The sequence below is a fragment of the Sphingobium lactosutens genome, from assembly GCF_013393185.1.
GTDB classification, from domain to species: domain Bacteria; phylum Pseudomonadota; class Alphaproteobacteria; order Sphingomonadales; family Sphingomonadaceae; genus Sphingobium; species Sphingobium lactosutens_A.
Window position 1 is genome coordinate 1 of the sequence record NZ_QJQX01000065.1, and the last position, 47,951, is coordinate 47,951.

At 62.2% G+C, this 47,951-nt stretch carries 39 protein-coding genes and 5 pseudogenes; 16 read left to right on the forward strand and 28 right to left on the reverse strand.

What is annotated here, in order from left to right; translation table 11 throughout:
* Window positions 1-262: 262 nt before the first annotated feature.
* The 3 genes from DM806_RS18400 to DM806_RS18410 all read right to left on the reverse strand — a co-directional run bounded on the left by DM806_RS18400 (window position 263) and on the right by DM806_RS18410 (window position 3,788).
* Complete coding sequence (locus DM806_RS18400) at window positions 263-1,288, reverse strand: IS110 family transposase (RefSeq protein ID WP_179044561.1); 1,026 nt, start codon at window positions 1,286-1,288, stop codon at window positions 263-265.
* A gap of 386 nt (window positions 1,289-1,674) precedes the next feature.
* Window positions 1,675-1,911: a DUF5818 domain-containing protein gene (locus DM806_RS18405; protein WP_179044625.1), complete on the reverse strand. Its 237-nt coding sequence runs from the start codon at window positions 1,909-1,911 to the stop codon at window positions 1,675-1,677.
* Window positions 1,912-2,204: 293 nt separating this feature from the next.
* Complete coding sequence (locus tag DM806_RS18410) at window positions 2,205-3,788, reverse strand: Na+/H+ antiporter (protein ID WP_179044626.1); 1,584 nt, start codon at window positions 3,786-3,788, stop codon at window positions 2,205-2,207.
* A gap of 152 nt (window positions 3,789-3,940) precedes the next feature.
* Here DM806_RS18410 and DM806_RS18415 point away from each other — a divergent pair, with 152 nt between their 5' ends.
* Together DM806_RS18415 and DM806_RS18420 are read left to right on the forward strand one after the other, a co-directional pair.
* Window positions 3,941-5,602, forward strand: a complete 1,662-nt coding sequence (locus tag DM806_RS18415) for a M28 family peptidase (RefSeq protein WP_218647562.1) — start codon at window positions 3,941-3,943, stop codon at window positions 5,600-5,602.
* Window positions 5,603-5,664: 62 nt separating this feature from the next.
* On the forward strand, window positions 5,665-6,432 hold the full coding sequence (locus DM806_RS18420; protein ID WP_179044627.1) for a ThuA domain-containing protein: 768 nt from the start codon (window positions 5,665-5,667) through the stop codon (window positions 6,430-6,432).
* Window positions 6,433-6,439: 7 nt separating this feature from the next.
* Here the strand turns inward: DM806_RS18420 and DM806_RS18425 are convergent, their stop codons facing one another.
* From DM806_RS18425 to DM806_RS18455, 7 genes are all read right to left on the reverse strand, one after another.
* Window positions 6,440-7,312 (reverse strand): amidohydrolase family protein, encoded by an 873-nt coding sequence (locus DM806_RS18425; protein ID WP_179044628.1) that lies wholly within the window; start codon window positions 7,310-7,312, stop codon window positions 6,440-6,442.
* Window positions 7,302-9,434 (reverse strand): PQQ-dependent dehydrogenase, methanol/ethanol family, encoded by a 2,133-nt coding sequence (locus DM806_RS18430; RefSeq protein ID WP_179044629.1) that lies wholly within the window; start codon window positions 9,432-9,434, stop codon window positions 7,302-7,304. The genes DM806_RS18425 and DM806_RS18430 overlap by 11 nt, the downstream gene beginning before the upstream one ends.
* A gap of 50 nt (window positions 9,435-9,484) precedes the next feature.
* Window positions 9,485-11,047, reverse strand: coding sequence for a class I adenylate-forming enzyme family protein (locus DM806_RS18435; protein ID WP_179044630.1), 1,563 nt, complete (start codon window positions 11,045-11,047; stop codon window positions 9,485-9,487).
* A 4-nt stretch (window positions 11,048-11,051) separates the two neighbouring features.
* The gene (locus DM806_RS18440) at window positions 11,052-11,801 is read right to left on the reverse strand and encodes a glutathione S-transferase family protein (protein ID WP_179044631.1); all 750 of its coding nucleotides are present in this window, start codon (window positions 11,799-11,801) and stop codon (window positions 11,052-11,054) included.
* A complete protein-coding gene (locus DM806_RS18445) occupies window positions 11,798-12,565 on the reverse strand; it encodes a glutathione S-transferase family protein (protein WP_179044632.1) in 768 nt (255 codons plus the stop codon). The genes DM806_RS18440 and DM806_RS18445 overlap by 4 nt, the downstream gene beginning before the upstream one ends.
* 64 nt (window positions 12,566-12,629) lie before the next feature.
* A complete protein-coding gene (locus DM806_RS18450; RefSeq protein WP_256869387.1) occupies window positions 12,630-15,137 on the reverse strand; it encodes a TonB-dependent receptor in 2,508 nt (835 codons plus the stop codon).
* 243 nt (window positions 15,138-15,380) lie between these two features.
* Window positions 15,381-15,836, reverse strand: coding sequence for a MarR family winged helix-turn-helix transcriptional regulator (locus DM806_RS18455; RefSeq protein WP_256869388.1), 456 nt, complete (start codon window positions 15,834-15,836; stop codon window positions 15,381-15,383).
* A 111-nt stretch (window positions 15,837-15,947) separates the two neighbouring features.
* Between DM806_RS18455 and DM806_RS18460 the strand changes: the two genes are divergently transcribed.
* A complete protein-coding gene (locus tag DM806_RS18460; protein WP_179044634.1) occupies window positions 15,948-17,417 on the forward strand; it encodes a carotenoid oxygenase family protein in 1,470 nt (489 codons plus the stop codon).
* A gap of 69 nt (window positions 17,418-17,486) precedes the next feature.
* Here DM806_RS18460 and DM806_RS18465 read toward each other — a convergent pair whose 3' ends face one another.
* From DM806_RS18465 to DM806_RS18485, 5 genes are all read right to left on the reverse strand, one after another.
* On the reverse strand, window positions 17,487-20,693 hold the full coding sequence (locus tag DM806_RS18465) for an efflux RND transporter permease subunit (RefSeq protein WP_179044635.1): 3,207 nt from the start codon (window positions 20,691-20,693) through the stop codon (window positions 17,487-17,489).
* Between the two features lie 3 nt (window positions 20,694-20,696).
* Window positions 20,697-21,854: an efflux RND transporter periplasmic adaptor subunit gene (locus tag DM806_RS18470; RefSeq protein ID WP_179044636.1), complete on the reverse strand. Its 1,158-nt coding sequence runs from the start codon at window positions 21,852-21,854 to the stop codon at window positions 20,697-20,699.
* Window positions 21,855-21,857: 3 nt separating this feature from the next.
* Window positions 21,858-23,123 (reverse strand): TolC family protein, encoded by a 1,266-nt coding sequence (locus DM806_RS18475; RefSeq protein WP_179044637.1) that lies wholly within the window; start codon window positions 23,121-23,123, stop codon window positions 21,858-21,860.
* Window positions 23,124-23,188: 65 nt separating this feature from the next.
* The gene (locus tag DM806_RS18480; RefSeq protein WP_218647563.1) at window positions 23,189-23,518 is read right to left on the reverse strand and encodes a hypothetical protein; all 330 of its coding nucleotides are present in this window, start codon (window positions 23,516-23,518) and stop codon (window positions 23,189-23,191) included.
* A gap of 85 nt (window positions 23,519-23,603) precedes the next feature.
* Complete coding sequence (locus DM806_RS18485) at window positions 23,604-24,071, reverse strand: LysR family transcriptional regulator substrate-binding protein (protein ID WP_179044639.1); 468 nt, start codon at window positions 24,069-24,071, stop codon at window positions 23,604-23,606.
* A 21-nt stretch (window positions 24,072-24,092) separates the two neighbouring features.
* Here DM806_RS18485 and DM806_RS27390 point away from each other — a divergent pair.
* The 3 genes and pseudogenes from DM806_RS27390 to DM806_RS18495 all read left to right on the forward strand — a co-directional run.
* Window positions 24,093-24,381, forward strand: a pseudogene (locus tag DM806_RS27390) (membrane-bound PQQ-dependent dehydrogenase, glucose/quinate/shikimate family); the annotation flags it as partial.
* Between the two features lie 92 nt (window positions 24,382-24,473).
* A complete protein-coding gene (locus tag DM806_RS26990) occupies window positions 24,474-25,277 on the forward strand; it encodes a carbohydrate porin (RefSeq protein ID WP_256869390.1) in 804 nt (267 codons plus the stop codon).
* A gap of 23 nt (window positions 25,278-25,300) precedes the next feature.
* Window positions 25,301-26,641: an NAD(P)/FAD-dependent oxidoreductase gene (locus DM806_RS18495; protein ID WP_218647564.1), complete on the forward strand. Its 1,341-nt coding sequence runs from the start codon at window positions 25,301-25,303 to the stop codon at window positions 26,639-26,641.
* A gap of 68 nt (window positions 26,642-26,709) precedes the next feature.
* Here DM806_RS18495 and DM806_RS18500 read toward each other — a convergent pair whose 3' ends face one another.
* Window positions 26,710-27,357, reverse strand: coding sequence for a TetR/AcrR family transcriptional regulator (locus DM806_RS18500; RefSeq protein WP_218647565.1), 648 nt, complete (start codon window positions 27,355-27,357; stop codon window positions 26,710-26,712).
* Between the two features lie 83 nt (window positions 27,358-27,440).
* Here DM806_RS18500 and DM806_RS18505 point away from each other — a divergent pair, with 83 nt between their 5' ends.
* The 4 genes from DM806_RS18505 to DM806_RS18520 are packed head-to-tail and all read left to right on the forward strand — an operon-like array spanning window position 27,441 to window position 31,738.
* Entirely contained in the window at window positions 27,441-28,565 is a 1,125-nt protein-coding gene (locus DM806_RS18505) for an acyl-CoA dehydrogenase family protein (RefSeq protein WP_179044640.1), read from the forward strand.
* A gap of 12 nt (window positions 28,566-28,577) precedes the next feature.
* On the forward strand, window positions 28,578-29,762 hold the full coding sequence (locus tag DM806_RS18510; RefSeq protein WP_179044641.1) for an acetyl-CoA C-acyltransferase: 1,185 nt from the start codon (window positions 28,578-28,580) through the stop codon (window positions 29,760-29,762).
* A 15-nt stretch (window positions 29,763-29,777) separates the two neighbouring features.
* Window positions 29,778-30,539, forward strand: a complete 762-nt coding sequence (locus DM806_RS18515) for an SDR family NAD(P)-dependent oxidoreductase (protein ID WP_179044642.1) — start codon at window positions 29,778-29,780, stop codon at window positions 30,537-30,539.
* Between the two features lie 38 nt (window positions 30,540-30,577).
* Entirely contained in the window at window positions 30,578-31,738 is a 1,161-nt protein-coding gene (locus DM806_RS18520; protein ID WP_179044643.1) for an acetyl-CoA C-acetyltransferase, read from the forward strand.
* A 70-nt stretch (window positions 31,739-31,808) separates the two neighbouring features.
* Here DM806_RS18520 and DM806_RS18525 read toward each other — a convergent pair whose 3' ends face one another.
* A complete protein-coding gene (locus DM806_RS18525; RefSeq protein WP_179044644.1) occupies window positions 31,809-33,377 on the reverse strand; it encodes a right-handed parallel beta-helix repeat-containing protein in 1,569 nt (522 codons plus the stop codon).
* A gap of 135 nt (window positions 33,378-33,512) precedes the next feature.
* Between DM806_RS18525 and DM806_RS18530 the strand changes: the two genes are divergently transcribed.
* A complete protein-coding gene (locus tag DM806_RS18530) occupies window positions 33,513-35,144 on the forward strand; it encodes a Na+/H+ antiporter (RefSeq protein WP_179044645.1) in 1,632 nt (543 codons plus the stop codon).
* 13 nt (window positions 35,145-35,157) lie between these two features.
* Here DM806_RS18530 and DM806_RS18535 read toward each other — a convergent pair whose 3' ends face one another.
* From DM806_RS18535 to DM806_RS18550, 4 genes are all read right to left on the reverse strand, one after another.
* On the reverse strand, window positions 35,158-36,384 hold the full coding sequence (locus DM806_RS18535; RefSeq protein WP_179044646.1) for a dicarboxylate/amino acid:cation symporter: 1,227 nt from the start codon (window positions 36,382-36,384) through the stop codon (window positions 35,158-35,160).
* Window positions 36,385-36,391: 7 nt separating this feature from the next.
* A complete protein-coding gene (gene dgcA, locus DM806_RS18540; RefSeq protein WP_179044647.1) occupies window positions 36,392-37,384 on the reverse strand; it encodes an N-acetyl-D-Glu racemase DgcA in 993 nt (330 codons plus the stop codon).
* Window positions 37,385-37,389: 5 nt separating this feature from the next.
* Window positions 37,390-38,427: an N-acetyltransferase DgcN gene (gene dgcN, locus DM806_RS18545; protein WP_179044648.1), complete on the reverse strand. Its 1,038-nt coding sequence runs from the start codon at window positions 38,425-38,427 to the stop codon at window positions 37,390-37,392.
* A 93-nt stretch (window positions 38,428-38,520) separates the two neighbouring features.
* Window positions 38,521-39,405: a LysR family transcriptional regulator gene (locus DM806_RS18550; protein WP_179044649.1), complete on the reverse strand. Its 885-nt coding sequence runs from the start codon at window positions 39,403-39,405 to the stop codon at window positions 38,521-38,523.
* A gap of 165 nt (window positions 39,406-39,570) precedes the next feature.
* Here DM806_RS18550 and DM806_RS18555 point away from each other — a divergent pair, with 165 nt between their 5' ends.
* From DM806_RS18555 to DM806_RS18565, 3 genes are all read left to right on the forward strand, one after another.
* On the forward strand, window positions 39,571-41,199 hold the full coding sequence (locus tag DM806_RS18555; RefSeq protein ID WP_179044650.1) for an N-acyl-D-amino-acid deacylase family protein: 1,629 nt from the start codon (window positions 39,571-39,573) through the stop codon (window positions 41,197-41,199).
* A 452-nt stretch (window positions 41,200-41,651) separates the two neighbouring features.
* The gene (locus tag DM806_RS18560) at window positions 41,652-41,810 is read left to right on the forward strand and encodes a hypothetical protein (protein WP_218647566.1); all 159 of its coding nucleotides are present in this window, start codon (window positions 41,652-41,654) and stop codon (window positions 41,808-41,810) included.
* Window positions 41,811-42,004: 194 nt separating this feature from the next.
* Window positions 42,005-42,946: a tyrosine-type recombinase/integrase gene (locus DM806_RS18565; protein ID WP_179044651.1), complete on the forward strand. Its 942-nt coding sequence runs from the start codon at window positions 42,005-42,007 to the stop codon at window positions 42,944-42,946.
* Window positions 42,947-43,267: 321 nt separating this feature from the next.
* Here the strand turns inward: DM806_RS18565 and DM806_RS18570 are convergent, their stop codons facing one another.
* A complete protein-coding gene (locus DM806_RS18570; protein ID WP_218647567.1) occupies window positions 43,268-43,474 on the reverse strand; it encodes a helix-turn-helix transcriptional regulator in 207 nt (68 codons plus the stop codon).
* 133 nt (window positions 43,475-43,607) lie between these two features.
* A pseudogene (locus DM806_RS18575) lies at window positions 43,608-43,814 on the reverse strand (integrase core domain-containing protein); the annotation flags it as partial.
* 59 nt (window positions 43,815-43,873) lie between these two features.
* On the opposite strand from DM806_RS18575, the pseudogene DM806_RS18580 reads away from it, so the two are divergent.
* Window positions 43,874-44,248 (forward strand): annotated as a pseudogene (locus DM806_RS18580) (IS481 family transposase); the annotation flags it as partial.
* Between the two features lie 59 nt (window positions 44,249-44,307).
* Here the strand turns inward: DM806_RS18580 and DM806_RS27850 are convergent.
* The 4 genes and pseudogenes from DM806_RS27850 to DM806_RS18600 all read right to left on the reverse strand — a co-directional run.
* Complete coding sequence (locus DM806_RS27850) at window positions 44,308-44,496, reverse strand: IS3 family transposase (RefSeq protein ID WP_179044652.1); 189 nt, start codon at window positions 44,494-44,496, stop codon at window positions 44,308-44,310.
* A 19-nt stretch (window positions 44,497-44,515) separates the two neighbouring features.
* On the reverse strand, window positions 44,516-45,157 hold the full coding sequence (locus DM806_RS18590; RefSeq protein ID WP_179044659.1) for an IS3 family transposase: 642 nt from the start codon (window positions 45,155-45,157) through the stop codon (window positions 44,516-44,518).
* Window positions 45,106-45,453 carry a transposase gene (locus DM806_RS18595; RefSeq protein ID WP_179044653.1) on the reverse strand — a complete coding sequence of 116 codons (348 nt, stop codon included), beginning with the start codon at window positions 45,451-45,453 and terminating at the stop codon, window positions 45,106-45,108. Before DM806_RS18595 ends, DM806_RS18590 begins: the two co-directional genes overlap by 52 nt.
* Before the next feature lie 106 nt (window positions 45,454-45,559).
* Window positions 45,560-46,105: pseudogene (locus DM806_RS18600) on the reverse strand (IS110 family transposase); the annotation flags it as partial.
* Window positions 46,106-46,257: 152 nt separating this feature from the next.
* Here DM806_RS18600 and DM806_RS27855 point away from each other — a divergent pair.
* A pseudogene (locus tag DM806_RS27855) lies at window positions 46,258-46,524 on the forward strand (integrase core domain-containing protein); the annotation flags it as partial.
* A 322-nt stretch (window positions 46,525-46,846) separates the two neighbouring features.
* Here DM806_RS27855 and DM806_RS18610 read toward each other — a convergent pair.
* Window positions 46,847-47,872 (reverse strand): IS110 family transposase, encoded by a 1,026-nt coding sequence (locus tag DM806_RS18610; RefSeq protein ID WP_179044561.1) that lies wholly within the window; start codon window positions 47,870-47,872, stop codon window positions 46,847-46,849.
* Window positions 47,873-47,951: the final 79 nt, after the last annotated feature.

Here is a 47,951-nt window from a genome sequence, read left to right on the forward strand (position 1 = left end):
TTAATCCATCTGTGGACGCCCCGATTAACGCAAGTGGTATTTGGAGGTAGGCACGTAGTCGGATGCTGCCATCTGTCCGGCCTCTGATGCAGCGATGATGGCTGCGGGCCCGTATGGGAGTTCGCGGACCGGAACCACATCACTAACGCGTGCTGATGAAGCACGGTGGATTAACCTGGTTCTTCCGATCCCGTCTCGCCGACTGTTGTGCCATACCCTCCTTCGACCGACTACGTTCCGACGACCTCTGGCCCGCCTTGGCTTACGCCGTGGCTGCGACCGGAGCTTTGTAAACTTCATCCTTCGTCAGCAGCGCCCAGACGATCCGTGCCGTCTTGTTCGCCAGCGCAACCGTCACCAGCATGCGTGGCTTGCGCGCCAGCATCTGCTCGAGCCACGAGCCTTTCGCCGCCCCGCGCTTGCTCGCCTGTAGCACTACCGCGCTACTGCCAATAATCAGCAACCTTCGCAGCGTGCGCTCGCCCATTTTCGAGATAGATCCCAGCTTCTGTTTCCCACCAGTTGAGTGCTGACGAGGGGTGAGGCCGACCCAAGCGGCGAAGTCACGCCCCTTGGCGAATGTTTCTGACGGCGGCGCAAGCGCGGTGATCGCCGTTGCCGTGATCGGTCCGATTCCTGGGATCGTCATCAGGCGGCGCGCGACTGCATCCTCGCGAGAGCGCCGGACTATCTCTTTGTCGAGTAGCGCGATCTGCCGGTCAAGCGTTGCCAGAGTATCAAGCAACACCATACACACCGACCGCACCCCTTCGGGCACCGCTGACCGATCGGAGACCAGCGCCCTGAGCGCTTCCAGATGCGCCAAGCCCTTGGGTGCGATCCAACCATATTCTGTCATGTGCCCGCGCAGGGCATTGCCGATCTGGGTGCGCTGGCGGACCAGCAGATCACGCGCCCGGAACACCATCGCGGCTGCCTGCTGTTCCTCAGTTTTCACCGGCACGAACCGCATGCTCGGACGCTGTGCTGCCTCACAGATCGCCTCAGCATCAGCCACATCGTTCTTTTGGCGCTTCACAAAGGGCTTCACATACGCCGGAGCGATCAACCGCACATCATGACCGAGCTTGAGCAACTCGCGCGCCCAATGATGGGCTCCGCCGCACGCCTCCAACACAATTAGGCAACGTGGATGAGCGGAAAAGAAGGGCAACAACTTCGAACGCGTGATCTTCTTGCGCAAAATCGCATGGCCTGACGCATCTACCCCATGCGCCTGAAAAACATGCTTGGCGATATCCAACCCGATTATGCTAACTTCCGACATGGACGCCTCCCTAAAGTGGTGTTCAACACCTCCACTGTGGCACATCGATGCCGTCGGGGGGCGTCCACCCCATCACTAATACTCCAGTCGGTCCACTCGGTGGGGGCAGATCACACCTGCATGGCCTCGATTCGGACGGCTTCGTCGGCGTCGCCCGACTAACTTCCTGCGAAAATTCGAATTGAGCGAGGGCGGCAGCAAGTTTCGTCGCTGCCCCACTTTCGCCTATCGGAAGTCGAAATCTGGCTGGACCCGAGCTTTCTGGTGAAAACCTATCGTGCGGCACATTAAGGTGAGATGTCAGCCCACAACGGTTGTCGATGGAAAAACTTCATTCTCCCACAAGAGAAAGGCCGACCGCTTCTCATTAACCTTGCAACCGCGTCTTACAGGCCGATCCCGTTGATCGCCTGGTGGATAGGATTAATGGCCTCGATCCAGTTGACGGCGATCGCTTCCGCTCCCGTCCTGATGCCTTCGACCATGACGTTGGTCTGGAGCAGATGCCCCACATCCTTGAGCTTGCCGATATCCCACAGCGCGCCGTCGCGGGCCTGGACATAGAGGCCTACCGCTCCTGCGAGCAGAACCCCTTCGAGACGGAAATATGAACCGATATTCATGTAACCGGAAGTAGGGAGTGATCGATCGTCGCGCCATGACGGGTGCAGCATGGCGTGCAAATATTCCGACGGGACGATGGACAAGCGTGTTCTGGAGCAGATGACGGGTTCATTTAGCGCATGAACGGCTGGCGATCGAATGGCGGGGCATGGAGCGCTGACTGAGCTATACCGTTGATTGGAATAGGATTTTCGTCGCCTGACTGTATATGTCCGGCAACGCTTGACTTTATTCCTGCGCTGCCCGGATCCCCTGGAAGCGCGGTGGCTCTATCCCGGCGGATGTGTGACGATCAGGCCTTGGCGGAGAGGGCGCTCAGTTCCTCCAGGTCGAGGTCGCGTTCCAGTTCCTGAAAGACATGCTCGTCAATATCGCCCGCCCGGTGCAGGCGCAGCAGTTCCGCGCGGCCGACGGCGATCGCTTCCAGCACGACATCGAAATGGGCCTGTATCCGGTCGGTATAGCGATCTTCCTGGCCGGCATAGTCGACCGAGATTTCCGCGCGCTTCTGATAGCGGGCCAGCAGTTGCGGATGGATCAGCGTACCGTCCGCATCATAGGCGATCCTTTCCACGCGCTTCATCTGCGCCTGCGCCATGGCGGCTTCGGCCTGGCTCATGCTGAGGCGGGGGCGTTCATGCTCGGCCTCGTCAAGGCCGGCCCAGCGGATGAGCGGACCGAGCGTCATGCCCTGGACGAGAACGGTACCGAGGATGACGCCGAAGGCGACGACCAGCATGAAGTCGCGGCCTGGAAAATCTTCCGGCACGCTGAGCGCGACGGCCAGCGTCACCACGCCGCGCATCCCCGCCCAGCTGAGCACGGTCGAACGCGCGGCACCCAGCGGCGCCCGATGGGGCAGGCCCATGGCGCAAAGCAGGCGAAGAAAGGCGTCCGACCCGAATACCCACGCGAAGCGCGCGGCGGTCAGCACGGCCAGGATCACAAGGACCGGCACCGCCATATTGTCCAGCACGACGCTGAATCCGCCGACGCGTTCCACCACGCCGCGCAGGGAGGAGCCGATCAGCATGAAGACGGTGGCTTCCATCAGGAAGATCATCACCGCCCAGAAGGAGGTGCCGCGCATCCGGACGGCGGCAGGGAAGACGACATGCTGGTACCAGCCGCAGATAAGGCCGGCCGAAACGGTCGCGATCACGCCGGAAACATGGAAGATTTCGCCCAGAAGATAGGCGGCCCACGGCACCAGCATGGAGGATGCGATCATCAGATATTCGTCGCCCAGATGACGGACAAGCAAGACCCATGCCGCGCCGATCGCTGCGCCGACCAGCATGCCGCCGACCAGCAGGCCCATGAAGCTGCCCAGCGCGTCGACGGCGCTGAAGGCGCCGGTCAGTCCCGCGGCGATGGCGAAGCGGAAGAGAACCAGGCCGGCGGCGTCGTTGAGCAGGCTTTCGCCCTCCAGTAGGATGGACAGGCGGCGGGGCAACTTCACCCGCTGGAGCACCGCGCGCGCAGACACGGCATCGGGCGGGGAAACGATGGCGCCCAGCGCGGCGCAGGCCGCCCATGGAAGCGAAGGCATCAGCATATGAACGGTGGCTGCCACGACCAGCGTGGTGAACAGCACTGCACCCACCGCGAGTGACATGATGCCAAGCAGATGCCGCTTCAGATGGCCGAGCGCGATGAACCAGGCGCCGTCCATCAACAGTGGCGGCAGGAAGATGACGAGGACCAGTTCCGGGTCGAGCGAAATGACGGGCAGGCCGGGTACGAAGGCGAGCAGGCATCCTCCGGCCAGCAGCGCGACGGCAGGTGGCAGGCCCAGCTTATGGGCGGCATAATGGAGGGCGATGATGGCCAGCAGCATCGCGACGAGAAGTTCGAAATATTGCATCGGATGCATGGAGCCGCCCTGGATACCGCCTGTGCAACGACCTTTAGCTTTCCGTCCTTCTCTGTCCAGCACCATAAGGTGCGAGGGCTGGCCGGACATGTATCGACATGGCGGGCAAGATCGGTCAGACAATGCGCCATAGGATCCACCGGAGTTGCAATATGTCCCCCAGTTTCAAGATGCTGCGTTCGCTGGCCTGCGCCACATTGCTGTCTGCCTCCGCTCTTGCGATGGCAGCGCCGGCCGCTGCGCCGCAGTTCGACGTCCAGCGCGTCGTGGCCGACATCAGGACATTGTCGAGCGACGAGTTTGAAGGACGCGGCCCCGCGACCCGCGCGGAGGTCAAGACGATCGACTATATCTCCGCGCAGATGAAGGCCGCGGGCCTCAAGCCGGCGGGCGACAAGGGTAGCTGGTTCCAGGATGTGCCGCTGCGCATGTCGAACATCACCGGCACGCCGACCCTGTCGATGACGATCGGCGGCGCAGCGCAGCCCCTGACGCAGGGTAGCGAGATCGCGGTGCGTGCGGCCGAGACGGGCCAGTCGTCGGTCAGGTTCGCCGACCTGCCGCTGGTCTTCGTGGGTTATGGCGTCAAGGCGCCAGAACGCGGCTGGGACGACTTCAAGGGCGTCGATTTGCACGGTAAGATCATGGTCGTGCTGGTCAACGACCCGGATTTCGAGGGCGGCGAGGGCGATTTCGGCGGCAAGCTGATGACCTATTATGGCCGCTGGACCTATAAATATGAGGAAGCCGCGCGGCAGGGCGCGGCCGGCGTGCTGGTCGTGCATGAAAGCGAGCCGGCCTCCTATGGCTGGGCGACAGTCAAGAACAGCAACACCAACACCATGTTCGACATCGTCCGCGTCGATCCCAAGGCGGCGCATACGCAGATGGAAGGCTGGATCCAGAAGGATCTGGCCACCAGGCTGCTGGCCGCGTCGGGCGTGGATTTCGAGGCGGCCAAGGCCGCCGCGCGCAAGAAGGATTTCAGGCCCATACCGCTCAAGGCCATGATGAGCGCTAATTATGCCGTGAAATCGGAGATCATCACCTCGCACAATGTCGCGGGACTGGTGCAGGGCAGCAAATATCCCAACGAAACCGTGATCTATTCGGCGCATTGGGACCATCTGGGCATCGGAGCGCCGGATGCGAAGGGCGACACCATCTATAATGGTGCGCGCGACAATGCGTCGGGCACCGCCGCGCTGCTGGAACTGGCGCGCGCCTATGCCAAGGGGCCGAAGCCCGAGCGCAGCGTGCTGTTCCTGGCTGTGACGGCGGAAGAGAAGGGGCTGCTCGGTTCCGAATATTATGCGGACAATCCGCTACGGCCGCTGGCGACGACGGCGGGCGTCGTCAACATGGATGGCCCGTTCGGGGTCGAGAAGACCACCAATTTCAGCATTTCGGGCGCCGCGAAGCTGGACCTGCTGACCATGCTGACCGAGGAAGGCCAGAAGCTGGGTCGGCATTATACCCCTGACGCGCGACCGGAAGCGGGCAGCTTCTACCGGTCGGATCACTTCCCCATGGCCAAGCGGGGCGTGCCGGCGATCTCCTTCAATCCGGGGCGCGAGCTGGTCAATGGCGGCGCGGCGCGCGGCAAGGAACTGGGCGATATCTACACGCGCGACCGTTATCACCAGCCTGCCGACCAATATGACGACAGCTGGGATACGAGCAGTTGGGCCGGCGACCTGACCCTGCTCTATAATGTCGGACGCCGGGTTGCCGATGGCCATGTCTGGCCGAACTGGTCGACTGACAGTGAATTCCGCGCAGCGCGGGACGCCAGCGCAGCGCAGCGCAAATAAGCTCGGGCGCCCGCGATCGTCGCAATGGCGATCGCGGGTGCACTCGGAACAGGGAGATGGGGATGAAGCGCTTGGTTCGTCTGCTCGCCATATTGCTGGCGCTGGTCGTCGCACCGGTTGCGCTGGCGCAGAGCCAGTACAAGCTGCTGGTCCTGTCCATCCCCAACACATATCATTATGAATATATTCCGGTTGCGCGGGACAGTCTGGAACGGCTGGCGAAATTGCATGCGTTCGATTTTACCTGGGCGAACCGGACGGATGCCTTCGACGGCGACATCAGCCAATATGCGGCGGTGATGTTTCTGAATACACCGGGCGAGGAACTAAACCCTTCGCAGCGCAAGCGGTTCGAGGACTATATGCGCGCTGGCGGCAACGCGATCATCGTGCATCGCGCCGCGATCACGCCGTCGAACGACTGGGTCTGGTATGAGAAGATGGTCGGCCGCAGCTTCGTCATCCACCCTATGTTGCAGACCGGCGTGGTCACGGTGGTCGACAAAGGGTTTCCCGCGACGTTCGGCGTCCCGGACCGATGGATTTGGAGCGACGAATATTACGTCCTTTCCAATCCTTATAATGTCCGTATCAATCCCGTGCTCAATGTCGATGAGAGCAGCTATGATCCGACGAAGATCTGGCCGGGACAGGTATCAAGGCCAATGGGCAAGGCGCATCCGGTCGCCTGGTATCATGGCTATGAGAAAGGACGGGTATTCGTGACGACCTTGGGCCATAATGTGGAGATGTATCGCGACCCGCATTATCTCGACCATCTGATGGGCGGGATCTATTGGGCCGCGACAGGGCTGGGGCAGCAGCGCTAATCCTCGCCTAACTGAGGCACAGCAGTTTCACCGCATTGTCCTTCATGATGAGGGGCAGCACCTCCTCGCGGAAGCCGGCTTCGCGGGCGGCGTCGATCCATTTTTCCGGACGGATCAGCGGCCAGTCTGAGCCGAAGAGCATCTTGTGCTTCAGCTGCGTGTTTGCGTACTGGATCACCTGTTTCGGGAAATATTTGGGCGACCAGCCGGACAGGTCCATGAAGACATTGTCCTTGTGCAGCGCCATAGACAGGCTCTCGTCGGTCCAGGGCCAGCTAGGATGGGCGAGGATGATCTTCATGTCGGGGAAGTCGACCGCGACATCGTCCACCAGGATCGGCTGGCCATATTTCAGGCGCACGCCGCCGCCGCCGCGCATACCCGTCCCCATGCCCGAATGGCCGGTGTGGAATATGGCAGGCAGTTTATATTCGGCAATCACTTCATAGATCGGATAGGCGACCCGGTCGGCCGGGTGGCAATCCTGCATGATGCCGTGGAATTTGAATCCCTTGACCCCGTAATTCTCGACCAGATCGCGGGCTTCGCGCGCACCATATTTGCCCTTGCGCGGGTCGATCGAGGCGAAGGGGATGACGATGTCGCTGTCATTGGCGGCCAACTCGGCCACTTCATAATTGCTGATCCGCTTGGCGCCGATCCCGCTCTCGCAGTCGACGGTGAACAGGCAGAAGGCGATATTCTGCTGCCGATAATAAGCGATCGTCTCGGGAATGGTCGGGCGTTTGCGGTCCGCCTTGAAATAGGCGGAGGCAGCGTCGAAATATTTGGCCATCACCGGATCTTCGGGATCGTGGCACGACACTTCGGCATGGACATGGACGTCGATGGCGAGAACCTTGGTCGGGTCAACGGGCATTGGGAGCGCCTTCCAGTGTCTTGTCCTCATTGGCACGGTGAATGACATAGGCACGAATATTCCCGACCTGAGCCGGGGAGAAGATCGACGCGAAGCTAACCATGCCATTATCCTTGAGCGCGCCGTCATGCACGATCATCTGCCATGTCGCCTTGTCGTTCAAGGCGGCGCTACGGCGCAGGTCGGGGACGATGCTGCCGCCGATCGCGGAATCGCCATGGCAAGTGCTGCAATAGCGGCCGAACCGGGCGGCACCCGCCGCTATGTCCGCTGCGCTGGCGGTGGAGGGCGGCGGGTCGAGCGGCATGGCGTTATGCGGCGGCGGCGCGGGCAGCGCGCCCTTGCCGTCCAGCTTGAACACCAGCAGGCGACTGATGTTGCGGCTGGGGCCGCTCTTGTCGGACAGGATGCCAGGCGCGAGCGCCCAGACGCCGCCCCAGCCTGCCATCACCGCCACATATTGCTGCCCGTCCAGTTCATAGCTGATGGGCGCGGCGACAATGCCGGTCTGTGCGGGGAAGGACCAGAGCTTGCGGCCGTCCTTTGTCGCATAGGCGTTGAAGTCGCCGGTCGCTGTGCCCTGAAACACCAAATCGCCGCCAGTCGCCAGCAGGCCGCCATTCCACGGCCCCTTGTAGGAGACGCGCCATTTCTCCTTTTGCGCCACCGGATCCCAGGCGATGAGCGCGCCGGTGGTCGCCTTCATCGCGGCGTCGCGCACCGCCTTGTCGGCGGGCATGGCGGCGGCCGCGATATCGACGCCGACATTGAAGCCCAGCTTGTTCGCCTTCCACCCCTTTTCGGGGATATAAGGGAAGGCGGCGAGATTGGCGGGAATGAAGACGGTCTGGCTCTTGGGGTCGAAGGCCATTGGATGCCAACTATGCGCGCCGGTCGCACCGGGCGATCCGATGAAGGGCTTGCCGGTCTTGTAATAGCGGGCTTCGGGATTTTCGATCGGCCGGCCGGTCTTCATGTCGATGCCGCTGGCCCAGTTGACCGGCACGAAATTCTTCGCCGACAACAGTTTCCCATTGGTCCGGTCGAGCACATAGAAGAAGCCGTTCTTGGGCGCCTGCATCAGCACTTTGCGCTTGGCTCCGCCAATCTCCATGTCGGCCAGCATGATATGCTGGGTGGCGGTGAAATCCCAGCTGTCGCCGGGCGTGGTCTGATAATGCCAGGCATATTCGCCGGTCTTCGCATGGACGGCGACGATGGAGGACAGATAGAGATTGTCGCCCTTGCCCTCCGACCGATAGGCCTGATTCCAGGGGGAGCCATTGCCGACGCCGATGTAGAGGAGGTCGAGCTCCGGATCATAGGCCATGGCGTCCCACACTGTGCCACCACCGCCCTGTTTCCACCATTCGCCATACCAGGTGGCGGCGGCTTTCTTGAGGTAATCCGCTTCCTTCTCCGTTCCGGGCTGGGCCGGGACGGTGTAGAATTTCCATTTCTCCGCGCCGGTGTCGGCATCATAGGCCGCGACATAGCCGCGCGCGCCGAACTCCGCCCCGCCATTGCCGATGACGACCATGCCGTTAACGACGCGCGGTGCGCCGGTGATGGTGTAATTCTTCGTCTGGTCGAGCGTCACCTTGCTCCAGACCGGCTTGCCGCTCTTGCGGTCGATGGCGATCAGCCGACCGTCCAGCGTGCCGACGAACAATTTGTTCCCCCATGCTGCAACTCCGCGATTGACCGCGTCGCAGCAGGCTTTGACCAAAGTCTCGCGCGGCACTGCCGGGTCGTAGGACCAGAGCAGCTTGCCGTTGCGCGCGTCATAGGCCTTCACCATGCTCCAGGCAGTCGAGACATAGAGTGTGCCGTCGATGAAGAGCGGCGTCGCTTCCTGCCCGCGATTGGTGTCCATGTCGGCGGACCAGGCGAGGCCCAGCTTGGCGACCGTGTCCTGATTGATCGCGGATAGCGGGCTGAAACGCTGTTCGTCATAGGTGCGGCCGGTGGAGAGCCATTCGGCGGGCTTGGCGGCAATGATCCGCGCGGCATCCACGCCGCCGGTGGAGGCGGACGGCGCGGCCGCGTCCTGGCTCGTCCCCTTGCCACAGGCCGACAGGGCCAGACTCGTTCCCAACAGCAGCGCAATCGCGACCCGCATTCTCTTCCTCTCCATGTGTGGCGCGGATGTTTTCATCCGTCGCAGCGCATTTAGTTCACCATCCGCGTGCCGCTCCAATAGGCGGCGCGCAGGGCTTTCTTGTCCATCTTTCCGGCGGCGGTCCGGGGAATGGCGGGGACGAAGGCGACGCTCTTGGGTGCCTTCACCCCGCCCAGCCGGGCCTTGGCGTGGGAGATGATCTCAGTCTCTCCGATATCGTCGGCGACGACAATGGCATGGACGGCTTCGCCCCATTTTTCATGGGGGATACCGATGACCGCACATTCGCGCACGGCCGCCAGCTCGGTGACGGCGGCTTCCACTTCGGCGGAAAAGACGTTAAAGCCGCCGGACACGACCATGTCCTTCTTGCGATCGACGATGTAGAGGAAGCCGTCCGCGTCGCGCCGGGCGACGTCGCCCGAATGGTGCCAGCCATGCGTGCGTATTTCGGCGGTGGCTTCGGGCATTTCATAATATTCGCGCGACACCAGCACGCCGCGCACCACCAGTTCGCCGACCTCGCCATCGGGCAGGAGGTTGCCCTCCTCGTCCATGACGGCGACTGCGACCGACCGGCTGGGGCGGCCGCAACTGGCGAGCCGTTCGGGCCGATCGCCCGCCGCTGCCGCCGCGACCGCTTCGGGCGAAAGCCAAGTGACGATCATCGGCGATTCCACCTGACCATAGGCCTGGCAGAGGCAGGGGCCGAATATCTCCACGGCCCGGCGTAGTTTCTCCGGGGAAACGGGCGATCCGACCAAAAGGAATATCTTCAGAGACTTGGTATCGCTATCCGCCAGCTCCGGCGCGTCGAGCAGGCTGTAGAGTGCGGTCGGCGGCATATAGACATGGGTGACGCGGTGGCGGGCGATCGTATCGAGCACGTCGGCGGCGTCGAAGCCGGGCAGGATCACCTGCGTCGCGCCCAGCGACAGGGTGGCGAGCGCTACCGGGCCAGCCGCATGGGTGATCGGCGCGACGACGAGTGACACCGGGGCGTCCGTGCGTCCGTCCACGGCTTGGGCCAGCGTCTCGATCATCGTGCCCCAGCCCAGATTGGTGACGACGACGCCCTTGGACGGGCCGGTGGTGCCGCCGGTGGGAAATAGTCCGACGATATCGTCTGGCTTTCCGAAGGGGTCGGAAAAGTCCGGGAGATTGTCTATTTCGGTGTCGTGAATGAAGCGATCGAGCGAGGGATCGCCGTTCATGTCCCGGTCAAGGCAGACGAAGCGGGTAAGGCTGGGAACGCGGGCCTTGAGCTGCGCGACATCCTCCGCCTGGCTGCTATGGTAGAAGAGCCAGCCGCACCGGACATAGTCCAGGTAGGCGGCATTGGCGTCGATGGCGTTGCGGGTATTGACCGGCACCCACTGCCCATTGGCGCGCCAGATGGCGAGCAGGGCGACCATCATCGTCGCGCTGTTGGGACCATAGAGCGCGATCGGCTGCTGGTCTTGGAAGCCCGCCGCATGGAGCGCGGCGGCGATCCTGATCGTCAGAGCCTTGACCGCCGCGAAGTTCAACGTCTCGCCGCTGGCCGTGTCGATCAGGCAAGGCCGTTGCGGGTCAAGATCATGCCCCCGGTCGAAATAGTCGATTGCGCGCATCCCATCAGCCCCAGCGGTTGATCTCCGGGCCGGGCGCCCAGATCGCTTCGGGGTTGGGGACAGTGGCGAGGCCGAGTGCCTGCGCTACGGCCGGGCGAGCGCGCAGGCGTGCTTCCCAGGCGTCAACGCGTGGTGAAGCGACGAAGGCTTGGGGAACGAGTGCGCGCATGCCGGCGAGCCAGGCGAAGCTTTCCAGATCGGCGATGGAAAAATCACCCATCAGCCAGTCGCGCCCATCGGCCAGTTGCGCCTCGATCTTTTCGACTGCCTGCACGATCTTGGTGCGGCTGTCGGCGAGTTGCGTTGCATCCGCCTCGCCTTCCACGGCGTCCGTCCAGCGGGCGGCGAGGTCGGCGCTGGCGATGCCGGCAGGAACAGTGTGCGGCGGAGCGGCGGCATTGCCCAGTGCGGCGGCGGCCGGCGCCACGCGCTCGATCACATAGCGGCACCAGGCCATCATCTGCCAGCGGGCATAGGGATCGGCTGGGCGGATTGCGGGGCCAGTACCGATGTCATCCAGATAGCAGGCAAGGAAGACGCTGTCGGTCATGGCGACATCGCCGACGACCAGCACCGGGCCTTCGCCCTCGATCGACTGATCCACTTCGATCGGGTGGGGCAGGGCGGCGGAATGGCGATCGCCCGCGACCAGATCGATCGGCCGGCGCTCCAGATCGACGCCCTTTTCGAAGGCGGCGGCCAGGACGGTGAAGGATGGGCCATTGGGCTGGCCATGATAAAGGATGCCGGTCATGCGGGTTCGCTTTCAAGCAGGGAGATGCGGCGGGCGAGGTCGGTGCGGCCCAGCGCCCAGCAGGCGCGGGTCGCGGGGCGCGCATAGATGGCGCGCAGCCAGCGCATGATGTTGGGGGTCAATTCGTCATTGCACAGTTGTGGCTGGGATAGCGGCATCGCATAGGCGAGGTTGAAGCCGTTGATGTCGGCCAGACCATATTCGCCTGACGCCAGCCACTCCCGCTGCACCAGCGCTGCTTCCAGATAGCCGATGCCGAGGCCGACGCGGCGCTGCGATTCCGTCATTTCTTCAGGCGAGAAAGCACCGTTGATCGCCTTGCGCCAGGCGGTGCGCCGTTCGGGCATCGGAATGCGGTCGATGGCGGCTTCCAGTTCGGCCGGGTCTTTCTGCCGCACCGACGGGCCGACGAAGACGCTCCAGCCGATCATCGAGAAGCTGGGCGCGAGCCACTGGTCGAGGAACTTCATCCACCAGCGCGCGCGCCACTGGTCGACCGGGTCGGCCGGCATCAGGCGCGGGCCGTCGAACGCTTCGTTCACATATTCCATGATGGCGGTGGATTCCGTCAGCACCTTGTCGCCATGGGTCATGGCCGGGATGGTGCCGAGCGGATTGACCGCCAGATAGTCGGGCCTGTGCTGGTCGAAATTCAGCAGATCGAGATAATGGCTGTCGAAGGCGACGCCCTTTTCGAACAGCGCCAGCATCGGCTTGCCCGAATTGGCGTTGGGTTCCCAATGATAGAGTGTGACGTCGGTCATGCCGGATGCGTCTCCATAAAGGGACGGGTCGGGCCGTGCGCAGCCCAACCCGCCAAGGGGGAGGTCAGAATTTCTTCTTCACCGTGATCGCCCATTCGCGCGGATTGCCGGGACGTGCCTTGCGCACGCCCGCGCCCGCGCCGCGCAGGTCGAAGACGGAGAGGTAGAAATATTTGTCGAAGAGGTTGGTGACTTCGAACGAGACGTCGAGATCCTCGTCCGCATTCTGCCAGGTCAGCCGCGCATTGGCGAGCGTATAGGCCGGCACGAAATTGAGGATGCGGGCGCCGTTGATGACGGCCGAACCGCCGAACTTCTTGTCTTCATAGGTGACGTCGAAGCGCGGGGTCAGGCTGCCGGCCTTGTCCAGATCGATCTTATACTGCGCGCCGACGCTGAACTTCCAGGGCGGCGAGACTGGCGGATCGTCGGCCGACACGCCGCCCGGATTGGTGGGATAGGCCGCCGCAGGATCAAGGCTGCTGGCGATATATTTGAAGTCGAGATAGCTGATCGAGGCGTCGATCGCGAGGCCGTCGATTGGGTAGGCGGACAGTTCCGCCTCGAACCCCTTGACCCGCGCGTCGCCGGCATTGAGGCGAGCTGCGCAGGGGGCGGTGGGGCAGGTCAGCACCGGGATCTGGATATCGACATAATCGTTGATGAAGGCGGCGGCGTTCAGGCGCACCCGGCGATTGAAGAAGTCGCTCTTGAAGCCGATTTCATAGGCGGTCAGCTTTTCCGGGCGGAAGGCGATGACCTGCTGTGTGGTGAAGGGGCGCGGGTTGGAGCCGCCGCCCTTGAAGCCGGTCGATACCGATCCATAAACCATCAGGCTGTCAGTCAGGCGATAGTCGGCCGCGACGCGATAGTCCCAGCGCTTGGCGCTGTAATGGGCGGTCAGGCCCGACAGTGCCGTCACGGTTTCGGTAATATTGCCATTGCCATTATAGTCGAGCGTGTCCGCGCCCGAATAGCCGATGCCATAGGCCGCACCGACCGGATCGAGGAAGCGATTGACCGTCCCGTCGAAGTTCAGGCGGTAATAGGTCTGGTCCTTGGTTTCCGTCGTGTAGCGCAGGCCGCCGCTCAGCGTCAGGCGATCGACTGGTTTCCAGGACAGGTGGGCGAAGGCCGCCTTCGCCTCTGCCTTGGTCGGATCGGGCTGGCGGAATTGCAGCGGATAGACCGGGACGTAGCGAATGTCCTGAAGGGAGTCATAGGTCGATTTCTGCTTGAAATAATAGCCGCCGACCGTGGCGTTCAGATTGTCGCCCAGTTCCGCGTTCAACCGGACTTCCTGACTGAAGCTCCAGTTTTCGAGATAATTGCGGCCGAAGCCGATATTGGCGGGCGAGATGTCATCATCGGAATCGAACCGGGTGTTGAAGGTGCGATAGCCGGTGATGGACGACAGTTTGAAGGCGTCGGACAGGGCATAGTTGATCTGCCCCGACACGCCCCAGCCCTTGTAGAGGCTGCGGTCGGTGCCCTGGGTCGCGGCGAGTGGGGTGCCGGCCGCGCCAAAGGGATCGACGGGGATAGGTGGCACCCATACGCCCGCCGGCTGGCCGGTGCCGATATAGTTGCAATAGCGACCGCAGATGAAGCGATCGTCATAGACGACGCCGGGCGCCGGGTTGGTGTTGGGCGAATTGACCGGGTTGGTCGCGATCAGCACTTCGCCGGCGATCGTATGTTCGTCGCGGGTATAGTCGCCGATGACTGTGACATCCAGCTTGTCGCTGGGTTCCCAGAAGGCGATGGCGCGGATGGCCTGATAGCCCACGCCACCCAGCTTGCTGATGGTGCAATCGCCGGCTGGCTGGGTCGAAGGGATGCCGCTGCCCGGATTGGCGCAGCCATAGTCGATCCGGTCGACAAAGCCGTCTTGTTGTTTGGCGACCCCGGAAATGCGGACCGCGAGCGTGTCGGTAATGCCGAAATCGGCGGCGGCGCGGATACCGATGCGGTTGCGGATGCCGTAATTGACCTCGACAAAGCCGCCGCCATCGCCCGATGGGCGCTTGGAATAGAGTTTGATCGCGCCGCCTTCGGCATTGCGGCCGGCCAGTGTACCTTGCGGGCCGCGCAGGATTTCGACGCGGTCGAGGTCGAGCAGTTCGAACACCGCGCCGGTCAACTGCGGATAATAGACATCGTCGATGTAGATGCCGACACCCGGCTCATAGGCAGGGTTGAAGTCGTTCTGGCCCACGCCGCGGATCGATGCGGTGATGGATGGGCCGAAGGACGCGCCTTGGGGTTTCAGCGATACGTTCGGTGCGGCGTCGGCCATCTGCGCCAGGTTGGTCTGGCTCTTGGCCTCCAGTTCGGCGGCTCCGACGGCAGTGATGGAGATCGGCGTGTCCTGCAAACGCTGGGCGCGGAACTGGGCGGTGACGACGATGTCGGCGACGGCGCTTTGCGGCAGTGCATCTTGCTGGGCGGCCTGAGGTGCGGCCTCCACCGGTTGCGTCTGTGCCAGCGCGTCCGCTGGAGTGGCAATTGCGAGTATCGAAGCGGACGCCAACAGGGCGCGCGCCATCACTGCACGAAGATCGTGTTGCATGGGAAATCCCCTCTCCTAAACCGGCTTAAGATCCGCCCTGACCAGACGTGACCCGCCGTGAACGCCTTCTGTGATATTGTTAGTAAGGCATACAATTTTTATCGATGCAAGAGGCGGAATGCCCTTGCGATGCCGATAATGGAAATATTTCCCGATATTGGGAGAGGGCAAATACTATCGGTATTTCTATTGGTGGTAGTGGAAGTAACAGCTAGATGGTTACTCGCCAGCCGAGTGGACGCGTCAGACGTAGACGCGGCGCAGCAATTCCACGAGCATCGCGGTCTCGGCCGGCGTAAAGCGATCCTTCAACCATTTTTCATGTTCCGCGATACAGCCTCGGGCCAGTTCCAGCGAGGCATGGCCCGACTCGGTGAGGCTGAGCGTCTGTCGGCGGCGATCCTGGGAGGAGGCTCCACGCTGCACGAAACCACGGTCCTGCATGCGATTGACGATCGCCATGACACTGGCGCGGTCCATCTTCAGTCTGCGACCGATGTCGGCCTGGGCAATACCCGGCTGGTCTTCGATCAGCCAGAGCACGGCCACCTGTTTCTGCGTCAGGCCCAGGTCGCTGAACGTCTCGGTAAAATGCTGGTAGACCGCCGCGCTGGCGAGCCGGATGTGAAAGCCGACCAGTCCGTCGATGCCGCTGAGACGAGGATCGGGGAAGAGGCCGAGCGGCTCCATATCGTCCATGGTATTCATAGTAACAGTGTGCGGACTAAATAATCATGCGTCAATCCTGCGGCTTGAAAAAATGTGAGTGACACATACAATGTTGTCATCAAGAACAGGAGAGGATCAGCCGTGGCGCATTTCCCGGACACGCCCGCATTCACCGGCTTCAACACACCGTCGCGGATCGAGGGCGACATTGTCGATCTGGACGTGAGGGGGACGGTGCCGCCGGAACTGGACGGTGCTTTCTACCGGGTTCAGCCCGATCCGCAATTTCCGCCACTGCTGGGCGATGACATCGCTTTCAACGGGGATGGCATGATTTCCATGTTCCGCTTCAAGGACGGCAAGGTCGATCTGCGCCAGCGTTGGGCGAAGACCGACAAGTGGAAGCTGGAGCATGAGGCGGGCCGGGCGCTGTTCGGTGCCTATCGCAATCCGCTGACCGACGATGAGTCGGTCAAGGGGCAAGTGCGCGGTACGGCGAACACCACCGCCTTCATCCATGGCGGGCGGCTTTATGCGCTCAAGGAGGATAGTCCGGCGCTGGTCATGGACCCGGCGACGCTGGAGACGGACGGCTATACCCGGTTTGGGGGAAAGATGACTGGGCAGACCTTCACGGCTCATCCTAAGATCGATCCGGCAACCGGCGACATGATCGCCTTCGGCTACGCGGCAAAAGGTGTGCTGACTCGCGACATGACCTATTACGTCGTGTCGCCCGGCGGTGTGCTCAAGCAGGAGCTTTGGTTCGAGCTACCCTATTATGCGATGATGCACGACTTCGCGATCACGCCCGATTATGCGCTGTTCCATGTCGTACCGAGCACGTCCAACTGGGAACGGCTGGAGCAGGGGCTGCCCCATTTCGGGTTCGACACGACGCTGCCCGTCTATCTCGGCGTGCTGCCGCGCCGGGCGGACGCGACGGCGGCGGACATCAGATGGTTCAAGCGCGACAATTGCTTTGCCAGCCATGTCATGAACGCTTTCCAGGAGGGGACGAAAATCCATTTCGACACACCCGAAGCGAAGAACAACATGTTCCCCTTCTTCCCCGACATTCATGGCGCGCCGTTCAATCCGATGGAGGCCGCAAGTTTTCTCACCCGTTGGACGGTCGACATGGCGTCCAATGGCGAAGATTTCGCCAGCGTGCAGCGGCTGACCGACATGATGGGCGAGTTTCCGCGCATCGACGATCGTCAGACGGGCCTTCCTTATCGCTATGGCTGGCTGCTGGTGATCGATCCGACCAAGCCGGTGGAATTGAAGGGCGGCAGCCCGTCAGGCATGCTGATGAACACGCTGGGCCTGATCGATCATCAGACCGGCGTGGCGCAGCGTTGGTGGTGCGGACCGCTATCGTCCTTGCAGGAACCTTGCTTCATCCCGCGCAGCCCCGACGCGGCGGAAGGGGAGGGCTGGATCGTGCAGGTCTGCAACCGGCTGGAGGAGCATCGCAGCGACCTGTTGCTCTTCGACGCGCTGGATATCGCCAAAGGGCCGATCGCGGAGATTCGCGTGCCGATCCGTCTGCGCTTCGGGTTGCATGGAAACTGGGCGACGGCCGAGCAGATCGGGCTGGCGGCCTGAACTCGCTTTGATCGCTGCGGCGTGGGCATCCGTTGGTCGGGCGCCCACGCCGCAAAGTCTGGCCTCCTGTCAGCTTGGCACCTGCGCTTCTTCCCCATCGCTGGACTTTGTCCTGCTCCCATAGCGGGCATAAAGGGTGGGAAGGACGAAAAGGGTCAGCAATGTCGCCGAGACCAGGCCGCCGATGACCACCGTCGCCAGAGGCTTCTGCACTTCCGCGCCGGCACCGGTTCCCAGCGCCATCGGCACGAAACCCAGGCTTGCCACCAGCGCGGTCATCACCACCGGGCGCAGGCGCTGGATCGCGCCCCTACGCGCGGCCTCGGCCCGGTTCATGCCGCCGCGCATCAGGTCGTGGATCGACGAAACCATGACGAGTCCGTTGAGGACGGCAATGCCCGACAGCGCAATGAAGCCGACCGCCGCGGAGATGGAGAAATCCATGCCCCGCAGGAACAGCGCCAGCACGCCGCCGACCAGCGCCAGCGGCACCCCGGTAAAGACGATCGCGGCGTCGCGCATCGACCCCAGCGCGCCATAGAGCAGAAGGAGGATCAGGATGAAGCAGGCGGGTATCACCAGTTGCAACCGCGCGCGCGCGGAAGCGAGATTTTCGAACTGGCCGCCCCATTCGAGATAGCTGCCTGCAGGCAATCGGACCTGCTCGGCGATGCTGCCCTGTGCTTCCTCGACCACGCTTGCTATGTCACGGCCCCGGACATTGGCCTGCACCACGACCCGGCGCTTGCCATTTTCGCGGCTGATCTGGTTGGGGCCATCCACGATCCGGACGTCAGCGACGCTGGCAAGCGGCACGAACTGGCCGCCCGGCACTGGCACCTGAACCTGTTGCAGTGTGGCGATGTCCGCCCGCTGCGCATCGGACAAGCGGATCATGACCGGAAAGCGTCGATCGCCTTCGAAGATCATGCCGGATTCCCGCCCGCCCAGTGTGGCGGTGACGATATCCTGCACATCCTGCGCCGTGACGCCCAGTCGCGACATGGCGTCACGGTTGACCCGGATGTCGAGCATGGGAAGGCCGCTCGTCTGTTCGACCTTCACGTCCACAGCGCCTCTGGTACGGCGCAGCACGCCGGCGATCTTTTCGGCCGTCGCATTCATCGCATTGAAGTCGTCGCCAAATATCTTGACCGCGACATCGCCCCGGACGCCTGCGATCAATTCGTTGAAGCGCATCTGGATGGGCTGCGTGATTTCATAGGCGTTGCCGGGGAAGCGGTTGAGATCCTTTTCCAATCGTTCGACCAGTTCGGCCTTCGTCAGCCTTGGGTCAGGCCATTCCTCGCGCGGCTTCAGGATGACGAACATGTCGGTGGCGTTGGGCGGCATCGGATCGGATGCCAATTCAGCGGTGCCGGTCTTGGAAAAGACGAATTTCACCTCCGGCTGCCGCGCCATCATCCGTTCGATCGGCACCTGCATTGCCTGGCTTTGTTTTACGGACGTGGCCGGTATCCGCAGCGCCTGGATCAGCAGATCGCCTTCGTCGAGCTGTGGCAGGAAGACCTGTCCCAATGACAGGAAGGCGGCGATGGCGACGGCGAAGCCGGCCACTCCCGCTCCCAGGGTAAGGGCCGGGCGTCGCATTGCCTTGTGTAGGCCAGGCTCATAGCGGGCCTTGAGCCAATGCATGACCCGGCCTTCCTTTTCCTCGATCCGGTTCGACAGCCAGATGGCGATCGCGGCGGGTACGGCGGTGAGGGAGAGGATGAAGGCAAAGCCCAGCGCGATGATGACTGTCAGCGCCATAGGCACGAAGCTCTTGCCCTCCACGCCGGTCAGGGTCAGGAGCGGGACATAGACGAGGATGATGATCGCCTGGCCGTAGACGGACGGCCGGATCATCTCCCGCGCGGCCGCAGCTACGGTCGTAAGGCGCTCCTCGACCGTCAGCAATCGTCCGCGATCATGCTGTTCCTCGGCCATGCGCCGCAGCGCATTTTCGACGATGATGACCGCGCCGTCGACGATCAGGCCGAAATCGAGCGCGCCAAGGCTCATGAGATTGGCGGAGACCCCCGCCTGCAACATGCCGAATCCGGTCAGCGACATGGTGACGGGGATGACCATCGCGGCGATCAGCGCGGCGCGGAAATTGCCGAGTAGGGCGAACAGCACGACGATGACGAGCAACGCGCCTTCGCCCAGATTTTTGGCGACCGTCCCGATGGTGGCGTTGACCAGCGCGGTGCGGTCAAGCACCGGCTGGACGATGACGTCGGGCGGCAGCGACGCATTGATCGACGCCAGGCGATCGGCCACGGCAGTAGCGACAGTGCGGCTATTCTCGCCGATCCGCATGATCGCGGTGCCGACCACGACCTCCGTGCCATTTTCCGAGGCTGACCCCATGCGCACCGCTTGTCCGGTGCGGACCGTCGCGACTTGCGCCAAGGTGATCGGCACGCCTTCGCGCGTGGCGACGACGATGCGCGACAGTTCATTGGCGTTGCGCACCAGCGCGTCTGAACGGACGGCCAGCCCCTCGCCATTGCGATCGACGAAACCGCCGCCGACGCTGCTGTTGTTGCGTTCCAGCGCGGTGCCCAGATCGGTTAGCGTCAGGCCCATGGCCGCGAGGCGCTGGACGTCGGGAACTACCAGATATTGCTTGGCATAGCCGCCGATCGAATCGACGCCGGCCAGCCCCTTCACATTTTTGAGCAGAGGCGCGACGATCCAGTCTTGCGCGGTCCGCAGATAGGTCGCCTTGTCGGTGTCCGTCACCAGCCGCTCGCCTTCGGGCGTGATATAGCTGCCATCGGGCTGCATGCCCGGCTCGCCGGGCAGATGCGTGTCATCCTTGCGATGTTCCAGGCGAACGGTCCACATATAGACTTCGCCAAGGCCGGTGGCGATCGGTCCCATTTCCGGGATCACCCCTGCCGGCAGATTCTCCGCCACGCCGCTCAGCCTTTCGCCCACTTGCTGGCGCGCGAAATAGATATCAGTGCTGTCTTCGAACACCGCCGTGATCTGGGCGAAGCCGTTGCGGCTGAACGAACGGCTATGGTCCAGGCCGGGAATGCCGGCGAGGGCCGTTTCGATCGGGAAGGCGATCTGTTTTTCGACCAGTTCGGGTGACAGGGCAGGTGCGCGGACATTGATCTGCACCTGATTGTTGGTGATGTCGGGTACCGCGTCGATGGGGAGCCGGTACAAAGCGGTGCCGCCGATAACGGCGGCGAGGACGGTCAGCAGCAGGACGAGCCAGCGCTTGCGGACCGCCCAGTCAACGATAGGGGCGATCATGGCTCAATGGTCCTCGTGCGTGGCTTCGCCCTTGCCGAGTTCGGCCTTGAGCGTGAAGCTGTTGGTGGTTGCGATCTGCTCGCTGCCCTTGAGTCCAGTGGCGATGATGGCGGTATCGCCGCTCTTGTCGCCAAGCGTTACGGGTGTCGCCTGAAAGCCCTTTGCCGTCCGGACAAAGACCATGGGCTTGCCCTCGACCGTCTGCACGGCGGTTGCGGGCACGCGTATGGCACGGTCGCCGCCGCTGCCGGACAGTTGGACCGACGCCGTAACCGGTTCGCCGACACGCCATTGGCTATCCCGATTGTCGAGCGTCGCGATGACGGGAACGAGGCGGGTCCGTGCGTCGAGAACGGGCGACACGAAGCTTACGCGGGCGGTGGCTTGCCGGCCCGCAGCCATGACGGTGACACTGTTGCCCGGCTTTACCCGACCTGCATCGGCCGGCTGAAGATTGAGCGAGAGCGAAACGCTGGCCAGATTGGCGACGCGATAGAGTTCGGTGTCGGCTGCGACGGTCTGGCCCAGCACCACGTTGCGCGAAATCACCTGCCCCGAAACCGGTGCGACGATACCGAGCCGGTTCATGCCGCCGCCGCCGCCGCCCGCTGCCGACATCTGGCTCCCGGCCTGATTATAGGCGATCCGGGCTTCGGTTGCGGCGGTGCGGGCGGCGATCAGATCCTGCTCGGGCGAGACGCGCTGAGCGAACAGCCGCTGTTCACGGGCGAGATTCGAGCTCGCCAGCGCGAGGCGCGCGCGGGACGCTTCGACCTCGCCTTTGAGCATCGCCGCCTCGCGGCTTTCGATAATGGCGAGCGTTTGGCCCCGGCCGATCGACTGGCCGAGATTGCGTGTGAGCGCGACGATGCGACCGCCAATTGCTGCCGACACGACCTGCGTAGCTTGCGGATCGCCTTCGATGGTGGCGGGCAATTCGAGCATCCCCGATCCACCGATTGTGGGCCGGCCGATCTGGATCGCCGCCGCGGCGATCTGATCCTCAGTCAGTACGATCTGGCCCTCATCCGCATGCTCTTCCCCAGCGCCGCCTTCTTCATGAGCAGGCACCGTTTCATTGGAGGCTTCGCCACCACATGAGGCGAGAAACAAGGCGAGCGTCAGCGGCAGCAATGCCGCGCGGGTCTTTTCCAACATCATATCTCAATATCCCTGTTGCGGCGCAGGAGCGGTCAGGCGCTCCAACTGTGCCCTTGCATTCTGATAGGCGGCGAGTGCGTCGATCGCGGCGATACGGGTGTCCGCCAATGTCCGTTCGGCATCGAGCAGGTCGAGTTGCCCGAACTTTCCCTCGCGATAGCCGATGCGCGCGATGCGGGCGGCTTCCTGCGCAGCGGCAAGCGCCGGGCCGCTCGCCGTGCGCGCCATGGTGGCAGCATTGTCCGCTTCCGCCTTCGCATCGGTGATGGCCTGCTCGACGTCCTGCGCTGTCATGCGGCGCTGTGCTTCCGCCCGTGTCCGCTCGGCATTGGCCTGGGCGACGGCCGCATTGCCCGCGTTAAAGAGGGGGATCGGGATCGAGAGACTGAAGACGGCAGCATGATCGTTGGTTGCCTCCAGCCGACGCACCGCGGGGCCGGCGGTGATGTCGGGCACACGCTGCGACCGCGCGAGGCGGACGCCTGCATCGGCGATCGCCACGTCCGCGCTGGCGGCGGCCAAGGCCAGGGTGCCGTTACCGTCGATGAACGTCGGACCGGAAATGGCCGTCGGCAAATGATCCAGAGCGGCGGCATCCAGCGGGTCGACAATGGATCGCCCGACACGCCGACCAAGATTGGTCCGGGTGGCCTCGGCAAGGCGCTGAGCGCGTTGCACGCCGGCCTCGGCATTGAGGCGGGCGACATCCGCGCGCTGCTCCTCGATGGGTGAGGCGCGACCAGCCTGAACGCGAACACGCGCGGCAGCGAAGGCTTCCTGGGCGATGCGGCGTTGGTCGTGTGCGGTCGCCAGCCTGCGTTCCGCCGCAACGGCGTCGACATAGAGTTGCGTCACCTGAAGCCGGATGTCGGCCTGGGTGATAGCCGCCGTCAGCAGTGCGCGGCTGGCCTGGGCATCGGCTACCGCGATGCGAGCGGCGCGCTTGCCGCCCATTTCAATGGGAATGTTCAGGCCTATGGTCGTTTCCGCCTGGCTGAATCCACCATAAGGGCCGGATCCGGCGATATTTTCGACCTGGGTCTGCAATTCGGGATTGGGCCGCAGGCCGGCCGTCGTTCGCGCGGCCTGGGCGATGGCAATGCCTGCCTGGGCCACATCGGCTCCCGGCATGCTCCCGGCGGCCGCTGTGATGGCTTGGTCAAGCGTGAAGGTCGGGCCGGTGGTGTGTATTGTCGATATGTCTTGCTGCGCTTGCGCCATGGCGATGCAAGACGTGGCGACCAGAATGGCCGCTAAGATCCTGTGCATGGAAGAAATCCTGATTAAAAGGCGTCAAGCCGCAGGCTGGGCATGCGGCGGTCGGCGACGATCAATCAGGCGATGGGAGGGCGCAGATTCGGGCCGGGAGTCCAGGGTGCGAGAACCGCGCTGGTCGCCATCAGCCGGGGTCCGGCAGAGAGATCGAACAATGTCGGGGTGATGATCTTTCCAGGCACCAGAGATGCGGCACCCTGACAACCGCCATGGTGATGGGGAACGGCCTGGTCACTGTCGCCCTGCGTCTGGTCCCTGTCGCCATCGCTGTGGACATAGCCTGAGCATTCCATGGCCGATGGCCCCGCATCTTCACGAGCATGCACGGTCGCTGTCACGGTCAGAGCCGTCACGATCATGCAGAGTATCATGAAACTCCAGCGGAACATGAAGCGCCCATAGAGGATTTTGCCGGCCCTGTCACTCGCGCGATGTGTGTCATCATATTACCAGGCATGGACGGCGGCAGCTTGCTCAGGACCGGGCAAGTTGGCTCTGGCAAAATTCCATGGCCCGATGAATGGCCGGCAGCAGGCGCCGACCGCGAGGATGGATCAGGGCGAAAGGCTGAAGATCAGGCACCCCGGCAATGGCATGAAAGATCAGGTCGTCCGGCATGGCTTGGCCCGGAATGATGGGCGCCAGGGCAACACCTGTCCGTTCCCGAACGAGGTCGAATATTGCCGATATTTCGGGGCAATCGGCAACGATGCGCAACCGCAGTCCTGCATGGGTGAACGCATCGCTGATCTGTTCGAAAAAACCACCGCCCGAACTGCGTTTCAACAGGATGAGCGGGACGTCGGCCAGTTGGAACCGCGACAAGGCGGTCCCTGCTTTCCATCGCGCATCGTCGGCGCGGCCTGGCGACCAGCCATCCTGCTTGCCGCGCCGCTGGGCCTTATCTCGGCTGTCGGCTTTGCGGCAATGTTCGTTCCGCATCCAACCGTGCCGTTCGCAGGCATGGAAGAAGGCTTGGTGCCGGTTGACCCGGCAAAGGCGCAGAAGAATTGGGAGGCCTATGGCAATACGAACGGGGGCAGCCGCTTCGTTGCGCTCGACCAGATCACCCGTGACAATGTGCATGGGCTGAAGGTCGCCTGGACCTATCGGACCGGTGACGTTGCGGTGAGCGACGGCAATGGTGCGGAGAATCGGGATACGCCGTTCCAGATTGGAAATGCTCTATATCTGCACACCGCATAATAATGTGATCGCGCTCGACGCCGACACCGGCCGGGAAAAGTGGAAGACGATCGTCAATGCGCATGCTTCGGTCTGGACGCGGTGCCGCGGTCTGGCTGCAATTTCGTCAATGCTGCTTTTTGCGCGCATCCCTCGTCCATGTCGGGTGACAGCGGCTGGTATAATTATCCCAATGCCCGCTGGGGCGCTGCGATCCGTTACCGGCTGCGTCCGGACCTCGCTATCCGCACCGGTGTCTATCAGGTCAATCCCCGCCTGAATGAAGAGGCAAATCGCTTCGATCCCTTCGCAGGCGGGACGATGGGCGTCATCCTGCCGCTTGAGCTGGAATATGATCCTGGCAGTGCGGCAGGCAGTTGTGCGCTGCCGGGCCACTATAAGATCGTCGTCTATTATGACACGTCGCGGGCGGCGCGTCTGGGAACCAACGGCACGGTCCATGGTCGTCATGGCGTCTATCTGCTCGCCGATCAGATGATCCTGCGGGAAGGAACGGGCGGCAGAGGGCTTTCCCTGTTCGGCCAGTTCACCGCCAACCCGCAAGTGTCGGCGCAAATCACGCGCTGGTATGCCGCGGGGCTGGTCAAGACCGGCACCTTTCACGGCCGGGATGGGGACACGATCGCACTTGGCCTTGTACATACACAGGTCGATCCACGTCTGCGGCGGGCCTATGTTGAGGCGCAATCGATTCCGGGCGGTTATACGACGCTGCCGTCGGGCGAAACCGCGATCGAACTCAACTACGGCCTTCAGGCGCGGCGCTGGCTCAATATCCGGCCGGACATCCAATATATTATCGAGCCCGGCGCATTCGGCTTTCGATCGACGAAGAATGCCCTGGCGATCGGCGGCCAGGTAAGATGTAGTTCTAACGCCGGATCGCTTGCAAGTGACTGTCGGTCAAACGATCAATTGCGTTGGAATGGCTGGCCGTCATAGCAGCGTAGCTAAGGTGGGCTTCAATGAGGGGTGAAGGAGGAATCGTGACCGCAAGCAAGAAGATCCAGATCGTCATCGTGGGCGGAGGCGCGGCCGGGCTTGAACTGGCGCGGAAGCTGGGCACGCGCTACGGTCGCAAGCGGCACGATATCATCCTGATCGACCGGAACCGGACGCATATCTGGAAACCGCTGCTGCACGAAGTGGCGACGGGTTCGCTCGACGCGAGCATGGACGAGGTCGGCTATCGCAGCCACTGCCACCGGTGGGGCTATCGTTATCTTTACGGAACGTTCGACCGGATCGACCGGGCGGCCCGGCAGGTGCATATGGCGCCGGTGATCGACGAAAAAGGGCGCGAGGTCGTCAGCGCGCATGCCGTGCGCTACGATTATCTGGTCCTCGCCTATGGATCGGTGACGAACGATTTCGGGACACCGGGGGTGGCCGACAATTGCCTGTTCCTGGACAGCCGGGGGCAGGCTGACAGTTTTCGCGATCAGCTGTTGAACCACTGCCTGCGTGTGTCGCGCGCGATGGTGCTTCATCCGGATTCGGACGTGCGGGTCCGCATCGCTATTGTCGGCGGTGGGGCAACGGGGGTCGAACTGGCAGCAGAGCTTTATAATGCGGCGGATGCGCTTGGCTATTACGGGTTGGAAGTATTCGACCGCGCGCGGCTCGACGTCACGTTGCTGGAAGCAGGCGCGCGCATCCTGCCGGCCCTGCCCGAAAAGCTAGCCGGGGCGGCCCATGGCGAACTGGAGGCTCTGGGGGTCAAGGTTCTCACCGGCATAGCGGTCACTCAGGCGACGCCCGACGGGATGAGAAGTGCCGACGGTGCCTTCATCCCGGCCGACCTGCAAATATGGGCGGCAGGCGTCAAGGCGGCGCCGATCAGCGGCGGACTGGATGGCTTGGCCCTAGCGCGCGGCGGCCAGATCGTCGTCCGGCCGACACTGCAGAGTGAAAGCGACGATCGCATCTTCGCCATTGGCGATTGCGCCCATTGCATCCTGCCGGGCGGTGATCGGCCTGTGCCGCCCCGCGCGCAGGCTGCGCATCAGATGGCGTCGACGGCTTTCGACAATATCAAGCGGCTGCTGGCGGGACGCCCGCTGGTCGCGTTCACCTATCGCGACCATGGCTCGCTCGTGTCGCTCAGTCGCTTCTCTACGGTGGGGTCGTTGATGGGCAAGCTGGTCGGCGGGCGCATGGCGGTGGAAGGTCGCCTGGCCCGCTTCGTCTATCTTTCCCTTTATAGAATGCACCTGCTCGCGGTTCATGGATGGCTGAATGGGCTGGCCCTGATCGTGGTCAGCCACATCAACCGCCTGGCCCGGCCGCGCCTGAAGCTTCATTGAGGGGAAAGGCGGTTCGGGACTGGATCGGGACAAGAGGCCGTCAAAATCTTCCGATCAATCGCCCTGTTTCACGGCCGCAGTGCCAGCCCGCCGGTGATGATGTCGACCATCGACGCGGCGATATCCTCGACAGGCATCGCGCCCGCCGGATCATGCCAGCGGGCTGGCCAGTTGAGCGCGCCGGAAAGGGTGAAGGCGGCCAGCTTCACATCGACCGGTGCGATCGACCCGTCGGCAATGCCGTCCGCGATCAGGCCGCGAAGCGCCATATCGATCTCCCGCTTGCGCGCGCGAAACTGCAGGGTGCCCTCCTGCGAAAGAAATTCATCGCCCGTGCGCACGACGCAGCGGCCGAAATCCTCCATATTGATCTGGGCATAGTGTCGCAGGAACCGGCGCAGGCGATCGAGGCCGGTGCCAGGCTCGTCCTTCGCCGCCTCGGCCGCCTGCCGGAGCGGTTCCAGGCCGCGCGTCACGCATTCGATCAGCACCTGCTCCTTGTTGCCGAGATAATGATAGATGGTCGGTTTGCTGATCCCCAGCGATGCCGCGACATCATCCAGCGACGTCGCGTGGAAACCCCGCGCATTGAACATGCGCACCGCCGCTCGCAACACGGCTTCGCGCTTTTCCTCGCGGTCTCTGATCTTTTCCGCACGGGTCCGGAAGGGTGATGGCGCATCGGAGGTCGTGGGAATGGGGGCAATGCGGGGCAATGAAAACTCCTTCAGGGCCACTATTGACAAGAAACGCGTTCATAAGCAATTTACTCGTCAGTATATAAATGACGAGTGGGTAAATGCTGACGGATATCCAGCTTTCCATCCGCGATATGGTGAGGGATTTTGCACAGGCGGCAATCCGCCCTCACAGTGCGCGATTCGAAGTCGAAGGCGGCTATCCCCGCGCCCTGTTCGAGGAGATGGGGACGCTTGGCCTTTGGGGCATGACTGCGCCGGAAGCCTTTGGCGGCGCGGAGGCGGACGCCGTGTCCTATGCCCTCGCGCTGATGGAACTGGCGGCTGCGGACGGGGCGCTGTCCACGATCGTCTCCATTCAGAACAGCATCATGGTCGGTGGCTTGATCAAGGATGGCACTGCTTCGCAGCAACGGCGGTTTCTGCCCGAACTGATTGCCGGCCGCACCATCGGCGCCTTTGCACTGACCGAGGCCGATGCGGGATCGGATGCCGCCGCGATCCGAACCAGGGCCGTGAAGGTGGACGGTGGCTGGCGTCTGAACGGGGCCAAGCAGTTCATCACCTCAGGCAAGATCGGCGGCCTTGCCATGGTGATTGCCGTCACCGATCCCGAAGCGGGTAAGAAGGGCCTTTCCGCCTTCCTCGTCCCGACCGATCGTCCCGGCTATATGGTCGACAAGGTGGAGCACAAAATGGGGCAGGGTGCTTCGGATACCTGTGCGCTGCGGTTCGAAGACCTGTTCGTGGAAGATGACCTGCTGCTGGGCGAGTCGGGGCAGGGCTATCGTATTGCCCTCGCCAATCTGGAAACGGGACGGATCGGCATTGCCGCACAATGTGTCGGCATGGCGCAGGCCGCACTTGAGATCGCGATCGGCTATGCGAAGGATCGTCGCTCCATGGGCAAGCCGATTATCGAGCATCAGGCCGTGGGCTTCCGTCTTGCCGACCTCGCTGCCCGGCTGGAGGCGGCGCGGCAACTGGTCCTGTCTGCCGCAGCCCTGCGCGACGCGGGCCAACCCGCATTGACACAGGCATCCATGGCGAAGCTCTTCGCATCGGAAACGGCCGAGGCCGTGGTGTCCGGCGCGATGCAGACGCTGGGCGGCTATGGTTATCTGGAGGAATTCGGCGTCGCCAAAATATATCGGGATGTGCGCGTCTGCCAGATTTACGAAGGCACGTCCGACATTCAGCGTATGGTCATTGCGCGTAGTCTTTGAAGGAAGTTCATCATGCAGAATGATCCGGTCGTCATTGCGGGCTATGCCCGGACTCCCATGGGCGGCTTTCAGGGCGCGCTCTCCCCGCTCAAGGCCACCGATCTGGGCGCGGCAGCGGTCAAGGCCGCGGTTGAACGCGCGAAGGTTCCCGTCGATGCGGTGGATCGCATCTATATGGGCTGCGTCCTGCCCGCGGGTCTTGGGCAGGCTCCTGCGCGTCAGGCGGCTTTGGGCGCGGGCCTTGGCCTCAATACCGAAGCGACCACCGTCAACAAGATGTGCGGGTCCGGCATGCAGGCCGCGATCATGGCGCATGAAGCGCTCGCCGCTGGTTCCGCCGACATTATCATTGCGGGCGGCATGGAGAGCATGACCAATGCCCCCTATGCCCTGCCCAAGCATCGCTCAGGCGCGCGCATCGGCCATGACAGGATCATCGACACGATGATGATGGATGGGCTGGAAGACGCCTATGAGCCGGGCAAGGCGATGGGCGTTTTCGCTGAGGAAGCGATACACGATTATCAGTTCACGCGCATGGAACAGGATGATTACGCCCTCCGCTCGCTCGCTCGCGCTAATGAGGCGATTGCCAGCGGCGCCTTTGCCCGAGAAATCGCACCCGTCACGGTAGCGGGCCGGGGTGGCGCCACCATCATCGATACTGACGAGCAGCCCGGCAAGGCGCGTCCCGACAAGATTCCGTCGCTGAAGCCTGCATTCGCAAAGGACGGTACCATCACTGCCGCCAATGCTTCCTCCATCTCGGACGGCGCCGCCGCGCTGGTCATGACGCGTCAAAGCGTGGCGGAGAGGCGGGGTCTGCCGATCGTGGCCAGGGTGGTCGCTACCGCCGCCCATGCCCAAGAACCGGCCAAGTTCACCACTGCGCCAGTCCCTGCCATGCGCAAGCTGCTGGAAAAGGCAGGCTGGTCGGTCGGCGATGTCGATCTGTTCGAGGTGAACGAGGCGTTCGCCGTCGTCGCCATGATCGCCGCCCGGGAAATGGAGATTCCGGCGGATAAGCTGAACGTCAATGGTGGGGCGACGGCGTTGGGCCATCCGATCGGCGCGTCGGGCGCCCGCATTCTGGCGACGCTAATCGGTGCGCTGGAAAATCGAGGCCTCAAACGCGGCGTTGCCAGCCTTTGCATCGGCGGCGGCGAAGCCACGGCCATGGCGATCGAACTGGTTTGAGGAAAGGGGAGCGAGATGGAAATAAAGGGAAAGGCCGCAATCGTAACTGGCGGCGCGTCGGGGTTGGGCAAGGCTACTGCACGGATGTTGGCCGCCAACGGCGCGCATGTCGCTATCTTTGACCTCAACGAGGAGGCGGGCAAGGCGACGGCTGCAGAGATCGGCGGGATCTATTTCGCCGTCAACGTCTCGGACGACGCCAGCGTCGCAGCGGGGCTTGAGGTGGCGGAGCAGGCGCATGGCGTCGCACGCATCCTGGTCAACTGCGCGGGTATCGCGCCAGCGGTGAAGACCGTCGGCAAGGAAAATGTGCCGCATCCGCTCGACACCTTCGCCAGGACGATCCAGGTCAACCTGATCGGTACCTTCAACCTCATCTCGAAATTCGCTGCGCGCGCGGCGGCGGCGGAAGAGGCGGACGGCGAACGCGGCGTCATCGTCAACACCGCCTCGGTCGCAGCCTATGACGGTCAGATCGGGCAGGCCGCCTATAGCGCTTCCAAGGGAGGCGTCGTGGGCATGACGTTGCCGATCGCACGTGACCTCGCCCAGCACAAGATTCGCGTCATGACGATCGCACCGGGCATCTTCCTGACGCCGATGCTGGAGGCCTTTCCGCAGAATGTGCAGGATGCTCTGGGCGCGCAGGTTCCGCATCCCAGCCGCCTCGGCAAGCCGGCCGAATATGCGCAACTCGTCGAATCCATCATTCGGAACCCGATGCTGAATGGCGAGGTCATTCGCCTGGACGGAGCGATCCGCATGGCCCCGCGATAACGCCAACGACATCCCGCTGATTTCAGGAGAGTTTGAGCATGGCTGAAGCCTATATCGTTGAAGCCGTCCGTACCGCCGGCGGCAGGCGCAAGGGAGCCCTGGCGAACATCCATCCGGCCGATATCGGCGCCGTGGTGCTTGATGCATTGATCGACCGCACCGGGATCGATCCGGCCGCGATCGAGGATGTGATTCTGGGCTGCGTCACGCAGGCCGGCGAGCAGGCCTTCGCCTTCGGCCGCAATGTCGTGCTGGCCTCCAGGCTGCCGCAGAGCGTGCCAGCCGTTACCATCGACCGGCAATGTGGCTCCTCGCAGCAGGCGCTGCATTTCGCCGCGCAGGCAGTCATGTCAGGGACGCAAGATCTGGTCATCGCGGCGGGTGTCGAAAGCATGACCCGTGTACCCATGATGTCGAACTTTACCTTGCACGCGCAGGCCGGGATCGGCGATGGTCCTTGGCCGCATAGCATTCAGCGGCGCTTCGAAGTAACGGAATTCAGTCAGTTTCACGGCGCACAAGCCATTGCGGACAAATATGGTTTCAGCCGCGCGGATATGGATGACTATGCGTTGCGCAGCCATCAAAAGGCGGCAGCGGCGATCGCGAATGGTGCTTTCGATCGCGAAATCGTGCCGGTCGAAACGCTGCAAGGCCGTTTCGCGCAGGATGAAGGCGTGCGGGCCGACAGTTCGATGGAGGCACTGGCCTTGCTCAAGACGCTGGCCGACGGGGGCACGATCACGGCAGGCAATGCCAGCCAGATGACCGACGGTGGGTCCGGCGTGCTGGTGGCGAGTGAAGCGGCGCTCAAGCGCTTCAACCTGACGCCGATGGCGCGGATTCACAATCTGACAGTGACGGCGGGCGATCCGGTCATCATGCTCGAAGAACCGATTCCCGCGACGCGCCGGGCGCTGGAACGTGCGGGCATGAAACTGGACGATATCGATCTGTTCGAGGTCAACGAGGCCTTCGCCGCCATTCCCATGGCCTGGCTTCAGGCGATCGGCGCGGATCCCGATAAGCTGAACGTCAATGGCGGGGCAATCGCGCTCGGCCATCCGCTCGGCGCCAGCGGTACCAAATTGATGGCGACGCTGATCCATGCCCTGCGCGCGCGGGGCAAGCGCTATGGCCTGCAAACCATGTGCGAGGGCGGCGGCATCGCCAATGTCACCATCGTCGAGGCGCTATAGTCTTACCAAAGTGGTGTGATCGGCCATCGGTCACAATTTCCTGAACGGGGCAATGGCTCCAGGCGACCGATCAGCGCCGCGCTTCGAAAAAGGAGGAGCGGCGTGGTTGCTTCAAGTCGACCTGCGTGCCCAGTTCCCGCTGCAGCATGGCCAGCATCCAGCTACGATGGCGGGCAAGAAAATCGGTATAGCCTTCGGCCTTTGCCGGGTCGAATATCGGCACCTGCCAGTCAGCCATCGGCTCCGCATAGTCCGGCACGGTCTGTCCCGCGGCATCGTCGGGCAGGTCAAGGTGGCGGCCCAGATAGCTGTTGCCCTTGAAGCGGATGAATTCTGCCGGTGCGAAACCGGCCTTGATCAGATAATCTGGGCCGTTGCGCCCATTTTCGCTGCCATAGCGGGCGGTGCCCGCGACCTTGAAGCGATTGTCGTTGAAGCGCACATCGCGCGCCCAGCCGTTCCACTGGGTGGCGACGATCATCTGCACGTCCATCTTCGCGCCGACATGGACGACATTCTTCTCGATCACGGCGTCGGACACGTTGCCGGACAGCTGGAAAATGCGCGTGCCATCGTTGCGGCTGACATTATAACGGGCCACCGTCCCCCGATTGCCCAGATTATCCTCTTCGTTCCGCTTGGGTGAGCAGATCAGCAGGAAACCACCGGCATTGTCGTGGCTGTAATTGTAGAGGATCGTGGTGCGGCGCGAGTTGAAGTCGGAATCGAAGCCCTGCCCATCATAACGGGTCTTGGTATAGGCGGCCTCGTTTAACTGGATCAGGCTGTTGTCCGTGCTCCATTGCCAGATGCCCGCATTATAGCCCGGCGCCCGACTGCCAGCATAGCGCACGATATTATGTTCGATCAACGCGCCGTCGGTGCCGCGCGGGACAATGCCGTCTCCGCCGATATCATCGACATAATTGTCGCGGATGACGACGCCTTCGCTGGGGAACCAGTTGAGGAAGGTCACACGGTCGCTGATACCGGCGATGCCCGACCGGTCGACTTTCCAGATGATGTTGCGCTCGATCGCCAGATCCTGGAACCGGGTGGCGAGGCGTTGGCCGATGGCGCGAAAGACGATGCCGCCATTATCCTTGCGATCGTTGGTGCCGCGTACGTCATGGATATACATGTCGCTGATGCGGATACCACGTGTGACGCCGCGATCCTCTGCCGACACGAGCACGCCGAAGCGCTGGGCCGGGGTGGCGGCGGTGTTGGTGACTTCGATCCCGCCGACGGAAACATATTCGGCGTTGAGGACGGCAACGCCGTGGGGGGAGACGCCGCCGACATCGATGCGCGGCCTTGGCCCGACGCCGGTAGCGCTGACGGTGATTGGCGCACCCGACCGTCCGGAGCGAGTGAGGGTGAGCGGTTCCTTCCACGTCGACCCGGCGACCAGCAGCACTTGGTCGCCGGGCTTCAGCGGAAAGTCGCGCACGCGTGCCAGCGACCGCCAGGCGCGGACGTCGGACAGCCCGTCGAACCGATCGTCCCCCGTTGCCGAATTGACATAATAGGTTTCTGCATTGGCCACGCCGGTGGAGCTTGCGGCCAGCAACAATGCCCAGATGATTTTCCCCGCCACGCCCGACAATCTGAGACTTTCCAGAAACATGAATTCCATCTCCATCATCCAGATTGGGGACTGAATGCAAGGTGAAGCCATGATGAAAAATCGCGGTCATTTTTCAACGGGGTTGCCTTCATCGTCCGGACTTCCCAAAGGTAAGGCCGTCATCAACTTTGTCGGAGCGGACTTTTGGAATCAGTCTCGATCGTACTTTTCCTGTTATTGGCTGTCGTCGTCAGCGGCGCCGTGTCCCGCATGCTGCCGGTGTCGATCCCGACCCCGCTGGTGCAGATCCTGCTGGGCGGCGTCATCGGACTGTCGACATCCTATCGCGTCGAGCTTGATCCCGAACTGTTCCTGTTCCTGTTCCTGCCGCCATTGCTCTTCCTCGACGGTTGGCGCATTCCCAAGGATGAACTGCTGAAGGACGTGTCGACCGTCGTCGAACTGGCCCTGGGACTGGTGCTGATGACCGTGATCGGCATGGGGTTGTTCATCCACTGGATGATCCCGGCCATGCCGCTGGCCGTCGCCTTCGCGCTGGCGGCGGTGGTATCGCCGACCGATCCGATCGCGGTATCCGCCATCGCCGCGCGCGTGCCGATCCCCAAGCGGATGATGCACATTCTCGAAGGAGAATCGCTGCTGAACGATGCGTCGGGCCTGGTTTGCCTGCGTTTCGCTGTCGCCGCCGCGCTGACCGGGACTTTCTCCGCCGGGGCGGCCACGCTCAATTTCCTGTGGGTCGCGGGTGGGGGGCTTGCCATCGGCGTCGCCGTGACGCTGGTCGTGACGCGCGCCAAGGCTTGGGTCACGAAGCGCTGGGGGGAGGATAGCGGTTCGCAGATCCTCGTCAGCCTGCTCATCCCCTTCGGTTCCTATCTGGTGGCGGAGCATGTCCATGCGTCGGGTATCCTCGCGGCGGTAAGCGCGGGCGTGACCATGACCTTCGCCGAAATCTCCCGTCAGGCGATGGCGGTGACGCGAATGCGCCGCAATTCGGTGTGGGATACGATTCAGTTTTCGCTGAACGGCATTATTTTCGTGCTGCTGGGCGAGCAATTGCCGGCGATCCTGGCGGGCGCCAAGCAGACCGTCGCCGTCACCGGGCATAGCCAGCCCTGGTGGCTCGCCATCTATATTGTTGCGATCGTCGCGGGTCTTGCGGCGCTGCGCTTCCTGTGGGTTTGGGCGTCGCTGAAGCTGACCATCCTGCGCAGGCGGCAGAAGGATGTGCCGATCCACAGCACCGACTGGCGGCTGATCGCGGCCATGTCCTTCGCCGGCGTGCGCGGTGCGATCACCCTGGCCGGTGTGCTTACCATCCCGTTGGTGCTGAATGATGGCACGCCTTTTCCGGCGCGTGATCTGGCGATCTTTCTGGCGGCTGGCGTCATCATCGCCTCGCTGGTTCTGGCCAGCATCGCTTTGCCGGTCCTGCTCAAGGGGCTGACCATGCCGCCCGAACCGTCGAAGCAGGCGGAGGAGGATCAGGCGCGGATCGCCACTGCGGAGGCCGCAATCCAGGCGATCGAGCGGCACCAGCATGCGCTGGCCGAAGATCGGGGCGATGCCGATCTTTACGCGACCACGGGTGCGCGCGCGATGGATTTCTATCGCGAGCGCATTGAGGGGCTGAGCGAGGGGCAGGCGGTGCAGATGCGTTTGCAGGACAGGCTCTTCAGCGAGTTCCGTCTGATTGGCGTGAAGGCTGAACGCGCGGCGATCGCCCAACTCGTCCGGGGGCGCCGGATCGGCAGCGAAACCGCGCGCAAGATGACCCGCGAACTCGACCTGGCAGAAGCCCGGCATCAGGGATGATGCCGGGGGCGGGTTAAGCCTCGATCGCTCGCTCCTGCCGCGCGACGACGGCCGTGACGGTGAGGTTTGCGCTGGCGCTTGCGACCGTGCGGGTCATGTCGAGCAGCCGGTCGAAGGGCAGGACGAAGCCCACGACCAGCGCCGTCTGTTCCGGCGAGACACCCACGGCCGAGAGTACGGCGGCCAGCATGAAGAGCGAGGCAGACGGGATCGGTGCCGTGCCAAAGGCAGCGAGCGATCCGGTCAGCAGCATGATCGCCAGCATCGTTGGATCGGGATGCACGCCCAGCGCCTGAAGGCTGAATATGCTGAGGAGGCCAACATACATGGCGGTCCCGTCCTTGCCGATGCTGGCGCCGATCGGCAGCACGGTGGAGGCGACGGCCGGTTCGATCCGCAACTCCTCCAGCGCAATGCGCAGCGCGACCGGCAGGGTCGCCGCCGAGGAAGCGGTGGAGAAGGCGACCAGCAGCGGGTCGATCGCCGCGCGGAAGAAACGGCGGACCGAGAGGCGTGCGACCAATTTGATGAGCGGCAGATGGACGATCAGCATCTGCGCAACCACGCCCAGCAGCACGCAGAGCGCCAGCCAGCCGATATTGGTGAAGACCGCGACGCCATTGTCCGCGACTGCCTTGGCGATCAGCGCGAGCACGCCGAAGGGCGTGATTTCCATGACGATGCGGACGAGATGGAACAGCACGCGGCTGGCCGATTGCAGCATGGCCGCCATCGGTCGGCCTTCCTCCCCGGCGAGGATGACGCCGAAGCCGAACAGCATGGCGAAGAAGATGATCGCCAGCATGTCGCCTTCGGCGAGCGACTGGACGATGTTGACCGGGACGATGCCGATCAGCTGGTCGTGCAGTGACTTGGCCTCGCCCAGCGCATGCGGCACCGCTTTGCCGAGCGCCGCGCCGGTGCCGGGGCCGACCAGCAAGCCGAGCGCCATGCCGACCGAAACGGCACAGGCGGTGGTGAAGGCGAAGAGGAGGACGGTGCGCCCGCCGACCGACCCCAGCCGGCGCGGATCGGCCAGCGCCGTCACGCCCGAGGCGATCGACACGAAGACGATCGGGACGACCAGCATGCGGATCAGCCGGACGAACAATTCGCCGACAAAGGCGATCCAGGGCGCTGCGGCGGGCCAGAAGAGGCCGAGCGCGACGCCGAGGACCAGCCCGGCCAGGACGCGCTGCCATAATGGGATGGCGAACCAGCGACGAGCGAGCGCTGTCATCGGAGGGCTACAGTCCGCCCCAGAAGCCCGGCTGCGGCGGCAGCAGGTGGCCGCGATCGCCGGTCACGCCGCCCTCGCGATCGGCTGAAAGCCAGAGCGGCCCGTCGAGATCGACGAAGGCGCTGCCCGCCGCGATCGCCCAGGCGGGCGCGATCGAGAGGGAGGAGCAGATCATGCAGCCGGTCATGACGCCAAGGCCACGCGCACGGGCGGCTTCGGCAAGGTCGAGCGCGGCGGTGAGGCCGCCCGCCTTGTCGAGCTTGATATTCACCACGCCATAGCCGTCCGGCAGGCTGTCGAGGTCGGCGGCGACATGGACAGATTCGTCGGCGGCGATCAGGATCGAGGATTTGAAGCCATTGAGGTCGCCATCCTCATGCGCGGGCAGCGGCTGTTCCAGCAGGTCGATGCGCAATTCCTGCATCAGACGCTGAAGGTCGCTGACCTCCGCGATCGTCCAGCTCTCATTGGGATCGACGATCATGCGCGGCCTTGGCGCGGCGGTGCGGACGGCGCGGAGCTGGGCGGCGGGATCGTTGCGGTCGACCTTCACCTTGATGAGGGGCACGTCGGCCAGCGCGGCGGCGGCCAGTCCCATGGCGTCGGGCGTGTCGAGGCCGACGGTCATGGCGGTGGCGATCGGACGCAGCGGCTTTTCGAGGCCGAGGGCAGTCGCGATATCGCTGCCCGCCAGCTTGAGTTCCAGATCCCAGAGCGCGCAGTCGACCGCATTGCGCGCCGCGCCCGCCGGCAGGATTTCGAGCAGGCCGCGACGGTCGATGCCGTTTTCCAGCGCCGCCCGCACCGCTTCGATCTCGGCGATGCTGGTATCGAGGCTCTCGCCATAGCGCGGGTAGGGGACGCATTCGCCCCGACCGACGACGCCACTTTCAGAAATAGTGACGGTGACGACCTCCGCAGCGGTTTTGACGCCGCGCGAGATGCGGAAGGGCGTGGCGAGAGGGAAAGTCTCCCCCAGGGCGGTCAGCGTGCGGCGCATGGGATTCAGGCATTCTCCGTGACGGGTGCGGCTGTCGCGGCTTCGCTTTCCAGCAGCCGGTCGAGGATCGCCTCCACACCCATGCGATAGGGATCGGAACAGGGCAAGCCGAACTCTTCGGCCGTGCGGGCGCACAGCGCAATGGCGTCCTCTTCACTCATGGCCGAGGTGTTGAGCGCAATGCCGACGACGCGGACGTTCGGATTGGTGAGCCGCGCGGTGCGCAGGTTCGCTTCCAGACATTCGGCCAGGCCCGGCGGGGTGTAGTGCGGCAGGCCGCGCATGCTCTGGCGCATCGGGTCATGGCAGAGGACCAGCGCGTCGGGCTGCGCGCCGTGGAGCAGGCCCGTCGACACGCCCGCGAAAGAAGGGTGGAAGAGCGAACCCTGCCCTTCGATCAGATCCCAGCCGCCATCATGGCGATCGGGCGAAATCTGCTCGATCGCGCCGGAGATGAAGTCCGCCACCACCGCGTCGAGCGGCACGCCGTCGCCCGCGATCAATATGCCGGTCTGGCCGGTGGCGCGGAAATCGGCGGGCACGCCACGCGCCGCGAGCGCACGGGCAAGACAGAGCGTTGTATACATCTTGCCCACCGAACAGTCGGTGCCGACGGTGAGAAGGCGCTGGCCCAGACGCTTCTTGCCATTGCCGACCGGAATGTCGGGGCGTGGATCGCGGACATCGTGGAGCGAGCGACCGAGGCGCGCGGCAGCTTCGACCAGACGCGGTTCGTCCTTCAGCCGTTGATGCAGGCCCGATGCGATGTCGAGGCCGGCTTCCATCGCCGCGAGGGCATCGCGCACCAGATCCTCGCCCAGCTTGCCACCGGCGTTGGCGATGCCCAGCACCAGCGTTCGGGCGCCGGCTGCATGAGCGGCGGCGAAGTCCATGCGGGGCAAGTTCAGGGTCAGGCCGCAATCGTCGTGGCGAAACTCGCCCACACAAATGTCCGGGCGGAATACCGCAAGGCCACGAGACGTCTTGATGCCGATCTCATCATTGCTGTGGCCGAGATAGAGGAGATAGGGCGTGGCGATCATGGCGTTTCCGAACCTGTGCTGATGGGGTGTCCGCTTTATCGCGCCGAACGGATCAGCCCCAATAGCAAGGCCCACATAGGCTATAGCCTGACGCTATAGGCTCTCGATCACCTCCGACAGGAGGTCGAGAAATTCGGATGCGGTCTTCGACGGCGGCCGGTTCTGGAGATAGACGGCGTTGATGTCGAAAGTGATGGCAGGCTGGAGCGGCCGGCTCGACAGACCCTGAGTTGTGGAGGCGTGGGCGGTGAAATTGTCGACGATCGCCATGCCTACTCCCGCGCGAACCAGGGCGGCGGCAATATAATAGGTGCGGGCCGAGACGACCTCGTCCAGTTCGACGTCGAGGCGGTTGAGTTCGCTGGAGAGGACGCGGCCGATCGGCCCGCTCTGGATCGGGCTGATACACTTGTGGTCGCGCAGTTCTTCCAGATGGAGGCGGCTGGGCGCGTCGGGCATATCCTCCTCACGGTAGAGGACGACCAGTTCGCCCTCGCCGATTACCTGATGAGCGACGGGGGCGGACAGGGGTACTTCGAAGCTGATCGCGATGTCGGTTTCGCGCTCGTAAAGTTTGCGCACCATTTCATCATGATGCAGCGTTTGGAGGTCGAACATGATGTCTTCATGCCCGCGCAGGAAGCGGGCGACCGCGTCGGGAATGGCGCCAAGGCCAAGCGACGGCAACGCGGAGACGCGGAGCAGCGCGCCGCGTCCGTGGCGCATATTCTGCGCCGCCTGACGCAGCGAGCGGACCCGATCCTGAATGTCGGAGACTTCAGCAAAGAGGGTGCGCGCGTCCTGGGTCGGGATCAGCCGGCCCTTGGCCCGCTCGAACAGGGGCAGGCCGATCGAGCGTTCGGCATGGCGCAGCACCTTGGTCACGGCAGGCTGCGACACGTTGAGCGCGCGGGCGGCGGCGCTGACCGTGCCATGCAGATAGACGGCGTGGAAAATTTCGATCTGGCGCAGGTTCATAGGCGTTATCCCCTCTGGCTGCGGCCCGTCCTTGGGATCAACGACAGCGGCGCGTCGAACCGCTATGACATCCGGTTATAGGCCGTGCAACAGGCCGCACTGGACGGCTGCGACATATCGGGGCCATGTTGCCGGTAAGGCTCAGCTTTCAAGGACCAAATGCCCATGCCGTCTTCCTCCGCTTCGCGTCGTGTTCGGTCCCTGCTGCTGGCGGGCGGCCTTGTTGCCATAGCGGCGATCGGGAAGGCGGCGCCGGCGGAGAAGGCGGATGTCCTGATCAAGGGGGGGGCAATCTATGATGGCGGGACGGGGCAGCCCTATGTGGGCGACGTCGCGCTGAAGGGGGACCGGATCGTCTATGTCGGCCGACCGAAGAATGTTGAGGCGAAGCAGGTGATCGAGGCCAAGGGGATGATCGTTGCGCCGGGCTTCATCGACGCCCATACCCATGCCGACAGCTTCATTCGTTCGCCTGACAAGGCGATCCGGGTCAATGCCGCCTGGCTGGATCAGGGGGTCAGTACCGTCATGATCGGCGTCGATGGCTATGGCACGCCCGATGTCGGCGCGGATGCGGCCAGGCTCCAGGCATCAGGGATCGGCACCAATATCGTACCCCTTATCGGCTTCGGGGCGGTGCGCGAGCGGGTGCTGGGCAAGGATGCGCGGGAACCCAAGGCGCAGGAATTGGGCGCGATGCGGGCTTTGGTGGCCAAGGGCATGTGCGAGGGGGCGACCGGTTTTTCGGCCGGACTGTTCTATCCGCCGCAGAGCTTCGCCAAGACCGAGGAGGTGGTCGTTGTCGCGCGCGAGGCGGCAATGCGGGATGGCATCTACGACACCCACCAGAGGGACGAGTCCAGCTATAATATCGGTCTGCTGGGATCGGTGAAGGAAGCGATCGCAATCGGCAAGGATTCGGGCATGCCGGTGCATTTCGCGCATCTCAAGGCGCTGGGCGTCGATGTGCAGGGGCAGGCGCCCGCCGTCATTGCGGAGATCGAGGCAGCCCGAAAGGCGGGGCAGGATGTGACCGCCGACCAATATCCCTGGCTGGCGTCGGGATCGAGCCTGGACGCGTCGCTCCTGCCCGGATGGGCGGTGGACGGCGGCGGTGGTGCGCTGGTCAAGCGGCTGGACGATCCGGCGCAACTGGCGAAGATCCGCGACGAGATGCAGAACAATATGCGCCGGCGCGGCGGGGCGAAGGCGCTGCTGCTGATCGCGCAGGATTTTCCCTGGACCGGCAAGACGCTGGAGCAGGTGGCGACCGAGTGGAAGCTCGATCCGCGCGATGCGGCGCTGCGCATCATCCGCCAGAGTATCGAAACGAAGGTGCCGGGCAAGAAGGGCAAGGGCACGGCGGTCGCGTCCTTCAACATGGCGCAGGCCGATGTCGACCTGATCATGAAGCAGCCATGGGTCGTGACGTCGTCGGATGGGTCGGACGGTCATCCGCGCATGTTCGCGACCTTTCCGGAAAAATATGTCCAATATGTGCGCGATCGGAAGGTTATCAGCCTTCAGACCTTCGTGCGCCAGTCGACGGGGCTGACGGCGGACATCTACAAGCTGGACCATCGCGGCTATCTGAAGCCCGGCTATTATGCCGATGTGGTGGTGATCGATCCGGCCAAATATGCGCCGCGCGCCGACTATGTCCATCCGCGCGAGTTGAGCGTGGGCGTGGCGAAGCTGTACGTGAACGGGGCGCTGGCGGTGAGCGACAGCCGGACGACAGGGGCGACGGCCGGGCGGGCGCTGCTGCGGCCCAAGCCGAACAACTGTTCCTGAACGGCGAAATAGGAGATGGCGGGCTTAACTTCGCACATTTCCTGCTGGTTGTGGAATTATCAGTTAGTATCTGGTAATTTTATTACAAGTTTTCCCATTGGGGCTGGCGGCGTGACAAGGCCGGCGGCCTCTTTTTACATCAGACCGTGCCAATAGGACAGCGACACAATTTTCCTATTGGATTTCCAGCATTTCGCTGCCTTATCCAACATTAACTCCGATTTCCGGTATTTTCATACCCCGTTCGCAACGATTATGTGCGAGAAGAATCGAGCGATATTCATAAAAATAACGGTTGGGGGAGCGTGAAAAGGCGATTCGTCTATTCATGACGATTTATGAGAATTTAGGAGGCAATCATGCATGTTCGCCGACTAACACTATCGCTTATTTGCTTTTCTCTCTCCATCTTGCCGATTTCCGCGTCCGCAGCGGAAAAGAAACTGCCGGCTTTGGGTGCCGACCCTGCGCGGATTTCCATTTCCGGCCTGTCGTCCGCCGCCTTCATGGCGGTGCAATATGACGTCGCCTTTTCCGCCAGCACCATCGGCGTCGGGGTGGTGGCCGGCGGTCCCTATAATTGTGTTTATGTGAATGTCGGTGGCATCTGATCTTCTTGGATCATACCGTTTAAAGAAGGCTCAGATGACGTCTAAAAAGTGTTTTATTTCAATATATTGATTTGATAATTCGTTCTTGGAAAAGCTCTGATCGTCGGATGCGGTTTCGAGGGCATTTGTTGACAAAATGTTGAGCAAACGGGCTATTCAAATCTGCACATCTCCTCAGCTGATGAGGATGAGCAATGTTGAGTAACGAGATTATCGTTCGGCTGGCTGGTCGGGGGCGTAATGTCCGACGCTCGGACGGAGGCGGGCTTTTCGTTAACGTCACCTCTGGTGGGAAGGTGACTTGGTATCTGTCATATCGCCACAAAGGTAAGCAAAAAACGGTATCGGGGGGTAGTTACCCCGAAATAAGTGTCGATATGGCTCGAGTGTGGCGAGAAGAACTAAAAAGAAAGATTAAGCAAGGCCTCGATCCCTCTGCCTTCAATGCCTTATTAAAAACGCAGGACTATGTCTTTACTACCTTCGAAGAGTTGGCTCGGGAATGGATGGAAAAGAAAAGTTACGACTGGGATAGGCGGGTTTATAGCAGAATAGAAGTTGTGCTTAAAAATAGTGTTTTTCCATATATAGGTAATATCAGCGTTAGAGATATTGGGTCGAATGAGGTGTTAGATGTGCTTAAGCGCGTCGAGCAACGTGGAAATCAAGTGCTCCCTCTTGTGATTAGAGGATATATTAATGGTATTTTCAGGACCGGAATGCCAGACGGAAGGGTGCTTGCAAATCCGTGTGTCGATCTGGATGTAGCGATGCGTAAGCGTCTTCGCGTGAAGAATTTCTCAGCTTTGCCCGCAAAGGACTTCCCTGCTTTCTATGCGGCTTTGAATGCTGACAGCGGCGCGCGACTTGTACATCTTGCTCTCAGGTGGACCATACTGACAATGGTTCGATCAAACGAGACTCGATATGCGCGATGGGATGAATTTGAAGGCTTAAGTGGGCCGGATCCAATTTGGCGAATTCCAGGAAATCGTATGAAAGGAAGGAGGGAGCACATATTTCCTCTGCCTCCTCAAGCAATCAAATTGCTCCGCGAAATTAAATATTTAAACATCATTGGTACGTCCGTTCGAGAGGCTAGCGGGATATATTTATTTCCGACTTCAAGAAATTAGAGTCAAAGTTGTCTTGCAAAATTCAATGATATTTTTATTAAAAAGACTTAATATTGGAAATGCAACTGTCCATGGGTTTCGATCTGTGGCAAGTTCTGTTCTTAATGAAGTTGGATTGTTTAATTCAGATTGGATAGAACTTCAATTAGAACATTGTGAAAAATGGGTAAGGTCAGTATACAACAAGGAAAGATATATATCGCAGCGTCGATCAATGCTTTATTGATGGTCGGACTATCTTGATAAAGCAGAGTATGATTCAGGAAAGTTCGAACACCTGTTCGACAAAGAGTCATTGAGAGTGCCGCCCACTGACTGGTTTCAATCCGATTGGTAATCGGCTGGAGACGTCATCCAGGAATTAATTTGTGATAGGCGCCAAGCAAACGCTCTGGCGCCTATCTTCACAGGTGAAGGAAATGCGCCGATCTGGACATCTCGATAGATTGCGGCCTTTGACTTGCCGGTTTTGCTGATCACCTCGCTGAGCCGAAGGAATTTTTCATTTACATCAATCGTACAAACCAACTCCTTAAGTCGGTCTGCCCGCAGCGCAGATCATGCCTCTGGTGCACAGCGAATTCAAGAGAGATCGAAGCAGCACAGCTAAGCAATGTTGATTACGGTATGGTCCGTGAAGTGCTCCCCAAAGTTCCTCCGCTCATAAGTAGAGTCCGGGTTTGTCATGGTGCCCATCTGGGCGGGGTTGCACAAGCCGCCTGGCAGCATCGGCGGGTGTCAGCCCGCCTATCCCGCTATGCGGACGCACATGGTTGTAATCATCGCGCCAGTTGCTCAGCACTGAGCGGGCATGGCTGAGCGACGCGAACAGCGTCTCGTTCAGGCATTCATCACGCAAGCGCCCATTAGGTGTTTAGTCCCGGCCTTTGATGGTGCATTGTTCAGCCAGGAACGGAAGGATGCACTATGGGCCAGATTCTTCACGGGAGCGCCCGCACGACAGCGGCAGTCCGTCGAGCGATACAACATAGTCAAGAGAGCTTGAGGGTTCTGGCCAAGCGCTACGGCATCAACCAGAAGACCGTCGCCAAATGGAAGAAGCGTACGGCAACCCAAGACCTGCCGACAGGCCCGAAGGATGTTCATTCGACGATATTGAGCATTGAGGATGAAGCGATCATCGTCGCCATTCGCAAGCATACGCTGCTGCCGCTGGACGACTGCCTCTATGCCTTGCAGGCCACGATCCCACACCTGACCCGCTCATCCCTGCATCGCTGCTTGCAACGGCACGGCATCAGCCGCCTACCCGAGGTGACGGGCGACAAGGAGCCCAAGCGTGTGAATAAGCCTGCAATGTTGACCCCGGTTTGGAGTGGGCCCCTGGGGTTGGACAGGTATCAGGCCGCGGATTTGACCATAGTTTTGGCGTGTAACTCCTCAAAGTGCACCGGGCTCAAATAGCCCAGAGCGGAATGCAGTCGGCGTTGATTGTAGACGCGGTCGATGAAGGGTGGAAGATGGGTGGCGACATCATCGAAAGTCTCGAACGCCATCGGATAGACCGCCTCGACCTTGAGCGTTTTCATGAAGCTTTCCGCCTTGGCGTTATCGTAAGGATTTCCCGCGCCGGCTCATCGATCCGCTAATGCCATTGGCTGCCAGTAGCGCACGGTAGGAAGCGGCTGCGTACTGGGATCCACGCTCCGAATGATGAATGAGGCCCGGTGAGGGCTGCCGACTTGCGATAGCAGTTTCAAGCGCGGCAATGGCGAGGCGGGCATCCATCGACCGACCGATGGCATAGCCAACCACTCGCCTTGACCATGCGTCGAGGATGATCGCCACATAAGCAAAGCCACTCGCGATCGCGACATAGGTCACGTCTGCAACCCAGAGCTGATCCGCACCTGTCAGAGCGACGTGCTTCGCCAGGTCCGGGAAGATCGGCAGATCGTGATCACTGTCAGTCGTTGTGACATATCTCCGCCGTCTCCGCGGCTGAAGGCTGTGTTCGCGCATCAAACGCTTGATGCGCTTATGATTTGCGCAGATGCCCTGGTACTGAAGGGCCGCCCGTACGCGCCGCCAGCCATAAGCCTCAAATTCATCGCAGATCGCCATGATTGCGGCCAACAGATGGGCTTCGTCAACCCGCTTCACCCGCCCATGATAATAGGTTGATCGTGCGATACCCATCAGTCTGCACCCCTGGGAGACGGAGATGCCAAGGGGCCGGTGATGACGGATGTAGTCCCGTTTCTCGTCCGCGGTGCGCTTTGCAGAGCCCCCTTTAGAAACTCCAGTTCGAGGGCCTGCTTGCCGACCAGGCGTTCCAGCGCGGCGATGCGGGCCTCATACTGCTGGATGAGATCAGCCGCTTGCGCGTCATCGTCGAACTCGCCCGCCTCATACTTCTCAATCCAGACCCTTATCAATTGGCGAGAAACGTCATGACGCTTGGCCAGCCCATGCAATGTTTCGCCGCCCAGATATTCCTGAACGACCTGACGTTTGAACTCCATGCTGTGAGAACGGTGTCGCATTGGCTTTTCTCCAAAAGCCAAACCCACGGTCAATCAATATGGTCCCACCTGTCCGACCCCCAGGGGCCCACTCCAATAAGGGGTGAATATCCCGCGCCGATTGACAGTCAGACCGGCTATTGCCGGCGAAACGCTCGATCTCCGGGAAATACAGCGGCAGGTAATGGGTCAGGATCCGATGCCAGGTCTGGGTCTTCGCCTTCGATATGGCTTCATGCGTCTTCGACATCTCCTGCAGATCGTTGATACCGGCTGCCAGCGGATCGACATAGCGCTGGGTCGCGCCGATCCTCAGCATGGGCAGGATCACTTGCGCGTCCTTGGAATCGTACTTGTCCCAGCCATTGTGCAGCGCTTCGCTCGTCTGGGCCAGGGCGACCGACGAGATTAGGCGCAACTCAAACCCGGCGGACAGCAATCGATACGCCAGCGTGCGGTGATAGTTGCCAGTCGCTTCGAATCCGACAATCACGGGCTTGCCAATGATGGTCAGATCGTCGGCCAGGCGATCATAATCCGCCTTCGTCGCCGTCACTGTCATGCGGCGCCGGCGGCCACCCTCCGGTCGTTCAAGCAGAACTTCCTGGCGGTGCTTGGACATATCGATGGCTACCAGCACGGCGTTGGCGGGAGTAGAACTGCGCTTCGTCATGATCGGTCAGTCTCCAAAGGGTTGAGTCGACAACTTCACTTTAGAGACCTGCTGGCCGGTCATGGCCGCCTTGATGAAGTCTGCGGGCGCTACGCGCCCTTGCCTCCATCAAGGCAATCCGGCCTCAAATAAGCCGGTTCCCAATGTGCTATGGCGCCGAATTTATCGCCAATGCCGTCCAGCAATGGCTGCGGCAGATCGGCGTGAAGACGCTCTACATCACGCCGGGGTCACCATGGGAGAATGGCTATAACGAAAGCTTCAACGGGTCGCTTCGCGACGAACTGCTCAATGGCGAGATCTTCTACAGCCTCGCCGAGGCCAGGGTGCTGATCGAAGCCTGGCGGCGGCATTACAACACCGTCTGCCCACATAGCAGCCTGGGATACCGACCACCGGCACCAGAAACGGCGACACCGCCATATCCGGACGGAGTTGGAGCGAAGCGGAGCCGGAGGCCGGATATGGCGGCGATGGGATTAATCCATCTGTGGACGCCCCGATTAACGCAAGTGGTATTTGGAGGTAGGCACGTAGTCGGATGCTGCCATCTGTCCGGCCTCTGATGCAGCGATGATGGCTGCGGGCCCGTATGGGAGTTCGCGGACCGGAACCACATCACTAACGCGTGCTGATGAAGCACGGTGGATTAACCTGGTTCTTCCGATCCCGTCTCGCCGACTGTTGTGCCATACCCTCCTTCGACCGACTACGTTCCGACGACCTCTGGCCCGCCTTGGCTTACGCCGTGGCTGCGACCGGAGCTTTGTAAACTTCATCCTTCGTCAGCAGCGCCCAGACGATCCGTGCCGTCTTGTTCGCCAGCGCAACCGTCACCAGCATGCGTGGCTTGCGCGCCAGCATCTGCTCGAGCCACGAGCCTTTCGCCGCCCCGCGCTTGCTCGCCTGTAGCACTACCGCGCTACTGCCAATAATCAGCAACCTTCGCAGCGTGCGCTCGCCCATTTTCGAGATAGATCCCAGCTTCTGTTTCCCACCAGTTGAGTGCTGACGAGGGGTGAGGCCGACCCAAGCGGCGAAGTCACGCCCCTTGGCGAATGTTTCTGACGGCGGCGCAAGCGCGGTGATCGCCGTTGCCGTGATCGGTCCGATTCCTGGGATCGTCATCAGGCGGCGCGCGACTGCATCCTCGCGAGAGCGCCGGACTATCTCTTTGTCGAGTAGCGCGATCTGCCGGTCAAGCGTTGCCAGAGTATCAAGCAACACCATACACACCGACCGCACCCCTTCGGGCACCGCTGACCGATCGGAGACCAGCGCCCTGAGCGCTTCCAGATGCGCCAAGCCCTTGGGTGCGATCCAACCATATTCTGTCATGTGCCCGCGCAGGGCATTGCCGATCTGGGTGCGCTGGCGGACCAGCAGATCACGCGCCCGGAACACCATCGCGGCTGCCTGCTGTTCCTCAGTTTTCACCGGCACGAACCGCATGCTCGGACGCTGTGCTGCCTCACAGATCGCCTCAGCATCAGCCACATCGTTCTTTTGGCGCTTCACAAAGGGCTTCACATACGCCGGAGCGATCAACCGCACATCATGACCGAGCTTGAGCAACTCGCGCGCCCAATGATGGGCTCCGCCGCACGCCTCCAACACAATTAGGCAACGTGGATGAGCGGAAAAGAAGGGCAACAACTTCGAACGCGTGATCTTCTTGCGCAAAATCGCATGGCCTGACGCATCTACCCCATGCGCCTGAAAAACATGCTTGGCGATATCCAACCCGATTATGCTAACTTCCGACATGGACGCCTCCCTAAAGTGGTGTTCAACACCTCCACTGTGGCACATCGATGCCGTCGGGGGGCGTCCACCCCATCACTAA

What these genes read in the sequence shown, in the direction of transcription:
- DM806_RS18400 (WP_179044561.1), bottom strand. Translation starts at nt 1,288, where the DNA reads ATGTCGGAAGTTAGCATAATCGGGTTGGATATCGCCAAGCATGTTTTT.
- DM806_RS18405 (WP_179044625.1), bottom strand. Translation starts at nt 1,911, where the DNA reads ATGAATATCGGTTCATATTTCCGTCTCGAAGGGGTTCTGCTCGCAGGA.
- DM806_RS18410 (WP_179044626.1), bottom strand. Translation starts at nt 3,788, where the DNA reads ATGCATCCGATGCAATATTTCGAACTTCTCGTCGCGATGCTGCTGGCC.
- DM806_RS18415 (WP_218647562.1), top strand. Translation starts at nt 3,941, where the DNA reads ATGTCCCCCAGTTTCAAGATGCTGCGTTCGCTGGCCTGCGCCACATTG.
- DM806_RS18420 (WP_179044627.1), top strand. Translation starts at nt 5,665, where the DNA reads ATGAAGCGCTTGGTTCGTCTGCTCGCCATATTGCTGGCGCTGGTCGTC.
- DM806_RS18425 (WP_179044628.1), bottom strand. Translation starts at nt 7,312, where the DNA reads ATGCCCGTTGACCCGACCAAGGTTCTCGCCATCGACGTCCATGTCCAT.
- DM806_RS18430 (WP_179044629.1), bottom strand. Translation starts at nt 9,434, where the DNA reads ATGCGGGTCGCGATTGCGCTGCTGTTGGGAACGAGTCTGGCCCTGTCG.
- DM806_RS18435 (WP_179044630.1), bottom strand. Translation starts at nt 11,047, where the DNA reads ATGCGCGCAATCGACTATTTCGACCGGGGGCATGATCTTGACCCGCAA.
- DM806_RS18440 (WP_179044631.1), bottom strand. Translation starts at nt 11,801, where the DNA reads ATGACCGGCATCCTTTATCATGGCCAGCCCAATGGCCCATCCTTCACC.
- DM806_RS18445 (WP_179044632.1), bottom strand. Translation starts at nt 12,565, where the DNA reads ATGACCGACGTCACACTCTATCATTGGGAACCCAACGCCAATTCGGGC.
- DM806_RS18450 (WP_256869387.1), bottom strand. Translation starts at nt 15,137, where the DNA reads ATGCAACACGATCTTCGTGCAGTGATGGCGCGCGCCCTGTTGGCGTCC.
- DM806_RS18455 (WP_256869388.1), bottom strand. Translation starts at nt 15,836, where the DNA reads ATGGACGATATGGAGCCGCTCGGCCTCTTCCCCGATCCTCGTCTCAGC.
- DM806_RS18465 (WP_179044635.1), bottom strand. Translation starts at nt 20,693, where the DNA reads ATGATCGCCCCTATCGTTGACTGGGCGGTCCGCAAGCGCTGGCTCGTC.
- DM806_RS18470 (WP_179044636.1), bottom strand. Translation starts at nt 21,854, where the DNA reads ATGATGTTGGAAAAGACCCGCGCGGCATTGCTGCCGCTGACGCTCGCC.
- DM806_RS18475 (WP_179044637.1), bottom strand. Translation starts at nt 23,123, where the DNA reads ATGCACAGGATCTTAGCGGCCATTCTGGTCGCCACGTCTTGCATCGCC.
- DM806_RS18480 (WP_218647563.1), bottom strand. Translation starts at nt 23,518, where the DNA reads ATGTTCCGCTGGAGTTTCATGATACTCTGCATGATCGTGACGGCTCTG.
- DM806_RS18485 (WP_179044639.1), bottom strand. Translation starts at nt 24,071, where the DNA reads ATGCGGAACGAACATTGCCGCAAAGCCGACAGCCGAGATAAGGCCCAG.
- DM806_RS26990 (WP_256869390.1), top strand. Translation starts at nt 24,474, where the DNA reads ATGTCGGGTGACAGCGGCTGGTATAATTATCCCAATGCCCGCTGGGGC.
- DM806_RS18495 (WP_218647564.1), top strand. Translation starts at nt 25,301, where the DNA reads ATGAGGGGTGAAGGAGGAATCGTGACCGCAAGCAAGAAGATCCAGATC.
- DM806_RS18505 (WP_179044640.1), top strand. Translation starts at nt 27,441, where the DNA reads ATGCTGACGGATATCCAGCTTTCCATCCGCGATATGGTGAGGGATTTT.
- DM806_RS18510 (WP_179044641.1), top strand. Translation starts at nt 28,578, where the DNA reads ATGCAGAATGATCCGGTCGTCATTGCGGGCTATGCCCGGACTCCCATG.
- DM806_RS18515 (WP_179044642.1), top strand. Translation starts at nt 29,778, where the DNA reads ATGGAAATAAAGGGAAAGGCCGCAATCGTAACTGGCGGCGCGTCGGGG.
- DM806_RS18520 (WP_179044643.1), top strand. Translation starts at nt 30,578, where the DNA reads ATGGCTGAAGCCTATATCGTTGAAGCCGTCCGTACCGCCGGCGGCAGG.
- DM806_RS18525 (WP_179044644.1), bottom strand. Translation starts at nt 33,377, where the DNA reads ATGGAATTCATGTTTCTGGAAAGTCTCAGATTGTCGGGCGTGGCGGGG.
- DM806_RS18535 (WP_179044646.1), bottom strand. Translation starts at nt 36,384, where the DNA reads ATGACAGCGCTCGCTCGTCGCTGGTTCGCCATCCCATTATGGCAGCGC.
- dgcA (WP_179044647.1), bottom strand. Translation starts at nt 37,384, where the DNA reads ATGCGCCGCACGCTGACCGCCCTGGGGGAGACTTTCCCTCTCGCCACG.
- dgcN (WP_179044648.1), bottom strand. Translation starts at nt 38,427, where the DNA reads ATGATCGCCACGCCCTATCTCCTCTATCTCGGCCACAGCAATGATGAG.
- DM806_RS18550 (WP_179044649.1), bottom strand. Translation starts at nt 39,405, where the DNA reads ATGAACCTGCGCCAGATCGAAATTTTCCACGCCGTCTATCTGCATGGC.
- DM806_RS18555 (WP_179044650.1), top strand. Translation starts at nt 39,571, where the DNA reads ATGCCGTCTTCCTCCGCTTCGCGTCGTGTTCGGTCCCTGCTGCTGGCG.
- DM806_RS18565 (WP_179044651.1), top strand. Translation starts at nt 42,005, where the DNA reads ATGTTGAGTAACGAGATTATCGTTCGGCTGGCTGGTCGGGGGCGTAAT.
- DM806_RS27850 (WP_179044652.1), bottom strand. Translation starts at nt 44,496, where the DNA reads ATGAAAACGCTCAAGGTCGAGGCGGTCTATCCGATGGCGTTCGAGACT.
- DM806_RS18595 (WP_179044653.1), bottom strand. Translation starts at nt 45,453, where the DNA reads ATGCGACACCGTTCTCACAGCATGGAGTTCAAACGTCAGGTCGTTCAG.
- DM806_RS18610 (WP_179044561.1), bottom strand. Translation starts at nt 47,872, where the DNA reads ATGTCGGAAGTTAGCATAATCGGGTTGGATATCGCCAAGCATGTTTTT.